The 57,671-nt window shown below is 51.9% G+C and carries 31 protein-coding genes (2 of these 31 cut by a window edge); 1 reads left to right on the top strand and 30 read right to left on the bottom strand.

Translation table 11 applies throughout. The features are described from left to right. The 26 genes from FGI41_RS20025 to FGI41_RS19905 form a co-directional block, all read right to left on the bottom strand. Positions 1-521 carry the 5' portion of a hypothetical protein gene (locus FGI41_RS20025; protein WP_139492089.1) on the bottom strand. Its footprint begins 247 nt before the window's first position, so the window shows 521 of its 768 coding nt (coding positions 1-521); its start codon is at positions 519-521; the stop codon falls past the left edge of the window. Between the two features lie 20 nt (positions 522-541). After that, on the bottom strand, positions 542-1,123 hold the full coding sequence (locus FGI41_RS20020; protein ID WP_139492088.1) for a hypothetical protein: 582 nt from the start codon (positions 1,121-1,123) through the stop codon (positions 542-544). A 378-nt stretch (positions 1,124-1,501) separates the two neighbouring features. Continuing rightward, complete coding sequence (locus FGI41_RS20015) at positions 1,502-2,176, bottom strand: SDR family NAD(P)-dependent oxidoreductase (RefSeq protein WP_139492087.1); 675 nt, start codon at positions 2,174-2,176, stop codon at positions 1,502-1,504. A gap of 18 nt (positions 2,177-2,194) precedes the next feature. Continuing rightward, complete coding sequence (locus FGI41_RS20010) at positions 2,195-3,643, bottom strand: aspartate kinase (RefSeq protein WP_139492086.1); 1,449 nt, start codon at positions 3,641-3,643, stop codon at positions 2,195-2,197. A 33-nt stretch (positions 3,644-3,676) separates the two neighbouring features. Next, a complete protein-coding gene (locus FGI41_RS20005; protein WP_139492085.1) occupies positions 3,677-5,170 on the bottom strand; it encodes an amino acid permease in 1,494 nt (497 codons plus the stop codon). A 76-nt stretch (positions 5,171-5,246) separates the two neighbouring features. Next, complete coding sequence (gene lysS / locus FGI41_RS20000) at positions 5,247-6,728, bottom strand: lysine--tRNA ligase (RefSeq protein ID WP_139492084.1); 1,482 nt, start codon at positions 6,726-6,728, stop codon at positions 5,247-5,249. A 32-nt stretch (positions 6,729-6,760) separates the two neighbouring features. Beyond that, positions 6,761-6,961 (bottom strand): hypothetical protein, encoded by a 201-nt coding sequence (locus FGI41_RS19995; protein ID WP_139492083.1) that lies wholly within the window; start codon positions 6,959-6,961, stop codon positions 6,761-6,763. 11 nt (positions 6,962-6,972) lie between these two features. Further along, the gene (locus tag FGI41_RS19990) at positions 6,973-9,393 is read right to left on the bottom strand and encodes a heavy metal translocating P-type ATPase (RefSeq protein WP_139492082.1); all 2,421 of its coding nucleotides are present in this window, start codon (positions 9,391-9,393) and stop codon (positions 6,973-6,975) included. 48 nt (positions 9,394-9,441) lie between these two features. Continuing rightward, positions 9,442-9,615, bottom strand: a complete 174-nt coding sequence (locus FGI41_RS25100; protein WP_176560360.1) for a hypothetical protein — start codon at positions 9,613-9,615, stop codon at positions 9,442-9,444. A 179-nt stretch (positions 9,616-9,794) separates the two neighbouring features. After that, positions 9,795-10,961 (bottom strand): sulfate adenylyltransferase, encoded by a 1,167-nt coding sequence (sat, locus tag FGI41_RS19985; RefSeq protein WP_255298553.1) that lies wholly within the window; start codon positions 10,959-10,961, stop codon positions 9,795-9,797. 35 nt (positions 10,962-10,996) lie between these two features. Continuing rightward, a complete protein-coding gene (locus tag FGI41_RS19980; RefSeq protein ID WP_139492080.1) occupies positions 10,997-11,743 on the bottom strand; it encodes a sulfite exporter TauE/SafE family protein in 747 nt (248 codons plus the stop codon). Continuing rightward, the gene (locus FGI41_RS19975) at positions 11,743-12,465 is read right to left on the bottom strand and encodes a phosphoadenylyl-sulfate reductase (protein ID WP_139492079.1); all 723 of its coding nucleotides are present in this window, start codon (positions 12,463-12,465) and stop codon (positions 11,743-11,745) included. Before FGI41_RS19975 ends, FGI41_RS19980 begins: the two co-directional genes overlap by 1 nt. After that, on the bottom strand, positions 12,462-12,752 hold the full coding sequence (locus FGI41_RS19970) for a DUF3906 family protein (protein ID WP_139492078.1): 291 nt from the start codon (positions 12,750-12,752) through the stop codon (positions 12,462-12,464). Before FGI41_RS19970 ends, FGI41_RS19975 begins: the two co-directional genes overlap by 4 nt. Next, positions 12,749-14,371 (bottom strand): nitrite/sulfite reductase, encoded by a 1,623-nt coding sequence (locus tag FGI41_RS19965; RefSeq protein WP_139492077.1) that lies wholly within the window; start codon positions 14,369-14,371, stop codon positions 12,749-12,751. The genes FGI41_RS19970 and FGI41_RS19965 overlap by 4 nt, the downstream gene beginning before the upstream one ends. 102 nt (positions 14,372-14,473) lie before the next feature. Continuing rightward, positions 14,474-16,681, bottom strand: a complete 2,208-nt coding sequence (locus tag FGI41_RS19960; protein WP_139492076.1) for a non-ribosomal peptide synthetase — start codon at positions 16,679-16,681, stop codon at positions 14,474-14,476. Positions 16,682-16,698: 17 nt separating this feature from the next. Beyond that, complete coding sequence (locus FGI41_RS19955) at positions 16,699-18,129, bottom strand: putrescine aminotransferase (protein WP_139492075.1); 1,431 nt, start codon at positions 18,127-18,129, stop codon at positions 16,699-16,701. A 51-nt stretch (positions 18,130-18,180) separates the two neighbouring features. Continuing rightward, positions 18,181-18,828 (bottom strand): hypothetical protein, encoded by a 648-nt coding sequence (locus tag FGI41_RS19950; RefSeq protein ID WP_139492074.1) that lies wholly within the window; start codon positions 18,826-18,828, stop codon positions 18,181-18,183. A 12-nt stretch (positions 18,829-18,840) separates the two neighbouring features. Beyond that, positions 18,841-19,899: a hypothetical protein gene (locus FGI41_RS19945; protein ID WP_139492073.1), complete on the bottom strand. Its 1,059-nt coding sequence runs from the start codon at positions 19,897-19,899 to the stop codon at positions 18,841-18,843. 245 nt (positions 19,900-20,144) lie between these two features. Continuing rightward, entirely contained in the window at positions 20,145-21,140 is a 996-nt protein-coding gene (locus FGI41_RS19940) for an anti sigma factor C-terminal domain-containing protein (protein ID WP_139492072.1), read from the bottom strand. Further along, on the bottom strand, positions 21,137-21,628 hold the full coding sequence (locus FGI41_RS19935) for an RNA polymerase sigma factor (RefSeq protein WP_139492071.1): 492 nt from the start codon (positions 21,626-21,628) through the stop codon (positions 21,137-21,139). The genes FGI41_RS19940 and FGI41_RS19935 overlap by 4 nt, the downstream gene beginning before the upstream one ends. Positions 21,629-21,752: 124 nt before the next feature. Then, positions 21,753-23,051: a helix-turn-helix transcriptional regulator gene (locus FGI41_RS19930; RefSeq protein ID WP_139492070.1), complete on the bottom strand. Its 1,299-nt coding sequence runs from the start codon at positions 23,049-23,051 to the stop codon at positions 21,753-21,755. Position 23,052: 1 nt separating this feature from the next. Then, a complete protein-coding gene (locus FGI41_RS19925; RefSeq protein ID WP_139492069.1) occupies positions 23,053-24,399 on the bottom strand; it encodes a sensor histidine kinase in 1,347 nt (448 codons plus the stop codon). A 4-nt stretch (positions 24,400-24,403) separates the two neighbouring features. After that, a complete protein-coding gene (locus FGI41_RS19920; RefSeq protein WP_139492068.1) occupies positions 24,404-25,102 on the bottom strand; it encodes a response regulator transcription factor in 699 nt (232 codons plus the stop codon). A gap of 356 nt (positions 25,103-25,458) precedes the next feature. Beyond that, positions 25,459-26,133: an oxidoreductase gene (locus FGI41_RS19915; protein ID WP_139492067.1), complete on the bottom strand. Its 675-nt coding sequence runs from the start codon at positions 26,131-26,133 to the stop codon at positions 25,459-25,461. A 160-nt stretch (positions 26,134-26,293) separates the two neighbouring features. After that, on the bottom strand, positions 26,294-26,812 hold the full coding sequence (locus FGI41_RS19910) for a hypothetical protein (RefSeq protein WP_139492066.1): 519 nt from the start codon (positions 26,810-26,812) through the stop codon (positions 26,294-26,296). Next, positions 26,809-27,285, bottom strand: a complete 477-nt coding sequence (locus FGI41_RS19905; RefSeq protein WP_139492065.1) for a hypothetical protein — start codon at positions 27,283-27,285, stop codon at positions 26,809-26,811. Before FGI41_RS19905 ends, FGI41_RS19910 begins: the two co-directional genes overlap by 4 nt. A 298-nt stretch (positions 27,286-27,583) precedes the next feature. Between FGI41_RS19905 and loaP the strand changes: the two genes are divergently transcribed. Further along, positions 27,584-28,114: an antiterminator LoaP gene (gene loaP, locus FGI41_RS19900; RefSeq protein ID WP_139492064.1), complete on the top strand. Its 531-nt coding sequence runs from the start codon at positions 27,584-27,586 to the stop codon at positions 28,112-28,114. A gap of 121 nt (positions 28,115-28,235) precedes the next feature. Here the strand turns inward: loaP and FGI41_RS19895 are convergent, their stop codons facing one another. The 4 genes from FGI41_RS19895 to FGI41_RS19875 all read right to left on the bottom strand — a co-directional run. After that, a complete protein-coding gene (locus FGI41_RS19895) occupies positions 28,236-28,565 on the bottom strand; it encodes an MGMT family protein (protein ID WP_139492063.1) in 330 nt (109 codons plus the stop codon). A 260-nt stretch (positions 28,566-28,825) separates the two neighbouring features. After that, a complete protein-coding gene (locus tag FGI41_RS19890) occupies positions 28,826-37,447 on the bottom strand; it encodes a beta-ketoacyl synthase N-terminal-like domain-containing protein (protein WP_255298549.1) in 8,622 nt (2,873 codons plus the stop codon). Positions 37,448-37,463: 16 nt separating this feature from the next. Beyond that, complete coding sequence (locus FGI41_RS19880) at positions 37,464-54,452, bottom strand: non-ribosomal peptide synthetase (RefSeq protein WP_139492062.1); 16,989 nt, start codon at positions 54,450-54,452, stop codon at positions 37,464-37,466. A gap of 1 nt (position 54,453) precedes the next feature. Next, positions 54,454-57,671: the final stretch of an SDR family NAD(P)-dependent oxidoreductase gene (locus FGI41_RS19875; protein ID WP_255298559.1), read on the bottom strand. It continues 10,438 nt past the right edge of the window; 3,218 of the gene's 13,656 nt are visible here — the last part of the coding sequence; its start codon lies beyond the right edge, outside the window; it ends in the stop codon at positions 54,454-54,456.

The raw sequence follows: 57,671 nt of genomic DNA, 5'->3' as shown, positions 1-57,671 counted from the left end.
GAATAGCTCGTAATCGTAATCGACGAATTCGTTGGAGGGCTTGGGATATCTACAGTGATGCCTCCCGCAAGGTTATTGGTGAGAACCTTGACAAGGGATGCGTAAGATCCAAATTGTGGAATAGAACCAGCCAGGTCATATACCCAGTCTGGGATGACTGAATCGGTTTTTTGCGGAGTTGTAGCCCAAATCCAAGTGTCAGTGTTTCCAGACATGCCAACTCTCATTTTCGTTATTTTCCAGTTTTCATAAGCTGGATATTCACTTTTCATAGTATCTAGTCTGCCAAAAATCCTAACCCACTCGCGCGCCGTTGAACTGTTGGTGGATGTATAGGAATGAGCTGTTAACACAGCAACACTATTCCCACCTGTTGAATCAGGGCTTCCGTTGTTGTAATAGCTTGTTGTATAGTTGGCACCTTTGTACCAGTATTTGATTGAATCACTATCTGCATACACAATAGAGGATATTGATAATAAAAATAAAGAACTGATTAGTAATGAGGCAATCCTTTTCATTCTGACGATCCTTTCTCCTTTTAGTTCATGGTGGTAGAGTTAGATTGCTGTTCAATCAGTTTTGTTAATTCTTGATCTACAAAACTCTCACCAAAAAACAACAAGGCCATTTGATCCATGGAACCAATATTCGTAGACACAATCATTTTGTCTTCATTTGGTAACATATCAATTCCGATGACAACATTTTCGTTGTTCAGGTTATTTTTTACGTTAATATTCTTAATTTGACCATTGAGAGAGCCATGGTAGTACTCTCCTCTATTACTTTGCAATACAGATACGAGACCTTCTGCTGTAAACGGATAGTTATCTCCAGATAGTTGAATAAGGCCCTGTGCCGACATTTTTGCGAAAGATTGAGTGTCAGGAATCGGTTCTACGTTTATTTTCAGATCCATGCTGGATTTATCTTTCTTAATTTGAGCCTTTTGAAATGCTTTTTTGGTGCTCTCTTGCCATGTGAAATTGGAGACAGCTTGTGTAATTTCTTCATTTAGTTGTAGTTTGTAGCTATAATCTTTTACTGGATTGTTCATGGCCGCTATGCTTACTATTGCGACAAGTAAGAGAACAAGGGAAAGAAATATTTTTTTACGCATTTACTCATCTCCTGTTTTGATTCATCCTGTGTTTTTATACAAAGTCTTCAATATTTCATTACGAGTATAAATAATAATATTATTGAAATATACGATGAAAATTTGGAAATCAACAGGATGACTCCTCCCCAATCCTCTCCCACAGAAAAAGCCCATGGCTCCCCATCAGAAGAGAAACCACAGGCCACGCACTACACCTACAACCTTTTTCTACAACCAATACCGATACATCCCGAGTCGGAAACTGCCCCTCGGATGCCCAACCGATAGGCTCATCCAGGGGGCATCCCACACAGCGAAACGTCAGTACAATTGTTCCAGACGTTTGTCGAGCTTTTACATTGGGGTAGCTAGACTGTTTGCTAATAATGTCTATGATTATCCCGCTAAAATAACCTGTCCGCTATAGACATAGTTCTGATCGAGAATCCGTGCGAGCTTCTCCGCTACCTTCGCCGGCTCTTCTCCCAGCGTCTGCATATCCGACTTCATCACGCCTGGATTGAATACATTGGCGATGATGCCATGTTGGCCTTCTTCCTCCTGCACAGAGTAGGTCAACGCTTCAAGAGCTGCTTTGGAAGCACTGTAGGCACCAAACCCCGCTCCGCCTGTTTTGGCGAGACTACTGGTGACGTTCATGATCTGGCCGCTCTTTTGACGGCGCATCACAGGCAGGGCTGCCTTGATCATGAGAAAGGCGCTGGTGGCGTTGTTGGTCAGCTGATAGTTCCAAGACTCTAATGATGTATCTGCAATCAGATAGTTCTCAAAGACAGCGGCGTTGTTGATCAGGACGTCTACTTTGCCATAGGCTTCAAGGGCCTGGGCGAAGAGTGAATCGACATCACTCTCGACGGATGCGTCTGCTTTGATGGCGAGGGAGCAGGATGAGATGGCAGCAAGCTCATCCCGGAGCTTGTTGACCTTGGACTCCTGATGGTCACACGCGACGACGCATGCGCCTTGCCGGGCGAGCAGGAGGGCAGTCTCTCTGCCCAGCCCTGCCCCTGCTCCGGTTATGATGATCACTTGATTTTGGAATTTCCCCATCATTCACACCTCCAGATTTTACGCTACGGTAGTAAACGGAACTTCTTTTGGCAGGCGCTCTTGCTCTTCCAGACCATCCAGAGAGAGATTGAGCACTTCATCATAAAGTACGCGGGAACGCCCAAAGAATTCGTGGTAGAGCGAGACGATTGCTTTTTTCACGTTGCGGTCTTTGACGGCAAACATCAGGCTGACCTCGGAGGAGCCTTGGTTGATCATCTCGATGTTGATTCCCGCATCGGCCAGAGCGATGGCGGCGCGGGATACGGTACCAACATTCTCGCGCATGCCTTCGCCGACGATCATGACGAGTGCGAGGTCACGGGCCACTTGTACATCGTCGACTTGCAGCTCGGTACGGATGCGGCTGATGACGCGCTCCTCGATCTCGCGGGTAAAGATATCGTTGCGCAGAATTACGGAGACGTGGTCGATCCCAGATGGAATGTGCTCGTAGGAGAGTCCCTCTTCTTCTAAGATTTGCAGTAGCTTGCGGCCAAAGCCGACTTCGCGGTTCATCAGGTATTTGGTTAGGTAGATGCTGCAGAAGCCTGCATCTCCGGCGATCCCGACGACATTGGTCGAGGTGTAGGAGCGCTTGGAGACGATCATCGTGCCTGGTGCTGTCGGGTTGTTGGTATTCTTGATGCAGACGGGTACGCCGGTGCGGAATGCCGGGAAAAGAGCCTCGGCATGATAGACAGAGAAACCAGCATAGGAGAGTTCTCGCATCTCTTGATAGGTCAGCTCGGTCACTTGTTTGGGCTGCGGGATGAGGCTGGGATTGACGGCGAACACGGAGTCGACGTCCGTGAAGTTCTCATACAGATCAGCTTGTACCGCCGCTGCCAGAATAGAGCCAGTGATGTCGGAACCGCCACGGGAGAAAGTGACGACGGAGCCATCTGTGGCGTATCCGAAGAAGCCTGGGAAGACGACGATGCCTTCGCGGTCACGCAGGGCACGCAGTCGCTCGTAGGATTCGGGGAGCACTTGGGCATTGCCGTATTTGCCGCAGACAAGGAGTCCTGCATCCCACGGGTTCACATAGGAAGCTGGGACACCAATACTGTTGAGGTAGTGAGCGACGACCTTGGCGCTGTTGTCTTCCCCTGCTGCTTTGACCCTGTCTAGGAACTTGGCTTCGACGCTGGTGTCGAGTGTGAGCAGCTCTCGCAGGTCTTTTTCTATCCCGTCAATAGCCTGCTCGGGAATCCCCAGCTCTTGGCCGATCTCACGGTAACGGGCGATGACGGCGCGGATTTCCTGCTCTGCTTCACCGTCACGCAGTAGACGCTCGGCGAAGGCGATCAAGAGGTCGGTTACCTTGTCATCTGTCTTGTGACGCTTGCCTGGAGCGGAGACGACGACGATACGCCGTTCTGGATCAGCGGTGATGATGTCACATACTTTACGGATCTGTTCTGCATTGGCCAGAGATGTCCCTCCAAATTTTGCCACTTTCATGTTAACGATTCCTCCATCCTGTATGGTAGTTGATTAATCCACGTTGTTGTCCAGCTTGCACTCTGAGAGTGGGATCAGCTTGGTTTTGTGCTTGATCTTATACCAGATATAAAGAACCAAGAAGAGCGGAAGCCCGATATAGGAGACCAGCACCCCATTCCAGTCGATGCTGTCGCCCATAAAGGCCTGATAGTTCTGCCCGAGGATGACGATGGTACAGAGTACGAACGCAAACATCGGGCCGATTGGGAACCATTTGGAGCGGTACGGCAGCTGGTCGAGATCATAGCCTTGCTTGATATAAGCGCGGCGGAAACGGTAGTGGCTGATCGCAATCCCCAGCCAGACGATGAAGCCTGACATCCCGGATGCATTCACCAGCCAGATATAGAACACCCCGTCGCCAAACAACGAAGCGAGGAAGGCCACCATCCCCACAGCGGTCGTAGCCAGCAGGGCGTAGATCGGTACGCCGTTCGCACTCACTTTAGTAAAAAGCTTCGGTGCCTTGCCTTCATGGGCCAGCATCCAGAGCATCCGTGTCGAGGCATACATCCCGGAGTTGCCCGCAGAGAGGACAGCCGTCAGGATTACCGCGTTCATCAATGAGGCGGCGAATGCCAATCCCACGCGTTCAAACACGATGGTAAACGGGCTCATCCCGATCTCTTCGATGCTTGCGTTGACCAGATTCGGATCGGTGTAAGGAACCAATAAGCTGATAATAAAAATCGCTAAGATATAAAAGAGAAGAATGCGCCAGAACACTTGCTTGATTGCTTTTGGTACGTTTTTGCGCGGGTCTTTACTCTCGCCCGCAACTACCCCGATCAGCTCGGTTCCCTGGAACGAAAAGCCCGCTACCATAAAGATCCCAAGCATCGCCATGAATCCGCCGTGGAACGGAGCATCGCCCACTGTGAGGTTGGCGAAGCCGATATACTCGCCATTCAACACACCAAAAATCGTCAAGGTACCTGTAATCAGAAAGATAATGACGGTTGCTACTTTAATCATCGAGAACCAGTACTCCGATTCTCCGTACCCTTTGACCGCCAGCAGGTTTAGCCCCAGCATCAGCGCGAGGAAGACCGCACTCCAGAGCATCGACGACGAGTCAGGGAACCAGAACTTCATGATCAACGAGCCTGCAGCAAGCTCGACAGCAATCGTAATCGCCCAGTTGTACCAATAGTTCCAGCCAAGCGCGAAGCCGAGTGCCGGGTCAACAAACCGTGTCGCATATGTACTAAAGGAGCCTGAGACCGGCAGATACGCTGCCATCTCGCCCAAGCTTGCCATCAAAAAGTAAACCATCAAGCCAATGACCATGTAAGCAAGCAGCGCGCCGCCCGGACCTGCTGACGCAATCGCGCTTCCGCTGCCGACAAACAGCCCTGTCCCAATTGAGCCGCCGATGGCAATCATCGTCAGATGCCGGACACTCAGGTTACGTTGGAGCTGGTTGCCTGTCTCTTGTGGTGGTGTATTCGTTGGTCCCTCCTGTGGGATTTTACTTCGCCCCATACCTTGTCACCTCTGTCAAGTAATGTAGGAATCTTCTGTCAAATAAGGATGCACGGGTAGGTAGGGCATTGGCGCCCTACCTTGTTTCCACCGGTTCTGGATTGGGTTTGGTTAATGGGAACATGACACAATCCTTGATATTCGGACAATCGGTCATGATCATCAGGAAACGCTCAATTCCAAAGCCCCAGCCGGAGATCGGCGGCATTCCGTACTCCATCGCGGTCACATAATCTTCGTCCATGTCCATCGCCTCTTGGTCTCCGCCGGTTTTGAGTGCGGCTTGCTCCTCCAGACGCTTGCGCTGCTCGATTGGATCAACCAGCTCGGAGTAGGCATTGATGATCTCAGCGCCGTTGACGACCAACTGGAAGCGGTCAGTCAGGGATGGGTTGTCATCGTTGGCACGGGCCAGCGGGGACAGATCAAGCGGGTGCTGGATCAGGAAGGTCGGACGGATCATCTTTGGACGGCATACTTTTTTATATAATAAGTCGATAAAGTTACCACGGCCAAGAGAGTAGATATCCTCATGCTCCAGTACGATGCCTTTTCGCTTGGTCTCAGCCAAGAGGTCACTCACATCTGGGAACAGGTCGATATCGATCCCTGTGTCTTGGAGAATCAGGTCACGGAAGGACATGACCGCCCACTCTTGGGTAAAATCAATCTCTTCTCCGCCGATGGTCAATGTGGTCGTACCAAACGCATTCTCCAGGATATAGAGCACCATGTCACGCATCAGCTTCATCGTGTCTTCGTAGTTCCAGTAGGCAGCATAGCCTTCTACCATCGTGAATTCCTGCAGATGCTGCGGGCTGATGCCCTCATTGCGGAAGCACTTGGCGAACTCGAATACCTTGGTGAAGCCGCCGACGATCAAGCGCTTGAGATAGGTCTCTGGCGCAATCCGCAGGTACATATCCATGTCATGGGACAGATGGTGGGTCACGAACGGTTTGGCCAGTGCGCCGGATGCGGTAGCAGACAAGACTGGAGTCTCCACCTCGATGAACGCTTGATCCTCAAGGAAGCGGCGCATCGCGCTGACCAGCTTCGTTCGGAGCAGCAGTCGTTGCTGTGTCTCCTTGGTCATGATCATATCCAGATAACGGCTGCGGTAGCGGGTCTCTACGTTCGTCAGGCCGTGCCATTTTTCCGGGAGTGGACGCAGGCTTTTGCCGAGGAACTCGTAGGACTTGATGCGGAGTGTTTTTTCTCCTACTTTGGTCGTGAACATCTCCCCTTCCGCCCCGATGAAGTCACCGATGTCAAAGAAAGAACCAAACGCTTGGTATGCTTCCTCCCCGACCTCCTCATGCTTGAGCAACAGCTGGAGCTGACCGGAAATGTTGTTGATCGTGATAAAGCAGAGTTTGCCCATCTCACGGATCGTCAGAATGCGTCCCGCCACCCGTACGCCTGTTGTACCGTCTGCGAGCTGTGCTGCTTCGTGCAGCTCAGCAGTGATTTCGAAGCGTTCCGGGTAAGGCTTTATACCTGCATCACGAATGGCCGAAAGTGTCTGGATACGTTGTACGACCTGCTCATTGCTCATAGGATTTCTCTCCTCGTTCGATTAAGGTTTCACTATTGTTTTTGAAGGATCAGGGTTACCTGTTGCTGGTTGGACTCCTTGATCGGCACCATGATGACCTGCGGCTTCAGGCTGATTGGTTCGATGGCCTGACCTGATTGGCTGGTAACATTGAGATACCAATACATTCCGGCGACTACCAAAGCGTAGTAAAGAATAGCTGAGAGCGTCCATGTCAGAACTGTTTTGCTCATTTTTCATCACCTCAATTGGGATTCACCTTTTGTAAGCGAAGCGCATTAACCACAACAGAGACGGAGCTGAATGCCATCGCTGCCCCAGCCAGCCACGGTGCCAACAGACCAATTGCCGCTATAGGAATCCCCAGCGTATTGTAAGCAAATGCCCAGAACAGGTTTTGCTTGATATTGGCGATGGTCTTTTTACTCATGTAGATCGCATCTGCGATACTGTTGAGATCGCCGCGCATCAGGGTGATATCAGCCGCTTCCATCGCGACGTCTGTCCCTGTGCCCATCGCCATTCCGATATCGGCGGTGGCGAGTGCCGGAGCATCGTTGATTCCGTCGCCGACCATCGCTACCTTTTTGCCTGCTTCCTGGAGCTTTTTCACTTCTGCTGCTTTCCCCTCTGGGAGTACTTCGGCGATGACATGCTCGATGCCGACCTGACGACCGATCGCCTGTGCGGTCAGCTGGTTGTCACCTGTCAGCATGACGACATGGATGCCCATTGCTTTGAGGCGGGTCACTGCTTCTTTGGACGTGTCTTTGACGGTGTCAGCCACCGCGACCAGCCCGATGCACCGTTCATCGACGGCGATCAGCATCGCGGTCTTGCCTTCGCTCTCAAGCGTCGTCATCTGATCGAGGTAGGTATCTGCGGCAATGCTGTATTGGTTCATCAGCTTGCGGGTGCCGACGAGGACGGTTTTGCCTTCGACCACGGCTTTGATCCCATAGCCTGGGATGGCTTCGAACTCGGTGGTTGGTGACAGTGGGACGCCACGTTCGTGAATTCCGGCCACAATCGCTTCTGCAAGCGGATGCTCGGAGTTCTTCTCAGCGGAGCCTACGAGACGGAGCGCTTCTGCTTCATCCAGCCCGTTGATGATCACGTCGGTCAAGGTCGGTTTGCCGTTGGTGACGGTTCCTGTTTTGTCGAGGACGACAGTGTCGATCTGGTGAGTGGTCTCCAGATGCTCGCCGCCTTTGAACAGGATACCGATCTCAGCAGAACGGCCGGAGCCTGCCATGATCGAGGTCGGTGTAGCCAGACCGAGTGCACATGGGCACGCGATGACGAGAACCGCGATACATTTTTCTAAAGCAGAGGCAAAATTGCCCGGGTCGGCAAGCCCATACCATGCAAAGAACGTCAAGATCGCAATCCCGATGACAATCGGAACAAAAACACCTGCGATCTGGTCAGCCAAGCGTTGGATATTGGCTTTGGAGCCTTGTGCTTCTTCGACGACTTTAATGATCTGGGCCAGTGCGGTGTCACGGCCTACTTTGGTCGCGCGGATTTGCAGCAAGCCATTTTTGTTGATGGTCGAGCCGATGACAGAATCACCGATCGTCTTATCAACCGGGATGCTTTCTCCGGTCAGCATGGATTCGTCCAGAGCGGAGCGCCCTTCGACGATCTCACCGTCTACCGGTACTTTTTCACCTGGCTTGATCAGGACGATATCGCCCACGATGACTTCTTCAACAGGGATGCTTTGCTCTTGACCGCCCCGGATGACGATGGCTGTCTTGGCTTGCAGACCCATCAGCTTCTGGATCGCTTCAGAGGAGCGGCCCTTCGCTTTGGCCTCGAACAGTTTACCGAGGATGATCAGTGTGATCAGCACGGCACTGGTCTCATAATAGAGCGGCACGTGATGTCCGGCATGCTCTCCTGCTGTCAGCGTCATATACAAGCTGTAGATGAACGCAGCCGATGTTCCCAGGGCGACCAGCACATCCATGTTGGCACTGCCGTTACGCACGGCTTTGTACGCTCCTACATAAAACTGTTTGCCCACGATGAACTGGACCGGTGCTGCCAACAGAAGCTGGAACCATGGATTCATGAACATCTCCGGCATCCAGATGAACGAGGTGAACTCGAAGTGCCCTACCATCGTCCATAACAGGGAAAAGGAAAGAATAGCCGAAAAGATCAGCTTTCCGACTTGAGTCTCCAATTCCTTCTGTTTGTGATCTTCTCTTTGTTCGGCTTGATCTTCCTTGGAGGAAGCCTGGTAGCCCAGATCTTTGACTTTTTTCATCAAGTCGCTGACCTTGAGCGTACCCGGATCGAATTCGACGCTGGCCGTCTCAAGCGCGAAGTTGACGGTGGCACCGAGGACGCCCTCCATGTTGTTGAGCGCCTTCTCGATCCGGTTGGCACATACGGCACAGGTCATGCCCGTGATCCCCAGCTCCACCTTTTGCTTCTCGATTCCATAACCCATGGACTCGATCTTGCTCGCCACATCCGTGACGCTGAGTTGACCGCCAGGGACGATTGTGAAGCTGGCCTTTTCCAAAGCGAAGTTCACATTCGCTTCTTGTACGCCTTCCATCTTGCTGAGGTTCTTTTCGATGCGAAGCGCACAAGCTCCACATGTCATCCCTGTGAGAGTCAAAGAGTACGATTTTGCTGCTGTGCTCATAGAATCACTTCCCAACTCTCTCAAATTGTTTTTATATGAAAATGGATTTTACATAGTTGACGGGCCTGTATCATCAGTCCCAAATGTACCAGCCAGTTCGAGGTTGGACTCAACAGAGGTAGTTCCTTTGATGGATGCAAAGAGTTCACCGGAAGCTTGACCTGCGACCATAACACCTGCTACGAGAATAGTTACGATTACATATTTAGAAAAGTTTTTCATTTTTGTTTTCCCCTTCCGTATTCTTAGATCTTGTAACCTAAGAATACGGTAGGTCTAGAGTTTAATAAAATAAGTAAAGTACGACGTTTTTTGCATGGGTTTCACACCATGTTTTTTTTGTCGGTTTTACAGAGAAAACCAAGAAAAAAGCAGGTGGATCACCTGCTTGATCGTTGATTTTACGGGGTTACAGGCTCTTTTTCACGCAATCCTTCGATGAGGACCTTGACCAGTTCCGGGCGGGAGAATTGCGCTGGTGGAGCTTCTCCGTTGCTCAGCATTTGTCGGACTTTCGTACCAGATAACGTGATGTGATGTTCTTTGTCATGTGGGCAGGTCTTCAGAGATGCCATGCCGTCGCAGCGCTTGCAGTAGAAGGTATTTTCAAAGAAGAGCGGTGTGATCCCCAGTTCTTCGCTTGTAAAATGAGTGAAGATTTTCTGAGCGTCATAGGTGCCGTAGTAGTCTCCCACTCCAGCATGATCGCGGCCAACGATAAAATGCGTGCAGCCGTAATTCTTGCGGCACATCGCATGGAAAATCGCCTCGCGCGGGCCTGCATAACGCATCGCTGCTGGGAAGACACTGAGGAAGACCCGATCCTCTGGATAGTAGTCTTTGAGAATGACTTCATAGCTTCTCATCCGCACATCTGCCGGGATATCATCCGATTTGGTCGCTCCTACCAGCGGGTTGAGGAACAGGCCGTCGACGATCTCCAGCGCGCATTTTTGGATGTATTCATGGGCGCGGTGTACCGGATTGCGGGTCTGGAAGCCGACTACGCGTTTCCAGCCTTTTTGCGCGAACCTCTCACGGGTCTGGATCGGATCATGATGGTATTGTGAGAATTCGCCGGTAGCCGGACGGTTGAGCAGCCAGATCTGTCCGCCTGCATAGATGTTGGAGTGTTGATAGATTCGCGCCACGCCTGGGTGCTTGTCTTCGGTGGTTCCGAATACCTTTTGTGCCTCCACTTCATGGTCGACCTGATAGACACTCTCTACTTGTAAAATGGCGTAAAGTTCTTGGTCTGCCCCGCGCAATCCGACATAACCTGCGTTGGAAATCTCTTCGGCTTGCCCCTCTGGAACCGGGAGCGTAATCGGAATACTCCAAACCGTACCGTTAGCCAGACGCATGTTGTCGCGGACGGACAGATAATCGGCTTCATTCATAAAGCCGGTCAGCGGGGAAAATACCCCTGTGGCGATACAGACGAGGTCAGAGAGGGTTACCTCTGATATGGTCAGGCTTGGGAAGCTGGCAGCCTTGGCAAACCATTCGTCACGCTCGACTCCTTCCACCAGACGATTGATCAGTGTTCCTCCATGTGGTGTTATCATCTTGTTCGTGCTCCTTTCCATCCAATGTGATTCAATCAAACCATTTTGATGCCCGTGGCCAGTAATACGATAATGATAGCCGTACGCAGGAATAATTCAGGGACACGGACTGTCAGTTTACCGCCGAGTAAAATGCCTGGAATCGAACCGATCAAAAGCAACGAGACGAATTGCCAATCTACATTGCCGAACCCTGCATGAATCGCGCCTGTGGAAAGAGTCAGGAAAAAGGCATGGACGACATCGGTCCCAACCAGCATGTAGCCTGGGAGCGTGGTGCTTGAGAGCAGCACCATCATGAACAGCGAGCCGCTGCCAATCGAGGTCAGCCCTACGAGAAAGCCGCCAAAAACGCCAAGGAGCGTGGTCGGGACTTTTCTCTCCTTCCGCTCTTCCTTCCCCTTCGTCTTGATCAGGCGGTACAGCATCAGGAGAGAGACGAATACAAACGTAGCCCCCATGACGTGTGCCAGTACTTCGTCCACCGAGATCGAAAACCATTCATCCATAAATTGAATCAGGATGACCCCGGCAATACCGCCTGGGATACTCCCCTTGGCAAGCTTTTTGACAAGCTCCCAGTTAATCGTCTTTTGCTTCCAATGCTGTGCGCTTCCGACCGCTTTGGTAATCGCCGAATAGATGAGATCGGTTCCGACCGCCATAGATGGAGAGAAGCCGTACAGCAGTATCAACAGAGGAGTCATGAGCAATGACCCTCCCATCCCTGTCAAACCCACCAGCAACCCAACAGCAAATCCGGTGGCAATGATGGCAAGCATTATCGTTTTACCGGACTGTTATGGAGTCCGCATTCCGTTTTCTGAAAGTTCGCCCAACGACCTGCACGCGGGTCCTCGCCCGGCATTACCTGACGGGTGCAAGGCGCGCAGCCGATGCTCGGATAGTGTTGGTCGTGCAGTGGGTTGTACGGGATGTTGTTTTGACGGATGTATTCCCAGACTTGATCAGCATTCCAGAAGGCCAGTGGATTTAATTTCACCAGTCCAAACGCGTTGTCCCACTCTACCACTTCGGTATTGGCGCGGGTTGGAGCCTGATCGCGGCGGATCCCAGTGATCCAGCCTTCATAGTTTTGCAGGTGTTGGCGGAGCGGCTGTACCTTGCGAATCCGGCAGCATTCATCCGGGCGGGATGCCCACAGCTCGTCGCCATGCTCTTGTATCTGCTCTTCTAGCGTGACTGGAGTAGCTACGCGGGTGAAGGTTTTGCCGTATTTGAGAGAGAGGGCATCTCGTACCTCATAGGTTTCTTTGAACAAGAGGCTTGTGTCGAGATAGAAAATCTCTACGTCTTGGTTCACCTCCTGCAGCATGTGGACGAGAGCCACGTCTTCAAAGCCGAAGCTGCAAGCCAGCGTGAACGAGTTCAGGTCGATGTTTTCCACACCCCAGCGGATGATTTCGATTGGGTGCTCATCGCGCAGGCGTGCGGCTACCTCCTGTAATTGCTCGGCTGACCATTTATTCGATGTGATTGTCATATAAAGGCACCCCAATCTTTATAATTCTCGGTTGTATAAGCAGGTTTTGGACTGGCCGCAACCATTTCTGGATTGTCCACCACGTAGCCGCTTCCGGCTTGTACGCGTCTTTTTTCAAAAAGAGCAGCCTCGGTAAGCTCCGGTGCTGACAAATAGTGCTTCTCCAGCTCGCGTTCTGCATAGTCAAATGCTTGTTCATCATCCGGCGACAGCACGATGACACTCAATCTGCCCTTGTCCTTGGTATCTACTTGAACGTGATACATGAAGAGCTCGCTTTGTTTCATGATGCCACCACCTGATTTAAGATTTGATCCAGACGCTCTTGGATGGGTTCTACTCCCAAACGGTCGACGAATTGCGTGAAGTTCTCCAGTGGCAGCTTGTTCTCTTTATAGAACAGCAGGAGTTGCTTGAGGACGGATGGTACATCACCAGCTGGAATCCGGCCTTTGAGCTGGGTATTAAAGCGCCCTTCCCCGAACAGGTGACCCCCGATCGCCATGGTGTATGCTTCGATCATGCCTGCGCTGGTCTTTACTTTACCGCCGAGCAGACCGATATCAGCGATTGGCTGCTGACCGCAGTTGTTCGGGCAACCATTGATGTGCAGGCGTACAGGGTTGTCGAGTTGCAGCTCTTTGTCCAGGTATTCCGCTACGTTATGCATGAGACCCTTGGTTTCGGTGAGAGCCAGGTTGCAGAACTCGTTACCAGTACAAGAGACGGTGTAGGCAACGAATTGTTTGGGAGATGGATTCAAGCGTCTTAGCAGCGGTTCTTGGAGCAGCTGTTCCACTTTTTCATTAGGGATATCTGGCAGGATCAGGTTCTGAGAAACAGTGGCACGGATGGAGCCGGAGCCGTATTGGTCAGCCAGATCAGCCAGTTCGAACATCTCTTGGGAATTGGTGCGTCCAACCGGAACATTCAGGCCAACGTAAGAGAGGCCTTCTTGGCGTTGCGGGTGAACACCGACATAGTAACCAGCATTCCAGTCGACGGTTTTGTCTTCGCCGCGGGTTGGGTATGTACCGATGAGTTCAGTCAGCACTTGCAGGAACTTCTCTGCACCCCAGTCAGCCACGAGGAATTTGAGACGGGATTTGTGGCGTTTTTCACGGTAGCCGTTGTCACGGAATACGGTTGTAACACCAACTGCTACATCAACCACTTGTTCAGGACGGATGAACATGTCCAGTTGTTTGGCCAGATGCGGACGATTGGAGAGACCGCCGCCTACCCAGACATGGAAGCCAAGTACTTCTTCGCCATCCAGTACTTTGACCGCAGGGGTGAACGCCAGGTCGTTGATCTGTGCGTTGCCTGGGTTGTACATGCTCGATGAGATCGAGATTTTGTATTTACGCGGCAGGTTGGAGAACTCACGGTTCATCAGGAAGGTTTTCTCCAGCTGATCCACGATTGGACGTGTATCGATCAGCTCATGACCGTCAATGCCAGCGAGCGGGTTCCCGACGATTTGGCGCGGACAGTCGCCGCATGCTTCGAATGAGCACAGCCCAACTTCAGCCAGTCGGTTGAAGATGTCTGGCATGTCCTCGATCTTGAGCCAGTGGTATTGGAGTGCTTGACGTGTGGTGATGTCGATCAGATCGCGCCCGTACAAGGTACCGATCTTTGCGATGGTGCGAAGCTGTTGGCTGCTCAGCTCACCGCCCGGAATGCGTACACGCATCATGAAATAGCCGTCTTCTTTTGGTTTTTGCTGGTACACACCTGCCCATTTGAACAGGGTAAACGCCTCTGCCGGAATTGATTCGAAGCCCGTTTTGGCGTATTGCTGAATATCCTCGATAATATCCAATCCATCTTTTTGAATTTTCAGCTTTTCTACGTCATTTAACTTTTCTGGTTGTTTCGCCCATTCCCATTGCTTTTGCAAGAGAAGCGCCCCCTTTTGAATAAAATGTGGAAACAGCTTGCCCGGAGGAGTTCGGGGCTCCTCCGGCCAGCGCTGCCCTGCTTGATTCTTTTGTGTAGTCGATTAATCGATAACGAGTGGCAATGCTTTTTTATCTACTTTGCCGTTTGGTGTGAGCGGCAGTTTTTCAAGTTGAACGAAGTAGTTCGGAACCATGAAGTCTGGCATGAATTTGCCGACGTGTGCTTTCAGGTCCGCTGCGGAGAGCAGGTCTTCGCCTACCACATAAGCAGTCAGGTACTTATGCTTGTACTTGTCTGTGCGGGCGAGGACGAATGCCTCTGTGACGGTCTCATGCTTCATGATCACGCGTTGGACTTCACCTGGCTCGGTGCGGCGGCCACGGATTTTGATCTGGTCGTCCATACGGCCCAGGAACTCGATGTTACCGTCTGGGAGCCATCTAGCGAGGTCACCGGAGACGAACATGGTTTCTTCTACAAATGGGTTTTTCACATAACGCTCTTCGGTGATGTCTGGGCGCTTGAGGTATTCGCGGGATACCCCTACGCCGCCGATGCAGACTTCGCCTGGTACGCCGATTGGCATTGGACGCTTATGCTTGTCGAGTACATACACCTTGTAGTTGGCGATGGTTTTACCGGTTGGGATGCTGTTGCCGCACTCGCCTTTGAACTCGAAGTAGTTGATGCAGCAAGTTGTCTCGGATGGACCATAGGTGTTGTAGACGCGCACTTTGCCGATCATGTTGGTTACATACTCTTCACGGAGCACGTCACCACCGGAGATAGCGGTGTGCAGGGATGCTGGAAGCTCGTATTTGTTGAGCTCATTGAGCAGAAGTGGGAAACCAGAGAGCATGGTCACTTGGTTTTTGTCCAGCACTTCGATCAGGAGCGGGATGTTCGCCACTTCATGACGGCGGGCGATCACGAGGGTGCCGCCGAAGAGAAGGATTGGATAGATCTCTTCTACAGAGATGTCAAAGGATACGGTGGATTGCTGGAGCATTTTGTCTTCCGCTGTGAGTTGGAAGTACTCGCGGAATGCATGAGCATAACCGGTTACGTTGCGATGTTCAACCGCTACCCCTTTTGGCGTGCCGGTAGAGCCGGAGGTGAAGAGAGTGTACATCAGGTTGTTGACGTTGTGTGCTTTATCGAGGTTGGATGCATCCCCTTGGAAAATGGATGCATCGTCGATGTTGACGTATTGCACATCATAATCGAGGCGGATATTGAGGTCGCTGGATGTGATGAAGGTCTGTACACCCGCGTGGTTGAACATGTAGTTGATGCGCTCGATTGGGAACATCGGGTCTACTGGCAGGTAAGCACCACCCGCTTTGATAATCCCAAGCATACCGACGATCAGATCGAGGTCACGCTCCACGATCAGACCGACGAGCTGGTCAGGTTGTACACCTTTTGCACGCAGGTGACGGGCGAGTTGGTTGGCACGCTCGTTGAGTTCTTTGTAGGTCATGGTGCGCTCACCGCAGACGAGTGCCACTTTATCTGGTGTGCGCTCTACGGTCTGCTCGAAGAAGCCGTCTACTGTCAGGGTTGTGTCGTATTCAACAACCACGTCGTTGAAGCCGAACAGTACGGTGTTGCGCTCTTCTTCGGAGAGAATATCGATGTCGAGCACACGCGCTTCGGAGTTGTTCACCATTTGGTCGATGACGCGGGACAGGTGGCCTGCGACACGCTCGATGGTTGCCGTCTCGAACAGAGCCGCATTGTATTTGAAGGTCAGGGAGAGTGGAGATACAGAAGTGAGTTCCACAGAAAGCTGTACCTTCTCTGGCTTCACTGTGTTCTCAGACACTACCACGATGGAGTCAAAAAGTGGCTGGGTGTGGTCGAGCTCGCTCACTCGTGCGATTTCTTCGAGTGGGAACGCTTCATTCTCAGCACGTTTTACATGGCCTTTGGTTACCGCGTTGAGCAGGCAGCATACACCTTGTGTCTCGCTGTATTTCGCGCGGAAAGGCAGGAAGGTTCCGTTGGAGGCGGCTGTACCGAATACTACATCTTCACTGTTGTTGTAGTATTGAAGCAGGATCGCCCAAGCGGTGTAGAGGAAGTTGTCCAGAGACGTGTTTTTGGTTGCGACGAAAGTAGCCACGTTCTGGGACAGCTCATCTGGGAAAAGAAGGGTATGTGCATTCAGTTCAGCTACTTCACTTTGATATTGCGGGCGGTCGAATGGGAGGATGGATTTTACATCGAAGTCTTGGAGATAGGTGCTCCAGAACAGCTTCGCTGCTTCCGTCTGTTGTTCTGTCAACGCTTCAAAAGTCATCATCTTGAGATACACCCTTTCTAAATAAAGTTATATTTTTGCTGAACGTCTTGAAGGACTTTATCAAAGGTAGCGATCACTCGGTCTACCTGTTCGATCTCGATGGTAAGTGGCGGCTCAATTCTGAATGTTTTGACATCACCAACCGTACCTTCGACGAGAATTTTGTTGTCAAACAATCCCTTGGACACGTCAAAGCCGACGACGGAGTCAAAGAACTCTACGCCGATAAACAAGCCTTTGCCACGTACCTCTTGGACGATTTTTGGGTAACGGGCAGCTACGGCCCTAAGCTCGCGGAGCATGTACTCCCCGACTACGGCGGCACGCTCTGGCAGCCGCTCCTCGATCAGCACGTTGATCGTCGCAATCGCCGCTACGCAAGCGAGCGTATTGCCGCCGAATGTGTGCTCATGGCGATATGGCTCATCCATGAAGGCTTCGTATACCTTTTCGGTTGCGATGACCGCACCGATTGGCATGATGCCTCCACCCAGAGCTTTTGCCAGACACATGATATCTGGTACGACATTTTCATGCTCGGCATAGAACATTTTCCCGGTCCGCCCCATCCCCGTCTGTACTTCGTCGAGGATCAGCAGGGCACCGAATTCGTCGCAAATATTGCGGACTTCGGATAAGTAGTTGTCAGGAGGCATTTTGATCCCGGCATTCCCTTGGATCGGTTCGATCAGTACGGCGGCTACCTCTTCGCCTACCATCTCTTGCGTTTTCATCATTTTGTAGAGCATGTCTACATCGCCGAAAATCGCATGGCGGAAGCTCTGGGCAAGCGGCAGGAACGGCTTGCGGTAATGAGCCTTGGCGGTGGCTCCCAAGGAACCGAGGCTGACACCGTGATAGCTGGCGGTCGTCGCCACAAAGGTGGAACGGTTCGTATATTTACGGGCCAGCTTGATCGCTGATTCGACCGACTCAGAGCCGCTGTTGGTGAAGAAGACGTATTTGAGATCACCTGGGGCCAGTTCGGCCAGCGTCTTCGCCAGTACGGCGCGATATGGATCGAGCAGGTCATGCGTGTGCATCGCCTGTTTTTTCAACTGGTTTTGCACGGTCTCCACGACTTTTGGGTGGCGGTGACCGATGTTATAGATACCCCGGCCTCCGATACAGTCGATGTATTCATTGCCATCCACGTCGATGAAGCTGTTGCGGCGGTCACGCCACTCGACGAACGCAAACTCTCTGCTCAGATCGACCGTTTTGCGGCTGAACAGATACCCTGGGTTGACGTGATCCCGGTATCCATTGAGGGTCTCTTCGCGTATCCACTCCGAATCCTCTCTGGACAGTTCCTCTTTCTCAATCAGTTGTAAGATCTGTTGAGTATATTCCATGACTTTGGAGTAGTCTGACTCTGTTTTGTCGGAATGGACATCATGCAGCTTACTCTGATCCTCACTTACCTTGTTGACTGCAATATCTCGCATAACCTCCACCTCCTGAGCTATATGATAGAAACATGCATGGGGCTTCCAACTCTATGCCTTTTCAATCCACTGTGTCAGAAAAATCGGCGCCAGGAAGGTATCTGAGAATCTATTCTGGATCATATCCTCCGTTTGGGACGCCAGCACACAGATATCCTTTAAGCCCCCATGTATGCTTAACAGCTCACTGAAATCTTGTGTTCCTTTCATCAGCCTATTTAACCGGTCATCCACGTCCACCGAAGCAGACGGAGTTGTGTGGTTATACAAGTACCCCAGAGACAGGTTGGAGTTGATCTGATACTTGCCTCTCAGCTCATTCAAGAGATCGATCACTTCAGGCTCCACTTCTCTGATGTAGAGGAACTTTTCTTGCTCATCATCGAAATAGTAGTACCCTGGGATGCAGATTCCGCCTACCGTCACAGGGTCTAACAGGATGATGATCGGCAGAAAAAAAGATTTGAAGTCCTGATGATTGACCGTAAACACCTCGTACAGCATCTGCCCCAGCGTGTTCTTGTGTATCAGATACCGCTCGACGGGCCGTTTTTGGTTGTCGGTGTGTTTTTCGATCGTGCACCAGACATCTTTGAAGCTTTGTATTTGACGCAGATCAAACGAGTGACTCGCTGTTTTTTTCAAGTCGCTGTGTGTTACCATCATTGTTTTGATTTGTGCTACGACGTTTTCATTCATAAGTTCGCTTCCTTAACAACAGCACAGATAAGTTCGATAGATATTCTCCATATGAAACTTCAGCTTCAGCTCGTTGATGTTAACAGGAGTATCCTTCGCATGGACAACAGAGTAGATCGTGTTGCCGATGCTGAGGTTTTGGCAATAATCCATCGGCGGAATATAGACATTGCTGATCGGCAGCGTCGAGGCCATCCGATCCAACAGCAGACGGTTTTGAGACAAGTCACCAGAGATGCATACGTTGTTAACCGGATGCTTCACCAGCAGCTGATTCACTTTTTGGGAGAACCATTTTTCCATTTGACCTTGGATAAATTGGGCAATCTCCGCATGCTCTTCATCGAGCGGTTCCTTGGCATCACGAGGAGCCGGAATGCTGACACCGAAATGAGTGAAAATGCCTGCTAAGCTTACTTCCCCATCTGCCGGCATTGGAATTGTACTGTACAGATGCCCCTCAGCATCCAGCGACCAAATATCCCCCAGGTCTTTGTACTTTTCCTTACCAAACAGAGCAAGCTTCTGCACTTCCACTGGTTCTTCCGGATTCAGCGCCAAGTATTCTACCAGCAGGTCGGACACGCGGCTGAATGAGTACGGGTCCTGGTGTGCGAAATCGTAATCGATTGGCTCGATCCGATCCTTGTCTGCCATGTAGTAGCTGATGACAGGCTGACTGGCATCTGCCTCATCTTGGTTGGCTACAATCAGCAAGGACGTCTCCACCCCACTGGTAAAATAAGAGGTGTACGCATACGACATCTGCTTGGATGGAACGACCACGACGTTTTGGTCTTCCTTCAAGTTGAGTCGATTGCGGATTTTCTTGATCAGCTTGTCCGTGATCATCCACGGCTGGCCGCTGTGGGTGACAGACACGGTGTGCACGTCTTCAAGATTAACCCCTACCGAACCGAGGGTATAGGTTAACGATGGATTGGAAGTCTCACACGTGTTGACACAGATCAAGCTGTTATCCTTGAGAATACAAATCTCGTTCCCAAACTGGCTTAATGACAGGTTGCTTCCGTCATTCAGGACACTGATCGATAACCCCAATGTGACCACTGATAATCCCCCCTAAGCCTTTATTTCAAGAAGATCAGTTCTTGTAAGATAAGAATAATCGAATATATTTATCAAAAATAAGAAGTAAAAATTGATTAAATTTTTGGTAGATTACCTGTCGATTTTTGGTGCCGATTTAACAAAAAAGAGCCAGCCACATATACTCGGGCTGACCCTTTGACCATCTCATATCTTCGGATGTTTCCGTTTGTTGTTCGTTGGTGCGTGCATATACTTCGTTCACTCTAGTACTTACTTATGACCGCCCCAAGTACGGCTGCTTTTACATAGGGCTTCCCCTTCAATGCCTTCAGGCTCTCCGCCGTGCCTGTCACGACAACCCCCAGAAGCTTCACGTCACTGCTGGACGGTTTGTCTTTTTCTTGGCGCAGATAGTCGTAGATTCGCTGATATTCCCCGTGATATTTCCCACCGACACCAAGACCGATCTCGATCATCTGGAGGAAATCTTCTTCGGTCACATTTTCCCGCTCTGGATCGATGCCAAAGCCGTAGACAGAGAAAGCCTGCTCCGGCATCGGATAGTGGGTCCCACCCTCCATCGTCTGTGGCTCGTATCCTGCCCGGTCATTGTAGGTGTCCACCCAGTACCAGACTGGACGCACCCCTGCCGGAAGCATCGCCTTCACCTCCGCAAGCGTGTAGCTCTGATCGAGCGAGATGCCCAGCTCAACCAGTTTGGCCGCGTCCATCTGATCTACGGACGGCAGATCATTGATCCACTTGCCGCCGTAATCGACCCCCGGCAGGTAGAACATCATCTCTCTCTGCCCGTTCTGCTGATTATAGGGACGGTAGTAATCAAAATGCTGCTTGGTCAGCTCCGTGTCAGGGATCTGGATCGGGGAGTAGTTGCCGGGAATTCGGGAAAAGTTGCCCCATGCGTTGTACTCTACCGTCTGTGTGCTCCAGACCACCGGAATCCCCTCGACGATCTTATAGGTGCGGTATTCCAGCATTCCGTTCAGGAAGCCATGCCGCTGCACATATCCCGATTCATACAGATTGGGGCCGCTGATCTGCTTGAACAGCCCGATATCCCGCAACGCATGATCCGCACTTCGCTGGAGCAGCTGCGAATTCCCGACGGTTCCCACAAACAGGACCAGCACAGAAATCACCAGGGAAATCGCGACATTGCGCAAAATCGTTTTTCTTCGGGCTTTCTTGATGAGAGCAGAGAAGTCTCCGTCGTCTTGTCCGCTGAATGGATGATTCATGTCGATTCACCTCTATATCTTTTTTGAAATTGTTTTCTTGCGCGAAACAGATAGGCTTTGACTAATTCGGGTTTGATTCCTGTGAGAGTAGAGATTTCCTGGTAGGACAAGTCCAGCTCATATTTCATGATGATCAGCTGTTTATGCAGGGGATTCAGTTCGTCCAAGATCTGTTCGATCTCCTCCCGCTGCTCTTTTTGCAGCAACAGCTCATCTGGCATCTCCATATCCTCGACATCGACCGATTCGATCGGAACCTGTATCCACTTTTTCTTCCGGCACAGGTCATAGTAGCGGTTGAGCGCCACCTTGAACAGCCAGGCCGAGAACTTGTCAGGATCGATTGAATCGATATAGAGAAATCCTTTGTACACCGTCTCCTGTACGATATCCTCCGCGTCACTCGGGTTGGCCCCCAGACGGATCAGGTATCGGTTGATTTGTTTGATCTTTTCTTGAAGCAGTTGATGCAGCTGCCCGGGCTCCATCTCGCACCTCCCTTCCCTTGTATAACGCCGCCGAGTGATGAAAAGTTATAGGGCCAAATGAAAAAAACCTGACAGGCAGAGTCGAATCCATCTACTCTGTGGTCAGGTTTTTGATGATATCGGCTTATCCTTGTGTCAGCGCTGTCATTTTCTGCTCATACGACAGCGCCATGGCAAAATAATCGGCCGCTTTTTTATATGCCCGTTTTTCGTAATAATGCAGTCCCAGATCATTGGCCAGCTTCTTGATCTGGCTCAGCTGATTGTTCTGGACACAGTAATCGATCACCTTTTGCATCTCTTTTTCGTATTTGACCTCATCAAAACGCAGTTTATAGATGGTCGCCTTGAGCGCATACAGCTCGATATAGTCGAAAGTCAGCTCGTATTCCTGTGCTACACCTGTCGCCTTATCTAGATAGTTGTCTACATTGATCCAGTCTTTGAGCTCAATATAGATTTCCATTAATCGCTTGTAGCTGTGGAAGTTTTCCGTTTCGGCATGACCGTGCTCTTCGTTGAGGCTGATCGCTTTTTTCAAATGCTCGATGGCAGTAGGATAATCGGACATACACTGATAGACACGGCCAAAATTATATTCGATATACATGATCTGCCGTGCGTATTTCTGCGGCTCCGACTCTACCATCTCCAGAGCGCTGCGCAGAGATTCCAGTGACTGCTCGAATTTGTTGACGACATGGTATTGGATCCCTCTGGTGATCAACACCTGTATCAGACGGTTACGGTCGTTGCGTGCCTTAAAAATCTCGTAGGCTTTTTGCGAGTAATAAAGGCAGATCGTCTTATCCTCGGCGATCTTCTGTTTGGTGATACTGATGTTATAGAACATCTTGCCCAGCTCTAACTCACTGGCAACATCGGAGACAGATTCCGCCCAGGTAAAATACTTATTGGCATGGATATAGTCTTGTGCGTGATAAAACAGATGACCACAGGACATATAATAGAAGAAAAAGTCCTCATGCAAATCTTTTTCCCGGATTTCGGGGACGAATCGATTCGACAGGTCATACATTTCCCTGGCTTCTTTCAAGTCGCTTCTGTCCACAAAATAGCGGATGAGGGTGGCATAGATTTTGAGATAGACCTCTGTCGTATGCATTTCCAGTGAGTGAAGCTTGAGAAACATCAGATCCTCATCGTTGATCGTCTGGGTAATTCGATACTCCGTCACGATATCCTTAATCTTATCCCGGTAGTCGGAGCTCTCCATATTAAGCAGGTAATCAATCTCCACCCCGAGCCGCTCAGCAATCTGCTGTAAGAATTTCATCGATGGTTTAATCTGATTGTTCTCGATTCGGCTCAGATAGGTGATAGATGATATTCCATCTACCAGTTCGATTTGTTTCATTTTTTTATGAATGCGTAACTGTCTGATACGTTCTCCAATTTCCATGCTATCCCCCCATTCTCTCGGCAGATGCTAAACGTACGGTAACAACAGTGCCTGCACCATATTCACTGTCTATGTAGATCTGACCATGATGCGCTTCCACAATTCCCTTCACAATCGTCAGACCCAGTCCAGAGCCCCCTGTGACTCGTTGTCTGGAACGGTCCCCACGATAGAACCTCTCGAATACAAAAGGCAGGTCATGGGCGGGAATTCCCTGACCGTTGTCCTCCACCCGCAGGATGACGTCCTCGTTTTCTTTTTTGACGGTGACACGGACGATCCCACCAGCTGATGTATGCTTCAAGGAATTCATCAACAGATTCGTCACAATCTGGGAAATACGTTGATGATCACCACGTACCCAAGTCATCAGATCGGCTTGGCACTCCAAGGTGACATTCTTTTTCTGATACGACGCTTTCATCGATTCTACGACTTCCTGTGTCACTTCACTCAAATTAATCGTACATAAATTCATCTGAAGCATGCCTGCTTCGGTCTGCACCACCAGATCCAGATCGTTGACCATCCGCGTCAGCCGGATAATCTCCAGGCGCGTAGACTCCAAGTGCTCTGCATTCGGCTCCCATACCCCGTCGAGCATCCCCTCTACCTGATTGAGCAGGGTGTTGAGCGGAGTTCGCAGCTCATGAGCGATATCAGTGGTCAGGCGGTCACGAAGCTCCTTCTGCTCATTAAGCGTGGCAACCAGCTGGTTAAACGAATGGACGAGCTCGGTCAATTCATCTTGGCTCCTCGGCGGGTTCACCCGTACATCCAAATTCCCCAATGCAGCGGTGTTGGCCGCCTTACGCAAGGCTTCGACCGGCTTCACAATCCGCCGGGCCATCCAGATGCTGATCACCCCCGCTAAGACAATCAACAAGGACATGGAGATGATCATCGTATGGGTATGCGCCTCCCGAAAATGTTGTTCCATCTGTCTGGTCTGGTCAAAATTATCGTGATACATGTAGATGTAACCCACGATCTCCTTTTGGTGACGTAGTGGAATCAATTCCCGGGCAGCCGATGGATCTGCGCTGTTGGTCTCGCCGTGGACATGACGGATTTGTTTCAAATCGGTGTCGAACAGCTCAATATGAAGATGCAAGACGGAGGCCACATCTTCCAACATGCTAAAAGATTTTGGGCCCCATCCGTTCTCTTTTTCATAGTTCTCAATTAATCGATGGATGATTTTTTTCTGATGCGTATCCTCTAAATCGTCAATATACAGAGAAAAATAGTGCTGCATCTCGCGGATTGAAAAGCTGGTGGCCAATAAAATAATGGCAACCGTAACACCCATAATACAGTAAGTGAGCCGTACCCATATTTTATTCATGATGTCATCCTCGTTGTTTTGCCGGGTCGTCAAACCGATACCCCAATCCGTAAACCGTTTTTACATAGACAGGCTGTCTGGTATCATCCTCAATTTTTTGCCGTAAATTTTTGATATGCGTATCGATAGTGCGGTCTGTTCCCTTAAACTCGATCCCGAGCACCTCGGTGATCAAATCCTCCCTGCTCCAGATCCGCCCTGGGTAACGGGCCATCGTGACAAGCAGGCGATATTCGTTGGGAGTCAGTTCAATCGGCTCGCCGCGTTTTTTGACGCTTTTGGACTCCAGCCAGATCGTCAAATCACCGATGCCGATATAGTCGCTCAGGTTCTCATAATCACCGGTACGCCGCATGATGGCACGGACGCGGGCCACCAGCTCGCGCGGACTGAACGGCTTGACGATGTAATCATCGGCTCCGATCGCCAGCCCATGAATCCGGTCAGATTCCCGACTCTTGGCGGTCAGCATTAGAATGGGCACACGCGACTCTTTTCGAATCTCTTTGCAGACTTCTTCACCAGACAGATCAGGCAGCATCAGATCCAGCACAACCAGCCCGACCGGATAGGACAATGCCAGCGATATCGCCTCTCTCCCATTATCAGTCGTGAGGACATGGAAACCCTCATTTTTCAGATAAGAGGACAAGATATCCAGTATTTGCGGTTCATCATCAACAAGTAAGATATTAAAAGACAAAGCGTGTCACCTATCCATCGTTGTTAGTAGCGAGTATTCAAACATTATTTAATTCAACTATAATTTTAACATCAACATTCAATTAAATGGAATATTTTTTACAAAATCCAACAGGTTTTTGCGACAAAATTTTCCTTCATTCAGAAACAAATGTAACAAGAAATTAAGAAGAAATTATGAAGACCCAAAACCTAAATTGTAAAAAAGTATGCTATCCCTATACTCGCTCTTTCATTATCGTAGCCTACCCGGCGAAGCCCGCCAATAGGTACACACTACCAGTTGACCGAGTTCATTGATCAATAAAAGGCATCCGTTCAAAGCTGAGCGGATGCCTTGGCTAAAACTCGATACGGTTACTGCCCCATCTCCATGATTTGATCTGATTCATAGATGGTGGTATGTGCCTGAGTGTTCTGGATTGGATTGGCTGCCACATACATCGCACGGGCTACGGTTCTCGCTTGAATCGGCTTGTATTTGCGCCATGAGCCGATGAAGACCATCGGCAGCAGTCTGGCGACAGCGGCTCCCATCCGTTCTCCGAAGCGGAATTCTTGACGGTCACCAAGCAGCAATGACGGCCGAAAAATATGGATCGACGATAATCCGCTCGCTTGAATCGCCTGCTCCACTTGGCCTTTTACTTGATTGTAAAAGATGTTGGAGGCAGCGTCAGAGCCAAGTGCGGTGATGATCAGGAATTTTTCGGCGTGGTGCCGGTGGGCGAGGCGGGCCAGCTCGAGCGGGTATTCGTAATCTACTTTTTTGAAAGCAGCTTGTGATCCGGCCTTCTTGATCGTCGTGCCAAGCGTGCAGAATATGTCTTGGACCTCGAAGTATTCTGCATAGGCAGCGAGATTGTCGAAATCGACGGTCACTTGCCGCAGCTTCTCATGCGTGATCGGCAACGGCTTGCGGACGAAAATGGTGACTTGAGCGTATTGTGGGCTTTGCAGCAGGATCGGCAAGAGTGCGCTGCCGACCAGACCGCTTGCTCCGACGAGAAGAGCTGATTTGGCACTGGGCATGGGAGAGTCGCTCCTTTTGAATAATAGACGGAAATTCAATAGATTATCGATCATATAGTAAGGAAGAAATCGGAATAAAAAAAGCAAAATGATCCTTTTGTTTCATTAGAGATCATTTTGCTTTATACGTGTGTCGGGGGCAACAGGTTTCACAGCTTGCTCACCGATCTTTTTCTTCTGGTATCGGCACATGTTGGTACGTACGCACGAAACGAAATATGCACAGATTGATCCAGTAAATAAAGATATACGTGGGAACGGAATAAACCAGCTTCCACCCTTTATAGGTGAAGACGTGAAACTGAGTGGCCAGCCATTCTAATCCAGTGGTAAACAGAGCCCATCCCACGATGTATCCAGCAAGCTTCCATCCGGCTGGCTTCCATCTGTCATACAGATAAAGATACACATATGCAGCTGGTGGATACAAAAATACATACAAGATCCAATCAAAATACTCATATTGCGGCCAGTCATTAAAGTCATAGAGGTCGATACCAGGAAATCCAATCGTGAAGTCGGCGATCTCCGCAAGCAGATAATTCATCAGCCAGATGATCCAAAACTCTACGCGGGACAATCTCTTTGGGAGCTTCAGAGTCAACAGCATAACAAGGCTGCCTGCAATCAGGATAAACCACTCGTTCGCATCAAAAACAAGAGGTGGATACAGGATCATGCGTGAACCCTCTCCCTCTGAATCAGCTTGCGGAAAACTAGGGCAAATCCATAAACGGTCCCGACCAAAATCCATTGCCGGATCAGTGCATACCACAGGTTCCATTTGATGAAAGCAAGAAATCCAGCCACCCGAAAAAGCTCCTCGCCCATCGCCAAGACAATGCCGCACACGACGAACATGACAACCTTTGTCCCTATCTTGAACTTTCCAGATACCAAAATTCCTACGGTCAGAGATTGCAAGACAGCATAGACAATCCACCCGGTCAAGTAAACCGTAAGAATGTGAAACACATTCCTCGACATCTGAAGCCATTGCAGGTTCAATTCGATAATCGTAAAAGTAAGCTTCAACCAACTTAGCGAAAACATCCATACCGCCAGCTTTTCCACCGGTTGAAAATAATCAGATCGGATGTAGTACCAACTAAGAGCAACCCCTATAAATACTATTAGTAAAAAAATAAACAAGCCGCTCCTCCCTCCTTGCTGTTTTAGTATAATCCTGTCCAGTTCGCAATAACCTTCGGAAACCAAAAAAAGTGCCTGAAAAGACGTGTTGCTTCATCTTCTCAGGCACTTTTTTCACCAGACTGTAGGATTGGTTCAACTGTGATAATCCACAAAAATATCTTTGTAAACGATTTCACCAAAATGTACAAATTGCCACTATTAGGAATATAGCTTATAATAATAATGAAACTGTATCTATTTTCCATACTATTAAAAATCAGCCTAGACTACTCTCAATTAGGAAAGGATCGTTCACATGAATTGGTATGCCCTTTTCGTACCGACTGGCAAAGAAGAGACCGTTCAAAAATTCCTTCGGCTCCATTTTGACGAACATTCCCTCTACTCTCTGGTGCCTAAGCGACGGGTCCCTGAAAAACGGGCAGGCGTCGTACATCATGTCCTCCGAAATATCTTCCCTGGCTATGTACTGATTCGAACCAACATGAACTCTGAGACCTTTCATAAGATGAACAGCATACCCGTATGCTTCCAATTAGTGAACAACGGAACCTATTACTCGAAGGAAGAAGGCGTCCACTATTCGATTATCCGAGACGAGGAAATGACCCCGATCCTTCAGTTGATCGGTGAAGGTGACACCGTCGATTACTCCGGGATCTACATAAGAAACTCCAAAGTATTCGTCAAATCAGGTCCTCTGCAGGGTATGGAAGGAATCATCAAGCGGGTGGATCCCCATAAAAACCGGGCAAAGATTTTGCTTAATTTTATGGGTACTGAAAAAACGATTGATGTCGGGATTGAAGTGCTGTCCAAAACCTAGGAAAAACATCAAGAATGATCATAGATGCGGCCATCTTCTTTGCGGAAGAGGGTCGCGTTTTTTGTGTGTCGATGTGGGGATTCATTTTTGGGGGATAGGGTTGCTGTGTGGTTTATTTCTTCTATATATTTTTTTCCGGATGATCTGTTGAGCGGGATTGAAAACGCTCCAGATCAATCCGCCCTTGGTCATCCACCTCTACTCCTTCATCCCTTAAGTACATGACTTGCAGGAAATGCGACTCCTCGTCCTTGATGCTGACCATCCCTTGGGAATTGATCACCCGATGCCATGGCAGCCGATGCTTCTTGCTCATCGCGTGCAGGATTCGGACGACCTGTCGTGCGGCACGGGGACTTCCGGCTAAGGCTGCGATTTGACCGTATGTCATCACTTGACCTGCTGGTATGTTTTTGATAATCTCGACGGCTCTTTCGGTAAATGGTTTCATGCTGCACCCCAATCTATTGGCGATTCGGCAATATGTTGCTTGATCAGGTGGAAAAATTACTTAGATGGTATCATCTTCTCTTGTGGCTTGTCCAACTCAGCAGGGTTATCGAGCTGAGCCAGGTCGTCTACTAGAGTAAGGTCTTGAAAAGAACCAGTTTGTCTGGCAGAAATCATTTCGTGGAGTGGCTAACGATATGCATAAAAAAACCCAGTCTCAGCAGTTATCCGCTGAGACTGGGTTTTTGTTGATGGTTGAGACTACATCTTCACTTTTGGCTCTTCACTGTGTTTTTTCTTGAAGGATTTGAGGAAGGTGGCTGTGATTCCACGCTGGGAGTACAGCTTTTCGCAAAACTCTGTGATGGCTGCGGCAGATTCAGGCTCGGACAGCATCGTCATATGACTGGATGAGTTCACATCCATCCGGTGGAATGAAGGGAGCTGTCGGGCCCACTCTTCCCAGTAGGTGGTGTGATCCAGAGAAACCTCCTCATCGGAGAGCGTGAAGTACGGCTCCAGACTGCCGAGGAACAGTCCGCTTTTGTTGCGGAAATAGTAGCAGTGTACGGCTTGCGGATCCAGAAGTGGTGCGATCGTGTAATCCTGAAGCTCATAGGCCTGCTGAATCTTGACCTGTTGCTGGAGTTGGGCGCGGATTTGGGTTTCGGTCTTGGTCAAGCCTCTTGCTTTGGCGAGGGTCATCAGCTGTTGCAGGAACGCCTCATCCTCTGCAAGCAGATCGACTTCGTCGCGGCTGATGAGCGTCTGGGCTAATTGCGACGGGTCTTGCGTGATGGATGCCAGCATCGTGTTGATGGTCTGCAGCATGGAGGTCTTGAGCGTCGGTGGTTTTTCTTGGAACTTGGTATGGTCCAGCGAGTCCAGCATGACCATGGTCTGTACGGTTTGTCCCTTTTCTTGCAATTGGCGTGTCACTTCATACGCCAGCATGCCGCCTAGTGAAAAACCGCCCAGATCATATGGTCCCTCAGGCTGTACGGATTCGATGATCTCGATATAGTAAGCCGCCATTTCGTTGATTCCCTTCAATGGGGCACGGTCGGTCATATAGCCCCGTGCTTGGATGGCGTAGAAAGGACGCTGGCTGTTGACGGCAAGCCATTGGTAGTTCTCTACTCCGCCCAATCCTCCGTGGAACCAGAATACCGGCCTTCCTTGGGTGCTTCCATTGAGTCGGATCAGTTCGGGATATGGGGTACGGCTGTCGGTAATGATGTCTGAGGCGGTGTCTTTCGAATGTACCGACTGAGTCTCGGTTGATTGCGCTAACAGATTGACAATATCCTGCAAGGTGGCGCATGCCTGCAGGCTTGCCGGGTTAACCGCCGGGTCAATATGCGCTTGCAGCTGTTGAACCAATTGCATGAACAGGATCGAATCGAATCCGTAATGCTGAAGTGGTTTCATCGGATTGATTTCCCACGGTGTCATGCCCAAAAGATTCGATAGGATGCTGAGAATGCGGTCAGCGTGGGTGGTCTGTGCCTTTTGAGAAAGCTTGGATTCATGTGCGATGTGTGCTTCCTGATGGGCAGGTGCATGCTCAGTGGAAACGGCGATCTCGGCAAGTGAGCGCTGCTGGTCGGCTGAAGTCTTCACCGCAGACGGTCGTGTAGCTGGGAAGCCACTCCAGCACGTTCTCTTTTCAAATGGATAGGTCGGCAATGAGATACGGTGTAAGTCTTTCCCGGCACGGAGGGCCTTCCACGGGATCGCACCGCCTTTTGTCCAATAGAAAGCAAGCTTCTCAAGGTCATTCTCCGCTACGAGGGTCTGTACCACTACCTCCCCGAGCTTGCCTTCCAGCAAGGTTCTGATCCCCGCGTCGCTTTCTTCCATATTGCCGGTAAATATCGGGAGTGCGGTCTGCGGCTCTCTGCCTTCTTGGGCCGCGTGCAGGTAGTCTTCCAAGCCTTCGATCAGTTCTTCCCGATTGCCTGCGACCAGCGCCAGTCGGAAATCCATCGCTTCGCGTCCGACTTGGAGCGTGTAGGCCAGATTCGGCAGGGAGAGTGTCGGTTGTTGCTTGGCATATGCGAGCATTTGTCCGGCTGCTGCTTCGAGTCTGGCTTGGTTCTTCGCGGAGAGGAGCACGATTTGTGGAGAATAGGCTGGGTCAGCTATTGTGGCTTGTCCTTGTGGTGCAACATACTCCTCCAGCACCACATGGGCATTCACTCCACCGAATCCGTAGCTGTTGATGCTTGCTCGGCGTGGGATGCTGTTGCCGGAATCATCTCGCAGTGCCTTCCATTCGTGGTTCTCTGCGGATAGCTGGAATGGGCTACCTTTTAGGGAAACCTGTTCGTTAGGGGTGGTAAAGCCGGGTATGCCCGGAATCTGCTTGTGCTTCATGGCGAGGATGACCTTGAATAAAGCGGCCATGCCAGAGGCCAGTTCACCATGCCCGATGGTTGGTTTGACGGTACGGATATAGCATGGGGTTGCTTCTGGGAGATTCTCAGGGTGCATCTTGGCAAGCTGTTGGTATCCCGATTTGAGCGCTTCGATCTCCAGGGCGTCCGCCATCGGGGAAGCGATGCCGTGTGCTTCGATGTAGGCGACGGTTTTTGGGTTGATATTCGCGGCTTGGTAGGCTTTGAGCATGGCTTCTTTCATACCGGTCGGATTCGGGGCGGTCAGGGACAGCCCTTTGCCGCCGTGGGAGACGCCTGTGCCTTTGATCACCGCGTAGATCTGGTCGCCTGCTTCGATGGCTTTTTGCAATGGCTTGATGATGACGACGCCTACCCCTTCGCTTCTGACAAAACCAGCGGCATCGGCTTGGAATGATTTGGCCTGCCCTTCTGCGCTCAGATAACCCAAGGAGTCGAATCCGACGAAGCCTTTTGGTGAGAGGAGCAGATTCACCGCGCCTACGATCGCTTGCTCGCATTCACCGTTGCGGATCGATTGGATGGCACGATGCAGGGCGACGAAGGTGGAGGTGCAGGCGGCTTCGCAATATTCACTTGGCCCGCGTAGGTCTAGGGCATACGAGATGCGGTTCGGAATCAGGGACGGGATGGCTGTCTCCACCTCGCTGTTCCCTGCGGCGACGAATACGCCAGTCGGGCTGTGCGACAGGGATTGTCCGGTGATCCCGGCATCCTCCATCGCTTTCCAGGTGTGGGTCAGCAACAGGTATTGCTGTGGGTCCATGAGCGATGCTTCTCTCGGTGAAATGCCGAAGAAGAGTGGGTCGAATTCGCCTACGCCGTCGATGAAGCCGCCCCATTGGATGCTGGCAGGATTGGCAGCTTGTGCGGTATCTCCGCAGTAATCGCGCCAATTCCAGCGTTCTGCCGGGATTTCGGTGATGCAGTTTTTGCCGGTAATCAGGTTCTGCCAGAATTCAGCCGGATCATTGGCTTGTGGGAATTGTCCTGAGATACCGATGATGGCGATCCCGTCGTGTTGTGGTGGTTGTGGCATGGTTGCAGATGCGACATGGATTGAGGTGGAATTGCTTTCACCAGGCTGGTCAACCACATTGGCTGGCATCACTTGCTCAGCATGTCCTGCCGCTGGATTCACGAGCAGTTGGGCAAACTCGCTCTTATGCTCCTCGAAGAAGAATCCAGCCAACTCTTTGATATTCGGATATTCAAAGAACAGAGTCGGGTTCAACTCGATCTGAGCCTCTGCTTCGATCTCCATGGTCAGAGCCACTAATTGGGCGGAGTCAATTCCTAAGTCCATCACACTGACTTCCAGATTCGTCACTTTCGCTGTATGTGCCGCGATCTTGCGGAACTTACCGACCAAGTACTTCTGGATTTTGCCGAGAAGATCCTCGGTAGTGGCGGCGATCTCTGAAAAAGCCGGAACAGCCGGGGTTGAGATTGGCTGGATCGGCTGGATCGGCTGGGACATCTGACTTGCCGACTGTGGCGGTACTGCCCCGGTGAAATGATTTCGTTTGAGTGAATAGCCTGTAAAGCGGATGACCGCCTCTGACTCCTCATTGATCACCTCTACATCGAAGATCAGCAGCTCGCCCGAATTTTTCACCAGCTTGATATCCAGCCAGCAGGATTGGAGATGGTGGCCCTGTTTGAACTGGATGTCATTGATGCCGAACGGTAGGTAGGCACCCTCGATGTTCTGCTGCTCGATTAGGTAAAGCACCGCTAAGTACGCACTGTTGGTAATCAGCGGGTTCAGCTCGTAGTTGCGCGTCTCTGCTTGCGGGTTGGAATCCAGGTCGATTTTGGCGAGTACCCGATCCGGTCCGAGATAGAGCTGGGTGATGGTCTTGAATACGTCCCCCCACTCGACGAGACCTGCACCGCGTTGGTAAATCCGATCCAAGTCGTGGAATTGGGCAAGGGACTGTTTTATGCGCTCTACGTCTGTTTTTTGGCTTGCCACGTTTTCAATGCTTTCAATAGAAGTCTTCTTCAGTTGGCCTGTTGCGGTAAGATTCCATGCCTGAGAAGGTGTGAAGCGATAGAGAATTTGGAAGTCAATGGCGGCCCCCCGCTGGATCGGCTCTACTGAGATCTCAACCTGTTGGTTCGCCGGGATCTCTATTGGTCTGACATAGTTGAGTTTGCGGATCTGAACGCTTTGTTCTTCTGGGAACAGGTTGAAAAAGGCTTTGGCCGCCAAGCTTGCATAGGTGGCTCCGACGAGTACCTGCTGACCGTTCATTTGGTGGGCTTTTACATATGGTTCGTCATAGGTAAAAACCTCTGGGGTCATGTGGAATGCGTCGGTGATGTCGTGTTGGTCATGTTGATGATTCGGGCGGCTCTGGTGCTGGTTATTTTGCCCTATGTACTCACCTGGCCTGTCATCCAATCCGAAGCCGCTGTAATCAAAACGAAACGCAACTTGGTGGTCAAACGCATAGGTCGGCAGAGCAACCCACGATGTCTTCCGATCCTGATACAGCGGTCTGAAATCAACCGTTGCACCTGATGCCCAGAGTCGTGCCAGTTGGTTGAGTGCTTTTTGCCCCATCAGTTGTTGGATGGTGGATGCATCGGCATAATCAGCATCGGATGCGAGATCAACAGAAGCATAGATGTTCAAATCTGCTGAACTTCTTTGTATTTTCAGGAAGGTATTCAGTTTTTCGATCAGTTCATCAACCGTGGATGCCACAATCGCCACCCGCTTTTCCAGACCGTGGTTAATCCTCGCCAGGGAGAGCGCAACAGCAGCAGGGCTAAGAGAGGAGTTTTTCTGCAGGAATGCCTGCATGTTCTCCAGATAGTTGTACAGGCTCGATTCGGTTTGAGCTGAGAAAACGAAGAGTTGATCTTGCGGGAAACGTATGTCTGTGTCAGTAATCCCCGCTGATGCTTGATCCCCCACATATTCCTCGATAATCAGGTTGGCATATGCCCCACCCGCTCCAAAGGAATTGATCATGCTTCTGCGCGGCAGGTTTTTGCCGGTCAGCGGGTCTTGGATCGGATTCCACGGCTTGGCCTCTTGCTGGAGATAAAACGCGGTCTTCTCCAGCTTGATATTCGGATTCATCGGCTCGGCATTGATGGTCGGCACCAGTGTTGCGTGCTGCATCTGTAAAATCACTTTGCTCAGCTGCGAGATGCCAGACGCGGCTTCAAGATGACCCAGATTCGATTTGACGGAACCAAGTGCACAGAATTGCTTTTTATCGGTAAAGGTACTGAATGCTTTGTTCAGAGCGATGACTTCAATCGAGTCTCCCAGTTCAGAGCCATTGGCGGCCGACTCCACGTAACCGATCGTGGTCGGGTCGATGCCGGAATCCTTGAGCGCGTTTACGATCAGTTGGGTCTGTTGCTTCGGATCGGGAGCGGTATACATCTGTCTGCCCCCGCTGTGGTTGATCAAACTGCTTTTAATCACAGCATAAATATGATCCTGATCTTCAATCGCTTTTGACAGTGGTTTTAACAGGACAGCGCCCACGCCTTCCCCTGGGATCAGGCCGTCACCTGCGCCGAAGCTTTTGCTCTCTTGACCGCTTCCGAGGAAATGGGCGCGATCCAGCAGTTCATATTTGGAGACATCCAGCGTCAGATTGATTCCCCCGGCGATGGCCATGGAGCAGCTTTTCTGTTTGAGACTTTCGCAGGCGAGGTGAATCGCATGCAGGGAGCCAGAGCAAGCGGTGTTGATCGCAAGGCTTGGCCCGGTGAGGTTGAAAAAGTGGGAGACGCGGTTGGCGATATGCCAGTCGGTGCCGTTGGAGCTGAGCACCGCTTGTTCTAATGAAGGGATACTCCAAAAATACTGGTTGTACATGTTGGCGACGAAGACCCCGACCCCTTTTTGGTTGCGGTCTTGCAGCTCATTGATCCCCTGCTTGGTATAACCTGCGCTCTCAAAGGTTGCCCATACCGTCTCCAGGAACAGCCGAAGCTCTGGTGTCATCTCCATCACCTGCTGCTGATGAACGCCGAACAGCTGGTAGTCAAAGCGGTCGGTCTGATCCAAGAACCCACCGTAGTATTTCTTGGTCATCGGGCGTGGTGATTTGGACAAGAGGCTGATGAGCGAGTTACGCCAGCGGGATGCTGGGGCTTCGGTGATGCAGTTTTGGGCGGTTTGGAGATTAGCCCAGAGTTCTTCGAGATTCTTGGAGGATGGGTAGCGGCCACTGATCCCGATGATGGCGATATCTTCTGAGGTGTCGGGTTGGGATGGTGGTGCCTGCTGAACAGTCGAGGCTGTAACAGTCTCCTGAGCAGGACGGACAACCTGCGGCTCGGGATGATTACGGATCATTTCTGGCTGTGGTTGATGGCGTACAGTCTCCTGCGCGTTATGCGCTGTGATAAAACGACCTGTATTAGCGGTGAATACCGGCACTGGAACATCAGGTACATATTCAGCTGCAGCAGGCTTCATCCCGGTTTCGATCGTTACCGGAGCAGCTTGGATCGGAACCTCTACTGTCTCTTCAACAGCAAAAGTAGCCCGTAGCTTGTCCGAGTGGTTTTTCACAAGGTAGTCGACCAGTTCCTGCGTATTGGTGTGTTCGAACAGAATTGTTTTTGGCAACGCACCCGTGATCGTTTCCAGCTCGCGGATAAAATTGACCTGCAGGATCGAATCGATGCCGTATTTCTCAAAGGTGGTATCGACGTTGATTTTGTCCGCAGACAGCTTGATCGCTTCAGCCAAGGTTGCTCTTACGAATTGCATAGTCTGTTCAAAAAGAGCTTCATCGGATATCGATGCGGTACGGCGGACAGCTGTTGGTACGGCGTTTGGTGTGGTGCTTGGTGCAGTGCTTGGTGTGGTGCTTGGTGCAGTGCTTGGTGTGGTGCTTGGTACTGTTGGTGCCATGATAGTCGGATTATGTACAGCTGCCTGCTCCTGAGCTGACTCTCCAGCTGATTCCGTCTCTCCTCCGCTAATCCACTTCCGTAGTTGATCTGCATGATTTTTCACCAGATAATCGATTAGCTCTTGGGTGTTGCTGTGTTCGAAGAGAATTGTTTTCGGCAGGGTTCCGGTGACTGCTTCCAGCTCGCGGATAAAATTGACTTGCAGGATCGAGTCGATGCCGTATTTCTCGAAGGTGGTGTCCAGTTGGATACGTTCTGGGGGAAGCTTGATGGCTTCAGCTAGAGTTGCTTTTACGTACTGTAAGGTTTGATCAAAAAGGACTTGGTCGGTGATCGTTGCTGTTCTTGGTTGTGCGGCAGCGACAGGCGGAGTTGCCGAGAAGGCTTGGTCCGTTACGAACTGACGGCTCGCTGGTGTTGCTGTCGTCGGTGTAGATGCCGTGGAGGTTGCCGTAGTTGATGTTCCCGTTGTCACGCTTGAGATTGTCTGTTGCTTTTGCCGTACGACCCCGTCGCTCTCCGCCACGATAATCTGCTGACCGAGGTCATGCGATTGCTCCGCCATGAAGGTGACATAGCGGAAGCCCTCTCCCTCCAGCACCTTTTCCCATGCCTCTGGGTAGAGTCCGGGACAGCCGGGGATACGCAGCTCAGGGTCTTCATACAGCCACCAGCCCTCCAACAGACCAAACGTCAGGTGGGAGAACAGGTTATAGCTGCTGATCTCATTTAATAGAATTAAGCCGTGCTTTTTCAGGACGGCTTTGGTGTTGCGCAGGGTGACGCGGATATTTTTGGTGGCGTGGAGGACATTGGTCGCGATGGCGACGTCGTATCCGCCTGCATCGATGCCTTGACCCGCAATCGGCTGTTCGACATTGCAGATGTGGTAGGTCAGATACGGATTCTCAGGACCATATGACCGTTCGGCATGCATCAAAAAGGCACGGGAAAGGTCGGTGTAGCAGTATTCTTGAATATGCTGCTGGTAGGGCTTGAGCTTTTTGAAAACCATGGCACTGGTTCCACCGGTTCCTGCGCCGATCTCGATGATGCGAAGCTTGGTGGACGGGTCTTGCTTGAGGCGCTCTTGCAGGTAAGCGACGAGCGTATCGGCAAGGACTTCATTGAAGTAATCTGAGATTTTGTTGTGTTTGTAGACGCCTTCTACCAGTTCCATGGATGAGTTGGGGAACATGATATCGGTGGCAGAAACCTTGCCGGAGAGAATCTCCGGCAAGGCTTTCAGTGTTGCATCTAATAAGGCCACCATTGCTTTCATGTTGCTGTCTTGGAGCCACGTTACTTTTTGCTCGTCCCATTCCTTCCAGAGGGCGGCAATATCCAATCGGGTTGAGTTGATTACCCAATACTTGTCTCCCTCTTGCTTCAGATAGTTATGGCGCACGAGGACTCGGATGGTTTCTTCAAACCATCTGCCATAGAAACCATGCAGCCGCGATTTCCATTCGAGATCAGTCACAGCGTATGTCTCTGTGAAAAATCCGATCGACTGCAATTGACCCCATAACATTTTGCAAAGAAGTTGTTCCACTGTCTGCATGTTGGTGGCTTCCTCCCTATATCAGTTGTTCGATCTTGGTACGATCCCCCAGATTGTAGTTGCGGAGCTTCTGAATCGTTGAACCCGTGCTTTCGGGATAGACTTCGATAGATTCGGTGAGGCCCTCTGCTTCGATGCTTGGCAGTGCGGTTGTTTTCATCATTGCCAGCTGATCGAGCGGCCCGCCGAGGAGCTGTTCCAGCGCTTCTGCTGCTTCCGGCGGTTCAATCGAGCCGATGCCCGCCTGTGCCATTCTCTGCTGGTAGAGCGGGGACGATACGACTCCGACACTGCCCCAGTAGCTCCAGTTCATCACTTTCACCGCGCACGGCCATTCCTGTGCAAGTCGGTAGGCAAATGCATCCTTGAAGGTGCAGCCCGCCGCGTAGTTGCTTTGTCCGGAAGCTTTGGCAAAGGACTGCATGGACGAGAAGAACAGGGCAAAATCCAACGGCTCGTTCTGGAATACCTGTGCCATGCGGACGCTGACATCCACCTTGGCGGAAAGCACGCGGTGGAAGCGTTGTTCATCCATATTGGCGAGGCTCTGATCCAGCAGGACGATTGCCGAGTGAATCACGCCGTGAATCTCTGGGTAGTGCTGTTTGATTTGTGCGTAAGCCTGCTGCATCGAGGTATAGTCGGTAGCATCAGCTTGGATGTAGACAGGTGCCGGGCCGAATGCGGAGAGTCTGTCCAGCTTGGCTTGGATCGCTTCATTTTTGGCGCTTCTGCCGATCCAGACGACGTGAGCTTGGTAAGACTTGATCACATATTCGCTCCACGCTTCTCCGATGCCGCCTGCCCCGCCGATGACGACATAGACGCCGCCGTGTCGATAACGGGTCTGAGTCGGTCGGTTGGGCTGGACGGGAAGGAGTCGCAGCTTGTGCCACTCCCCGTTGCGATAGGCCCATGTGTCGCCTTGTGGGTCTGCTGGTAAGGTAAACAGGTCGGTTGTGGCCCAATCATGATTGGTTTCCACGTCGATCAGTCTGGTCTTCCAGTTTGCGTATTCTTTTGCCATCGAGCCGATTAAGCCGTGGACACTGGCATGTGTCGGATGTACGGTATCGTCTTTATGAACGAGCTGGGTCTGCTCGGTGATCACGGTCCAGCTTACTTGTCGGTTGCCATAGCCCAATTGGAGCATAGCTTTGATGATTCGGAAAAGCTGCAGTACACCCTGCTGCTGACCATCGATGATCTCATCTCCTGCGAGGAATGCAGCTGGATGGGATGGAGCAATCCAGATGATGTGGTCGATGGAGCCGACAGCTTGTAGTCTGTCGGCAATCATCCCGATGGTGTCGTGGTGGTGAAGCTGGAGTACCTGTGCCTTCGGGTAGTGTCGGGTGACGGCCTTGATGCTGGCTTCATTGCCACCGACGATCACCACCTGATCACCTGCGATGGGGAGTACCCGGTTCTTTTCTACGGTTACGGTGTCCCAGACAGGAGCGAGCATGAGCGTACCTGCCAGTGGTTCATGAGGGACGCTGGCGGTTACGGATGGGGTATGGTTCCCCTTGCCGCCCCGGCTCCCCTGCTCCAGTACCCGTGAAGAGATGCCTTTGATTCTCACGCAGACATTACCTTGGGCGTCGCATACGTCGATGTCGAGCTTTTGTACCCGACTGTCGGCTTGGCGGCCTTCGCTGTGGCGGACATAGGCCCACATCTCGGCGGTGCATCTGCCGAACACTTCGATTTCTTCCAAGGCAAATGGCATGGACGTTGAATCATCACCGGAACCCAGCGCCAAGCCTACTGTTGCTTGCAGGGCCGAATCCATCAAGCTCGGATGCAGGACGAATTGCTCGATGGTGTGTGCCACCGCTACAGGCAAGGAGAGCTTCGCCAACGCTTGTCCCTGTCCCACATAAATCTGCTCGATTCCCTGATGGCTCAGCCCATATTCGATCCCCACCGCTTGGAACAGCTCATAGCATTGGCTGGAGGACAGCGTGGTTTGGCTGCATTGCGTGAAAAGTCGGTTCAGATCAAGCACCGGAGTATCTCCCAGAGCACTGATCGCTACGCTGCCTTGGCTGTGGATGGTACGGCCTGTGTTGATGTCGTCCGACTCTGACCCGCTGTAGACTTCATAGCCGATCTCGCCGTTTGGTTGCGGAGCGAGACCGATGTGGATGTGAGCAGGCCGGTCTTTGACGATGATTGGCTGTACCCAGACCACGTTTTTGATGCTGATTTTGGCTTGGCTGCCTTTTAACCCTCTGACCGCTTGAGATACAGCAGCACGAGCCATCTCCAGATATGCCACTCCCGGCAGTACTGGATTCCCCTTCACTTTATGATCAGAGAGGAAAAATTCATTGCCGGTAAAAGTCGAGCTGAAGCGTTGCTCGGTCAGGTCAGAGGTATTCTGATGAAGCAAGGGGTGCAGGACAGCGGCTGGTGCCACACTTGTGGTAAATAAGCTGGACAGCACGCTTGGTGCATGGTTTTCAACCGTCCCCTTAGAAGCTTGGGCTTGTTTATTTGCTTTCGTTGCTTTGGCAGAATGCACGTCGACCCAGTAGCGTTCTCTGGCGAACGGATAGGTCGGCAGGGTGATCCGCTTCGGCTTGTGGTCGCCGTACAGCTTGTTCCAGTCAACATTCAGCCCTTCGACCCAGAGATCGAGGAGCTTGCCGTATTTCTTGCGCTGCATCCATTTGTCGATGGCTTCTTGGATTTCTTCGTCGGCCATCAGCTTTTGCAGGGAGCCTTTTTTGACTTTGCCGCTGTAGACGTCTTGGAGGTTGTCTTGACCGTTGACGAAGCCTTGTAATTTCTCTTCAAGGTCTTGAATGGAGCCTGCGATGATGGCGAGGCGTTCTTCCATCACATCGCGTCCCACTTGGAGCGTATAGGCGATGTCGGTCAGGTCGCGGTCGGCGTAGTGAGACGTACGGATCGCATCCAAAAGCTGTTGGGCCTGATCTTTGAGGCGTTCGCCATCCTTGGCTGACAGGACGATCACTGCCGGATTCTGCGGTGTGGTGGCAGGTGATTCGGTCGCGTTGTTTGCTTGTCTTGGGATGTATTCCTCGATGACGATGTGGGCATTCACGCCGCCGATCCCGAAAGAGCTGACACCGGCACGTCGTGGCAGATCGTTGCCTTGGGCGTCTTTGGGGGCTTTCCATTCTTGGTTTTCAGTGACGATGTAGAATGGGCTGTCCTTGAGCTGGATGTATGGGTTCATCGGTTCGCAGTGGAGGCTCTTCACCAGTGTCTTGTGCTTCATCTGCAACAGGATTTTGATGACGCCTGCTACACCTGCTGCGAGTGCGAGGTGACCGATGTTGGTCTTGACTGAGCCGAGACCGCAGTGGGTGCTGGTAACCTGAGAGTCGCCGGTTTTTTCATACAAGTCTTTGAAGGCGGACTTCAAGCCGTTGATCTCAACCGGATCGCCAAGCGCTGTACCCGTACCATGTGCTTCGATGTAGGTGACGGTTCTAGGGTCAATACCTGCTTTGGTGTAGGCTGTCTTCAGCAATTCAGCCTGTGCTTTCGGGTTCGGGGTCGTCAGGGAGTTGGCGCGTCCGCCGTGGTTCTCGGCAGTGCCTCGGATGACTCCGTAGATGTGATCCCCGTCCCGCTCGGCTGCAGAGAGCTTTTTGAGGAACAGGATGCCTGCTCCTTCACCGACTGCGAAGCCGTCTGCACGGTCGGAGAAGGTTTTGCATTTGCCCTCTTTGCTGAGTGCGCCTGCTTTGTCGTAGGCGATATGGCCTTCCGGGGTGACGACGGTATTAACGCCGCCCGCGATGGCCATCTCGCAGTTGCCGTCCTGCATGTCGCATACGGCGCGGTGGATCGCTACCAGTGCACTGGAGCAGGCGGTATCGATCGGTTCGCTCGGGCCGTGGATATTGAACATATAGCTGACACGGTTCGGGCCGACAGACGGGCTCATGTTAGCAGCGGTAGAGCCTTCGATATCTACATTGGCTTTGGACAGCAGGGAGGTGTATCCGGTATTGCCTGTACCGATGTAGACGGCTGTGTTGGTGCCAGACAGGCTCTGCGTGGAGTAGCCTGCGTCCTCGATGGCTTTCCAGGCATAGGTCATCAACAGGCGCTGCTGCGGGTCCATCTGCTCGGCTTCACGCGGGGAAATGCCGAAGAACAATGGGTCAAACTCGGCAACGCCATCGATGAAGCCGCCCCATTTGACATTGGTCTTGTTGGCTTCATGTACCGGGTCGCCGTAGTATTCGCGCCAATCCCAGCGGTCTTCTGGGATTTCGGTGATGCAGTCTTTGCCTTGGAGCAGGTTCTGCCAGTACTCTTCTACATCTCGCGCCATCGGGAAAATACCGCTCATCCCGACGATGGCAACAGGCTCGGCAACATGGGTGACCTGTTGTGGTGCGGTCAGCTGTTGTTGGACGGCTGGCTTCACAAAGCGGGAGCTGCGTCTTGGAGCGGAGATGGTTGTCTCTTGTTTGACCTCTGTTGCTTCTGCTTTTGCGGCAGTGGCAGCTGCAGCTGGTACGGCATTCTCCACGTTGGCGTGTACGGCAAATCGGGCGGCGAACACGGCCTGATGTGCTTTTGCCAAGTGCTCTGCGAATGTATTGACAGTTGTATATTCAAAGAAAATGGTCGGTGTCAGTTCCAGCTTGTATTGATCGTTGAGGTTGTTGGCGAATTCGGTCAGTGTAATGGAATCAAATCCATACTGATTGAACTCCATGTCCACGTCGATGTCGCTCACTCGGATTTTGAGCAGTTTGGATACCTCTTGCATCAGGGCGGCCCGGACTTTGTCGGTCAGGTCGTTGGTATTGAATTGGGCAGCCGATGCAACTGGTGCTTGCACTTGTTCCTGTTGTGGTGTTACAGGTGCAGGTGCCGCTATTGCTTGTACAGGTTGCGGGTTGGCTGGAGGTGTCGCTTGAAGCAGCTTTTGCTTCATCGTAGGCAGTACCCCTTCCATTACCAGAATTTTGTGTTTGCCAGAGGCCAAGGCTTTATAGAGCGCTTGAACGCCTGTCTCTGTCTCCATGGAGACGACTCCGGTGCTTTGCAGTGTTAATTTTTCGGTTTCGGGATCGACGTGCATCCCTCCGTTTTTCCACAGTGGCCAGTTGATTGACAGGGTGAGTCCGTGACGGTACAGGGTTGGGATCAGGGAGTTGCGGTAAGCGGCATAGGCGTCCATGAACGCATTGGCCATCGCGTAGTCGGCCTGCCCCGGGCTGCCCATCGTGCCTGCAATCGATGAGAACAGGACAAAGAAATCTAAGGCGATCTCCTGACTCGCTTCATCCAGGTTCACAAGTCCCTGTACCTTTGGTGCGAGGACGTCTTGCACTTCGCTGAGCGTTTTCTTGTGGAGGTAGTTGTCCCGGATCACGCCTGCGCTGTGGATGATCGCGTTGAGGGTGCCATGATCGGCTTGGATCGTTTGGATCAAGTCGGATACGGCGCTCTTCTGGGCGACGTCTACCTGCTTGTATTCTACTCTTGCTCCTAACGCCTGGAGTTCTCTAAGTTGTGCCTGTTTGTCATGGCTGAGAGCGGAGCGTCCGGTGAGGATCAGGGTAGGATTTTTGGCTTTTGTCGCGATTTCTCTCGCAAAAATAAACCCGAGACCGCCTGCGCCGCCTGTGATGAGATAGACGCCTTGGTCTTTCCACGGGAGGTGGGCCGGATCGATGGTGGCCGGTGCTTCGACCTCGCTCCAGTCGATGATGTGACGCTTGCCGTCCACGTATCGGATCTGTCTGTCCCGAGCGCTTTGCTTGTTCTCTGCCAGCTTCGCTGCTAATCCGGCGAGGTCTTCGCGTGGGTCGGTTTCGATCAGCTGTGTGATCAGCTTGGAGTTTTCCAATCCTGCTGTTTTGAGCAGGCCGGAGAGTCCGGTGAAGAGGTGCTGTTCTCCTTTGGTGGACGTGACCACTTGGAGGAGGATGTTGGCTTGCGGTCTGTTGTTCAGGATGCTTTGGACTTGTTCGAACACTTGTCCGGCGCAGGCTTGGAAGCGTTCGGCGATTCCCTCCTGCGCGGACTCTAGCAGAATGCATTGAGCGCCGCTGATTTGGGCTTCGATGCTTTCTTTGATGCCTGCTTGGCTGATGCCGTTCATTTCTTCGCAAAGCATAATGATGTGCTGTGCATATTCAGTCACTACGGTGTCTTGGACGACCTCTTGCGCCTTCCAGACTGGTTCGAGCATGAGGGTGCCGATGTTTTTCGGAGTCTTGGACGGTTCGTCACCGCCGCCTTCCACTACCCGGAAGGAGAGGCCCTTCATCCGTACGCAGACATTGCCTTGCTCATCGCAGAGGTCGATGTCGCGCTTATGCACTTTATCTGTTGCACTGCTGCCCTCACTGTATCTCACATAGGCCCACATGGTGGACTCGCATCTGCCGTAAACTTCAATCTCTTCGATGGCAAATGGCAGCATCAGCTTGTTTTCCCCGGTGCCCACCAGAATACTGGACGCTTGCAGGGCAGAGTCCATCATGCCTGGGTGCAGGACATATGGGCCGCTTGGGTCTAAGATCGTGGAAGGCAAGGAAAGCTTGCCAAGCACCATACCCCCACCTGTATAAAGCTCAGTCACAGCACGGAAAGCCGGGCCATAGTCAAACCCGATCATGGTGTAGGTGTCGTACACTTCACTCACAGAGAAGGTGGTCGGTACACACTGAGCCTGCAAGGACGGCAGGTCGATCATCGGTGTAGTGGCTGTGGAGATCAACGATGCACTGCCTTGGCTGTAGGTCAATGGCTTGCCATCTGCCTCTTCTGTATCGCTGTATACTTCAAAAGCGATGTCCCCGTCCTCTGCCGGGTCCAATCCGATATGAACCCGCAACGGTTGCCCGTCGATGAGAATTGGTCGTACCCAGACCACGTTTTTGAGCTTGATATAGGTATGGTCATCCAACAGGAAGCCTGCTGCCTGCCCGACGGCTTCGCGGGCCAGTTCGAGATGGGCGACGCCCGGCAGGATCGGCTGCCCTTTTACCACATGCTCGGCGAGGAAGAATTCCTCTCCGGTATAGGTGGAGGTGAACCGTTGCTCCATGAGGTTGGAGGTGTTCTGGTGCAGTAATGGATGGAGAACCGCTGCAGGAACGACGCTTGTTTTGCCTGAGACAGAGACATCATTCGCCGGGTTAGCTTCAATCCAATAGCGCTCTTGGACAAAAGGATAAGTCGGCAGGCTGATCCGCTTCGGCTTGTTGCCTGCGTAGAGCTTGTTCCAGTCGACGTTCAACCCTTTCACCCAGAGATCGAGAAGCTTGGTGTATTTTTTGCGTTGCATCCATTTTTCGATGGCCTCTTGGATTTCTTCATCGACAGTCAAGCCTTGCAGGGAGTTCTTGTTGACTCGGCCTTTGTAGCAATCGTCGATATTGTCATCGCCTGATACGAATGCGTGGAGCTTCTCTTCCAGCTCCTTGATCGAACCTGCGAGGATCGCTAGGCGCTCGTCCATTGCGTCGCGCCCTACTTGGAGCGTGTAAGCCACGTCTGCCAGATCACGGTCGGTGTAGGCTTGCTTGCGGATGGCATCCAGCAGTTGCTGTGCCTGTTCTTGGAGGCGTCCTGCATTCTTCGCAGACAACAGAATGATGGCCGGATTCTGCAGTGTGATATCAGCTGTTGTACGAGAGTAGTCTGCTTTTGGAATATATTCTTCGATGACGACGTGGGCATTGACACCCCCGATGCCAAATGAGCTGACACCTGCGCGGCGTGGCAGTTCTCTGCCTTGTGCGTCTGTGAGTGCGTTCCACTCCTGCTTTTCCTGTACGATGTAGAACGGGCTGTCTTTCAGCTGAATGTATGGGTTGATCGTGTCGCAGTGCAGGCTCTTGACCAATGTCTTGTGCTTCATCTGCAACAGGATTTTGATGACACCCGCAACACCTGCGGCCAGTGACAAGTGACCGATATTGGTTTTAACCGAGCCTAATCCGCAGTGGCTGCTGGTTACTTTGGAATCTCCCGTGTGTTGGTACAGCTCTTTGAAAGCAGACTTCAATCCGTTGATCTCGACTGGGTCGCCAAGCTCTGTCCCTGTACCGTGTGCTTCGATGTAGGTGATCGTTCTTGGGTCGATGCCAGCTTTGAGGTAGGCGGTCTTCAGCAGGTCGGCCTGTGCCTTCGGATTCGGCGTGGTCAAGGAAGTGGCGCGTCCGCCGTGATTGACAACAGAGCTGCGGATGACGCCATAGATGTGATCTCCATCACGCTCGGCGGCGGAGAGCTTTTTCAGGAGAAGAATCCCGGCTCCTTCCCCATGGGCAAAACCATCAGCTTGGTCGGAGAAGGTCTTGCACTTGCCTTCTTTGCTGAGGGCGCCTGCTTTTTCGAATGTGATATAGACTTCCGGCAGAATGATCGTATTGACACCACCGGCAATCGCCAGCTCACAATCTCCATCCTGCATCGCCGCGATCGCCTGATGGATGGCGACCAACGAGCTGGAGCACGCCGTATCAATCGATTGGCTCGGGCCATGGATGTTGAGGAAAAAGCTGACACGGTTCGGGCCAGCCGATGGGCTCATATTGGAAGCGGCAGAGCCTTCGATTGGCGTATTGGCTTTGGTGATCAGCGAGCTGTAGCCTGTGTTGCCTGTACCGATGAAGACGCCTGTTTTGGTTCCAGAGAGGCTTTGCGCGGCATACCCTGCGTCTTCGATGGCTTTCCATGCATATGTCATCAGGAGGCGCTGTTGCGGGTCCATCTGCTCGGCTTCACGTGGTGAGATACCGAAGAACAGTGGATCGAAGTCACCGATGCCGTCGATGAAGCCGCCCCATTTGACACTGGATTTGTTGGCTTCCTTGGCAGGGTCACCGTAGAATTCGCGCCAATCCCAACGGTCTTTCGGGATCTCGGTCATGCAGTCTTTGCCTTCCACGAGGTTGTGCCAGAACTCTTCGATATCGCGGGCCATTGGGAAAATTCCGCTGATCCCGACGATCGCAATCGGCTCCTCTGCCGGGGCATCCTGCTTGGCAACAGGCTGAGCGATGATTGGTTTGGCGAAGCGGGACGTTCGTTTTTGCTGGAAGAACGGTGCGTCTTGTTCTTCTTTTTCTGCCGCTTGTACTGGTGCAGATGGGGATGCCTCGGCTTTGTTCTGGACATCAAACTGCGCGGCAAATACACCCTGATACTCCCCAGCCAGATGGGTAGCGAATTCTTGGAGGGTCGGGTGTTCGAAGAAAATGGTCGGTGTGAGTTCCAGCTTGTATTTGCGGTTGAGCTTGTTGGTGAATTCGGTCATCGAAATGGAGTCGAACCCGTATTTGGTCAGCTCAACGTTGTCTTCGATATCGTCGGTTTTGACTTTGATCGATTTGGAGATCTCTTGCTTCAGCGCTGATTTAACCTTTTCCAGCAGGCTGTCGGTATCAATGCCTGTGTTGGAGATCGCAGCATTAGCATCAGCTGCGGCAGTCGCTTGCTTCGGTTGTGGCTCGGCAAAAGCGGCGGCTTGGGTCAGTTTTTGTCTGAGTGCTGTCAGCTTTCCGACGAGCACCATGACCTGGGATTTGCCTGTAGCCATTCCTTTATACAGGGCCTCGATGCCTGTCTTTGTCTCCATCGCGACGACTCCGGTGTTCTGCTCAAGCATCTTCTCGGTCTCTGCGTCTACCTGCATGCCGCCGTGCTTCCAGAGCGGCCAGTTGATCGAGAGTGTCTTGCCGTAGCGTTGGTTGCCTGCTGCCAGCTCGTTGCGGTACTTGGCATAGGCATCCATGAACGTATTGGCGGCGGCATAGTCGGCTTGGCCTGGACTGCCGATCGAACCGGATACAGAGGAGAAAAGAATCAGGAAGTCGAGCGCAAGATTCTTGGTCGCTTCATCGAGATGAACTAAGCCTGCCACTTTCGGTGCGGTGACTTGCTGCAGCTCGTCCTGTGTCTTCTTGATGATGTAGTTATCCTTGATGATTCCTGCGCTGTGGATGATACCGTTGAGCTGACCGTAGTCTTCTTGGATGTCTCGGATCAGGTGGCGGACAGCGTCCTTATCAGTGACATCAGTTGGTTTATAGGTGACGTTGGCTCCCAGCTCACGAAGCTGTTGTAGCTGTGCTTCTTTGTCGGCTCCGAGGGTGGAGCGTCCAGTGAGAATCAACGTAGCTTGTTTGGTTTGTTGTGCGATTTCTTTTGCAAAAAGGTAGCCTAAGCCGCCTGCTCCACCTGTGATGAGGTAGGTTCCGTTGTCTTTCCATGGAATCTCGACGTCGGTTGCGGCCGGGGTAACCTCGCTCCAGTCAAAGACATATCGCTTGCCGGACTCGTAGCGGATATGGATGTCGGCTGGTCGCAGGCTGTTCTCCTGCAGCTTGGCAGGGAGATTATTCAGATCTTCTTCGCTTCCGATCTCGATCAGCTGTGTGATGAGCTTGGAGTTTTCCAGTCTGGCTGTCTTGAGCATCCCGATCAGGCCGGTGAAGAGCAGTTGTTCTTCTTGGGTGGAGATGACGACTTGGAACAGGGCATTGCCTTGAGGTCTGGCGTTCAGGATGCCTTGGATTCGCTCGAAAACCTGTCCGGCGTAGGCTTGGAAACGCTCTGCTACCGTAGCTGGTCTGGCGTCTAAAGTGAGTACTTGCGCGCCGCCGATATGGCTTTGGATGCTCTCTGCGTCGGCTTTGCAGGATTCTACAAGAATGACGGTACGCTCTGCATAGGCAGGAACAGCAGTCTCTGCTACGGCTTGTTCTCTCCATGCAGGCTCCAGCATCAGGCTTCCGATGCCCGATGTGGTGGATGCCGTTGTGTTGCTGCTGTCGCCTTCCATGACTCTCGTGGAAAAGCCTTTCATCCGCACGCAGATGGTTCCGTTGGTGTCGCACAGATTGATGTCTACCTTTTGGATGACATCGCCCGGCTTGTTGCCTTCGCTGAATTGGACATATACCCACATATCAGGGACGCATGGCTTGAGAACCTCCAGCTCCTGCAGGGCAAACGGCAGTGCCGCATGGAACGCTTCCCCGCTGCCCGCAAGCAGCGCCGCTCTGGTCACATTTTGCAGGTATTCGGCAACCTGAAGAGCCCCATCCATCATGCTCGGGTGGAGAATGTACTGGTCACGGGTATTTGCGACACACTCAGGCAGGGACAGCTGTGCCAGCAATTGGCCTTGTCCGGTATAGACGGTCTGCACTCCCCGATAGCCTGGGCCATAGTCTGCACCGATCATGCCCGCGTAGAACTCTTGGGATGCCATGTTGCCTTGGCTGCACGCACGACGGATTGATTCCAGATCGAGCGTGATCTCGTCTGTACCCAAGCTCAATTCGGCAAAACCTTGATTGTACAAAACAGGCTCAGCGTCAGCCGCTTCAGGCTCACTGTACATGCGGTAGTAAATCTGTCCGTTCTCTTCTGCATACAGCCCGATTTGAATCTCGACCGGCTCTTCTTCTACGACGATAGGACGTACCCAGACCACATTTTTCAGACGGATGACGGCTTGATTGTGATCGAATTCCCCGATCGCCTGCTCTACGGCGGTGCGGGCCATCTCCAGTGTGACTACGCCTGGAACGATGGTCAGACCCTTGATCACATGCTCCGCGATGAAGTACTCCTGCCCGGTAAAAATGGTGCTGAAGCGCTGCTCGGACAAGGTGGACGTGTTCTGGTGAACCATCGGATGGAGTGTGGTGGTGACGGCTGTTCTGCGAGATAGTTGGTTACCGCCGTTACTGATGGTTTGCGAGAGCTTGGTGAGTGGCGCTGTCTGCGTTTGCGGCCAGTAGCGTTCTTCTGCAAAAGGATACGTCGGCAGGCTCATTCTCTGCGGCTTGACACCGGAATAGAGTTGCTCCCAATCGATATCGAGTCCCTTCGCCCATGCCTCTGCCAATTTGCTCAGCTTGCCTTTGGCGATCCATGTCGGGATCAGCTCTGCGAGATCGTCCTCTTCTGCAAGAGTCGGGGCTGTGCCTTTGGTCTGTTTCTTTTCTCCTGTGAAGCAGCCTTCGGTCTGCTCTTTCCCGGCGATGAAATCTTCCAGCTGCTGCTTCCACTCGTCGATGTCGCTGGTCACGAAGATCACGCGGCTGTCCATCGCTTCACGGCCTACTTGGAAGGTATAAGCCAAATCTGCCAGATCGCCGTTACAGTTACCGTTACTGTTCTCCAAGCCGTCAGTATTTAAGAACGCCAGCAACTCTTGTGCATACGCCTTCAGCCTGTCATTGTTTTTGGCGGACACTGGGATGAGGTATGGAGCGCTTGGTTGGTTGTTTGTTAATTTTTGCAGCTTGGCTTTCGCCATTGGATACTGCTCAAAAATAGCGTGAGCGTTGGTTCCTCCCAGTCCGAATGAGCTGAGTGCTGCCCGGTGAGATGCCCCTCTCTGTTCCAGAGGTCTGGATTCATTCACCACATAGAACGGGGAATTCGCCAGATCCATGACCGGATTCGGGTTCTGATAGTTGAGGGTCGGCGGAAGCTCGTTGTGGTACAGGCTGAGTGCGATCTTGATCGTGCCCGCGAGACCTGCTGCCGTATCCAAGTGACCGATGTTGGTCTTGACGGAGCCGAGGCCGCAATATTGCTTTTTGTCGGTGTATTGCTTGTACACCTGTTTGAGCGCTGACACCTCGATTGGGTCGCCTAGCTTGGTGCCTGTGCCGTGCGCTTCGATATAGCTGATCGTCTCAGGATGGATGCTGGTCGCATCTAATACCTTTTGGATGACTTCGGCTTGGCCTTTGACACTTGGCGCATAGAAGCCGACCTTGTCTGAGCCGTCGTTGTTGATACCGATGCCTCTTAGCACCGCATAGATATGGTCGCCGTCCTTGACTGCATCGACGGCTTTTTTCAGCATGATGACCGCTACCCCTTCGCCGCCTGCCATGCCGTCTGCGGACGCATCGAATGCCTTAACATGCCCGTCACTTGAAAAATTCAGCCCGTTCTGGTGGATATAGCCGATACTGGATTGAGCGTGCAAGGTGGTGCCGCCTACCAGTGCGTACTTGGCTTCGCCGGATTTGATGCTTTGATAGGCGGAGTAGAGTCCGACCAGAGAAGATGAGCAGTTGGAATGCACAAAATAGCTTGGCCCTTTGAATCCAAGCTTGTGGGAGATCATTGTCGGGATCGTGCCGCTCTGGGCCAGTACCCAAGAGACATAGCCATCTGGATTTTCCGGGTCATCGGTGGCATCCTGTGGCAGTAAGGTACGGTACGAGTTGTTGCTTGCCGACATATAGACACTGGTTTCTGGGATCTGCTTGGAGACATACCCAGCATCCTCGACCGCTTTCCATGAATGGAGCAAGAGCAGCCTCAGCTGCGGGTCCATGTATTCGGCATCTTTAGGCGAGATGGTGAAGAAGCCCGGATCGAACAGCTCTTTGCCGTCGATGGAAGAACGCATCGGGATGTAGTTCGGGTTCTCGATGAGCTCTGGGGATACGCCTAAGTCGTACAGCTCTTCTTTGGTGAAGAATGTGACGGCTTCTTTGCCTTCTTTGAGGTTGTTCCAGAATTCGTGGTGATTCTTGGCCCCTGGGAAATGGCAGGAAATCCCGATGATGGCGACACTGTCCTCGTAGTAGTCTGGGAGGGACTCCAGTAGATCGTCGGAGCGGTTGGTCTGCTTCTGCTGTTCACCTGCATTCGCATTCGCACCCGTATGGCCCGCTGAATTTTCTTCGGAATGGATTCCAACGCCGGAGGTAGCCGCACTAGATTTTGCCTGTGCCGCTGCTTCCTTTTCTTTTTGCTCGGTGATATATTTGCTGATCGCTTTGATATTCGAGTACTCGAACAGCTCGGTCACCCCGAAATCACACGACAGTTCCTGCTTGATCCGATCAGCCGCTGCAACCGCCAGCAGAGAGTCACCGCCCACATCGAAGAAGCCGTCTTCCATGCCGATCTCATTGACCGAGAGCAGCTCTTGCCAGATGTGCAGGACCTTTTCTTCTACCTTGGATGCTGGCAGGCTGAGTTTTTCGGTTCTTTCGATGACGATCTCGCGCTGTTCGAGAAGCTTGCGGTCTACTTTTCCGTTCGGGGTCAGCGGCATTTTGTCCAGACAGATAAAATGCGATGGAACCATATATTCAGGCAGGCCTGCTTTGACGAACTGGCGCAGCTCCTGCTGGGTGAGCGTCGTCGTGGTGTCAGCGGCGGTGTAGTAGGCGACCAGCTTTTTGTTGCCGTTCTGTTCTTTGACGACGGTGAGGTTTTCGGAGATGCCCGGATGCTCGTCCAGTCGGCTTTCGATGGCGCCCAGCTCGATGCGGAAGCCACGGATTTTTACCTGGTTATCAATGCGTCCTAAGTATTCGATGTTGCCGTTTGGCAGCCAGCGGACGGAGTCACCTGTGCGGTACAGCTTGGTTCCCGGCTCGAACGGGTTGTCGATGAATTTCTCTGCTGTGAGTGCCGGTTGCTTGTAGTAGCCTCTCGCCAAGCCTTTGCCCGCGATACATAGCTCGCCCGGAATTCCGATTGGGACAGGTCGCAGATGCTGGTCGACGATATAGGCCTGTGCATTGGCGATTGGCTTCCCGATTGGAGTCTGGTTGCTGACGATTTTTTCATGGGTGCAGCTGAACCAGGTACCGTAGATGGATACCTCTGTTGGGCCGTAGATGTTTTCCACGCTGCTGTTTTGGAAGACGGCGACCGCTTTTTTCACCAGCTCTTTCGGGAAGGCTTCTCCTGCGACCATGACGTATTTGAGCGGGCAATTCTCGGTGAAGCTCTGGTTGTTCGCCATGCCGTTGAGGAACACATTGAGCAGAGCAGGGACAAAATTAAGGTGGGTGACGTTGTATTTCTCAATATAGGATCGGAACAGGTCCGGATTTTTCTCAGCGTTAGGCGGAAGGATGATGAGGCGTCCCTTCCCGATAAACCAGCCAAACAGTTCAGATAGGGAAACGTCGAATACATAGTTCGTTTTTAAGAGATACGCGTCTTCTTCTGTTACCGGGTACTTGTCTTCGAGGAAAAACAGGGTATTCAAAATACTTCTGTGTTCAACCATGACGCCCTTCGGCTTGCCGGTGCTGCCGGAGGTGTAGAGTACATAGGCGAGATGTTCTGGTTTTACCTCGCGTTTCAGTGTCTTGCCTTTATCCGCTGCCTTGGTAATCTCTGCCCAGTCCTGATCCAGAGTCATCACGCTGGCGTTGTTCTTGCTCAGGCGAAGCATTCTTTCTTTGAATCGGGATTGCGTCAGGATGATGGATACCTCACTGGCCTCCAGCATGTATTCCAAGCGCTCATCCGGGTTGTTCGGATCAAGTGGCACATAGGCTCCACCCGCCTTGAGAATCCCTAAGATTCCGATGACCATCTCAAAAGAACGCTCGACAAAGATCCCGACCGGAATTTCCGGGCATACCCCCTGTGCTTGCAGGTAGATCGCCAATTGGGTGCTTCGCTCATCCAATTGTTGATAGGTAAGCGCCTCTTCCTCATACACCACGGCAACCGCATCAGGAGTTTTCTGCACTTTTTCTTCAAAAAACTCGTGGATGCATTTGCCTGTCGGATAGTCCGCCTGTGTCGAATTCCAGTTGACGAGGAGATTCTGCTGCTCTTCATCGGACAGGTACGTATAGGTCTCCAATGCTTGGGACGGGTCTTGTACGAGTACTTCGGTCAGCTTGATGAAATGTCCCATCATGCGCTCAATCGTAGCAGAGTCGAACAGCTCTGGGTTGTAGATCAGATTCAGCGCTGTCTCATCCCCCTGCTCATATACCTCTAGGGAAAGCTCGAATTCACCTTCTTGGCGCACTTCATCCACGAACTCGATATGCAGGTCATCGTATTGCTCTTGAATCTGTTGGGTATGGTTGGCTTGCAGGAAGTTCTGGTACAGGAATGCCACTTGGAACACAGGTGCGTTAGCCGTTGTCCGGTCGACATTCAGCTCTCTGACCAAGGCTGGGAACGGATAAGCCGCATGATCGATCCCATCGACGACGGTCATCTGCAGGTCACGGATGAACGATGCGAAGGATTGGGTCCCCACACCTTGGCTTCGTACCGCAATCATGTTGATAAAATAACCGATCATCGATTCAAAACGCTCTTCCGGTCTCCCCATCGTCGGCAGGCCCACGATGATATCCTGCTGTCCTGTATAGCGATGCAACAACACTTTAAAAATCGCTAAAAATACAACAGACAGATTCACATCCTGCTCACTGGCAAACGCTCTGACCTGCTTGCTCCATTCAGATGAAAGCTGGCTGGAGTAAGCCTCCCCCTTGTACTGTTGCAGAGATGTTCTCGGACGGTCTGTCGGAAGCTCCAGAACCGGCAGAGTACCACCGAGCTGTTGTTTCCAATATGCCAGATGCTCCTCGCCTTCTTTACCGGCCAGCATGGCTTGTTCCCACTCGACGAAATCCTTGTAGCTCGCAGGTGTGGTGGATACGACTGGGGTCTTGCCTTGTACCAAATCCTGATACGCACCAAACAGCGCCGGGATGAACGTCATCATCGACACGCCGTCAAAAATAATATGATGAATCGTAATCAGCACATAATGTTCCTGATCAGAGCGGGAAAAAAGGTGGGCCCGCATGAGCGGACCCTTTTCCAACGCAAATGGTTCTTTTGCTTTTTCTCTTAGATAAGGAAGCACTTCGGAAGAATCCAATGCAGAGAGATCTTCCTGTTGAAACGAAAGCGGCTGCGCAGGCTGGATGGTCTGAACAGGCGCTCCCTGTACCTCCTCGATGACACTGGTCAGTATCGGAAACTGTTCCCGGACGAACTGAAGGGCGCTTCTGAATTTCTCGATATCCAGACGGTTGCTTATGCGAAAGCACAGTGGAAGGTTATATGCGCTCATCTCAGGTGTCATTTTTTGCAGCATCCACAAGCCTTTTTGGCCTTCCGAAAGCGGATTTCTCAATGATTGCTGTTTTAATTCCCGAAGTTTGGTTTCTACGTCACTGATCGATAATTCCCCGGATTTATAAGCATCGAGAATACTTTTATGATTCATCCTATTTGATCCCTTCTATCATTTTTTGTACGTTCTCAAAGCTCAATTCTCCTCGTGTATATTTTTCCATCAACTCGATGATTTCCATGTCGCTGTAGGCGGGCTTCTCCAGTGTTGCGACTGATGAAGCGGACGGTTGGTGCTGGACAGCTGCAGCTGGGTTGGCTGGATTCACCGGTTGTTGTGGAGGTGCGGTCGCGATGATTGCCGCATCCACTTTTTCTGCCAAGTGGGTCGCTAAGGCGTGGACGGTACGGTACTCCAGCATTTCGCGGCCTGTGATCTTGGTATGCAGGCATTCCTCCAGATGGCGTACCAGCTTGCGTCCTAAGATCGAGTCCATTCCGTAGTCTTGGAGCTTCTTCTTCACGTTGATCTGGGAAGGTGCGAGACTCAGCTCTTCGGATAGGAATGGGATGATGTACTGTTGGATGATATGCTGGGCAGCGGCAGTACGGTCAGGAGTTGCAGCTTGATCGCTGGTTGCGGCCTGTTGCTTTTGCGACACTTCTGTCATGTGCGATGTGGGTGGCACTGCCTGTACTTGGGTTGCTTGTGCAGTTCCCGGCACTTGCGGTTCCTGTGCCGCTGCTGCACTTGGCTGCACTGCCTCCGTAGCCTGTTGCTTCTGCTTGTTTACCGTGAGCCAGTAGCGCTCTCGTTTGAATGGGTAGGTCGGCAGAGGGATTCGGCGGACGGATGAGCCTTCATGGAGTGCTTCCCAGGCAACTTTTCCGCCTTCCGCCCAGACTTGCGCGATGGCGTCCCATTTCTTTTCTTGGATCAGGACCTGTAGGAGTGATTCTCCAGCGGTTCGGGAAAGCAGGCTGCCGGAGTGGGAGTCGTCTTCGTCCTGATCTCCGGTGAAGATTGGCACACCTGCTTGGAGGGCTTGCCCTGCTTGCAGTCGTCCTTCTTTTACCGCTCGGAGGTATTCCCTAAGCCCACTAATCAGCTCTTGCTTGCTGCTCGCGACCATCGCCAGGCGGGATTCCATCGCTTCGCGTCCCACTTGAAGCGTGTAGGCGAGGTTCGGGATGGAGAGCTCGGTTTGGTGTTCAGCAAAGTCGAGCATTTGCCCTACAACCGCTTGCAGGCTGTCTTGGTCTTTTGCGGAAAGGACAACGATTTGCGGCGTTGGATCAGCAGGAGCACGATTCGTATCGGTCGTAATCGGGACATATTCCTCGACGACGACATGTGCATTGGTTCCGCTGATGCCAGTGGAGCTGACTGTACCTAGGCGTGGCTGGTTGTTTTTGTTCACCCATGTCTGATTTTCTTTGATCAAGGTGAATGGGCTATCTTTGAAATTGATATATTCATTGTTCACTTCGGAGTTGTAGGTGGCTGGGATCAGCTGATCTCGCATCGCCATCAGCATACTGATGACACCCACGACACCGGAAGCGGCAAAGGTATGCCCGATCAATGGTTTAATCGAGCCTAATGTGCAGAATTGTTTCTGGTCGGTATATTTGCGGAAAGCACTGGTGAGAGCCTGTACCTCCAGCGGATCGCCCAACTTGGAACCCGTGCTGTGTGCCATGACGTACTGGATGTCGAGTGGATTGATCTGATACTTATCGTAAATCCCTTCGATCAGTTCCTGCTGGCTGAACGGATTCGGCGAGGTGATCCCGTTGGTTCTGCCGTCGTAGTTGACCCCGCTTGCTTTGATGCAGCCGTAGATGTGGTCGTTATCGGCAATCGCCTTGGACAATGGTTTTAACAGCACGGCTGCTACGGCTTCGCCCGGCACCAATCCATTGGCACGCGTATCGAATACCCGGCATTGTCCGTCTGGGGAAAGCATCTCCGCTTTGCTCAGCGCGGCGAATGACATATGGGAAATATTCAGGCTGACACCACCGACCAGTGCCATCTCGCAATCGCCTTGACGAAGGGCCAGGCATGCCTGATGGATGGCGACGAGGCCAGAGGAGCATGCTGCGGTCAGGGCAAGGTTCGGGCCTTTCAGATCGAGTGCATAGGCGATGCGGGCGGATAGGGTGGCATTCTGGCTGCCGTTGATCTTCATGTCGTCTCCCGCCATGAATGCGTACTCGCCCTCTTCCACCCCGACGTATACCCCGCAGGACATCCCTTTGATGCGCTCTCCCATGTATCCAGCGTCTTCGAAGGTGCGCCATGCTTCCTGTAAAAAGATACGGTGGCGCGGGTCCATATTCTCCGCTTCTTTCGGCGAGATCTGGAAGAACAGCGGGTCAAAACGGTCTACGTCCTTGAGGAATGCGCCCCATCTGGAGTTGGTTTTGCCTGCTTCCTGGAGCGGGTCACCGAAGTATTCACGCCAGTCCCAGCGCTCTGCCGGAACTTCTGTGATGCAGCTTTTCCCGTTTTTCAGGTTGTTCCAGAGTTCTGTGATGTTGTCTGCCTGCGGGAAGCGGCCGCTCATACCGATGATGGCGATCGGTTCGGTGACAGCGGGATAAGCGGGTTGGTGGGTTGGTGCTGGTGAACCGGATGTTGCTGGTGCCAAAGGCGTCGCTTGTACAGCAGATGCTGTTGGTTGTCCAGATGTACCCATGTTAGCTGACGATACAGCTGGTACAGATTTGGCTTTGCCAACCGCATCGGAATTGACTGCCTTGCCAGACACTTGCTGTGCCGCTGGGGCTGGTGCAGTCGCCTTTTTCACCACAACCTGCTCGACTTGCTCCGTAACCCCTACCCGGTAGAACTCTTCCATCGCTACCCTGTGGTCAGCCATATAGTAACGGATCAGTTTTTCTATCGTGGAATATCCGAAGAACACAGCAGGTGTCACTTCGATGCCATAGTGCTTGCTCAGGATGCTTGCGAACTCAGCAAGATTAATCGAATCGAACCCGAAGTCGGACCAGTTCATATCCGGCTCCAGCTTGTGCTTCGGAATTTTGAGCAGTTGGTAGATGTGCTCCTGCAGATCCCACTCGATGCATTGCTCTATGCTCAAGCCCTGCATCTCTGCCCGTCTGCCTGCTCCGGCAGGGGTTGTTACGACCGGAACTGTGGTGGTCTCGACATGTTCATGTTCAGTCTCACGAACCATCTCATGTGCACTGGATTGCTCTGCCAGCCCTAAGAAACGGTTGGCCCGGCTGCGCTGTCCGACGATGATCAGGTGTTGTGCCTGATCTTGAGACAGAATCCGTTCAAACACAGCAATGCCTTCCTCCGTCTCCAGGAAGCGCTGACCGCTGGACTTCAGATACA

Origin of the sequence: Brevibacillus dissolubilis (genome assembly GCF_006170445.1) — a bacterium.
In the GTDB taxonomy this organism is placed as follows: Bacteria; Bacillota; Bacilli; order Brevibacillales; family Brevibacillaceae; genus Brevibacillus_B; species Brevibacillus_B dissolubilis.
This window is presented reverse-complemented; position numbering and strand designations above follow the sequence as displayed.

What these genes read in the sequence shown, in the direction of transcription:
- FGI41_RS19895 (WP_139492063.1), bottom strand. Translation starts at nt 28,565, where the DNA reads ATGAAACCATTTACCGAAAGAGCCGTCGAGATTATCAAAAACATACCA.
- sat (WP_255298553.1), bottom strand. Translation starts at nt 10,961, where the DNA reads ATGATAACACCACATGGAGGAACACTGATCAATCGTCTGGTGGAAGGA.
- FGI41_RS20005 (WP_139492085.1), bottom strand. Translation starts at nt 5,170, where the DNA reads ATGGGGCGAAGTAAAATCCCACAGGAGGGACCAACGAATACACCACCA.
- FGI41_RS25100 (WP_176560360.1), bottom strand. Translation starts at nt 9,615, where the DNA reads ATGAAAAACTTTTCTAAATATGTAATCGTAACTATTCTCGTAGCAGGT.
- FGI41_RS19995 (WP_139492083.1), bottom strand. Translation starts at nt 6,961, where the DNA reads ATGAGCAAAACAGTTCTGACATGGACGCTCTCAGCTATTCTTTACTAC.
- FGI41_RS20010 (WP_139492086.1), bottom strand. Translation starts at nt 3,643, where the DNA reads ATGAAAGTGGCAAAATTTGGAGGGACATCTCTGGCCAATGCAGAACAG.
- FGI41_RS19935 (WP_139492071.1), bottom strand. Translation starts at nt 21,628, where the DNA reads ATGGAGCCCGGGCAGCTGCATCAACTGCTTCAAGAAAAGATCAAACAA.
- FGI41_RS19970 (WP_139492078.1), bottom strand. Translation starts at nt 12,752, where the DNA reads ATGAAACAAAGCGAGCTCTTCATGTATCACGTTCAAGTAGATACCAAG.
- FGI41_RS19975 (WP_139492079.1), bottom strand. Translation starts at nt 12,465, where the DNA reads ATGACAATCACATCGAATAAATGGTCAGCCGAGCAATTACAGGAGGTA.
- FGI41_RS19925 (WP_139492069.1), bottom strand. Translation starts at nt 24,399, where the DNA reads ATGAATAAAATATGGGTACGGCTCACTTACTGTATTATGGGTGTTACG.
- lysS (WP_139492084.1), bottom strand. Translation starts at nt 6,728, where the DNA reads ATGAGCAATGAGCAGGTCGTACAACGTATCCAGACACTTTCGGCCATT.
- FGI41_RS19890 (WP_255298549.1), bottom strand. Translation starts at nt 37,447, where the DNA reads ATGCAGACAGTGGAACAACTTCTTTGCAAAATGTTATGGGGTCAATTG.
- FGI41_RS19950 (WP_139492074.1), bottom strand. Translation starts at nt 18,828, where the DNA reads ATGAATGAAAACGTCGTAGCACAAATCAAAACAATGATGGTAACACAC.
- FGI41_RS19980 (WP_139492080.1), bottom strand. Translation starts at nt 11,743, where the DNA reads ATGCTTGCCATCATTGCCACCGGATTTGCTGTTGGGTTGCTGGTGGGT.
- FGI41_RS19910 (WP_139492066.1), bottom strand. Translation starts at nt 26,812, where the DNA reads ATGATCCTGTATCCACCTCTTGTTTTTGATGCGAACGAGTGGTTTATC.
- FGI41_RS20020 (WP_139492088.1), bottom strand. Translation starts at nt 1,123, where the DNA reads ATGCGTAAAAAAATATTTCTTTCCCTTGTTCTCTTACTTGTCGCAATA.
- FGI41_RS19930 (WP_139492070.1), bottom strand. Translation starts at nt 23,051, where the DNA reads ATGGAAATTGGAGAACGTATCAGACAGTTACGCATTCATAAAAAAATG.
- FGI41_RS19940 (WP_139492072.1), bottom strand. Translation starts at nt 21,140, where the DNA reads ATGAATCATCCATTCAGCGGACAAGACGACGGAGACTTCTCTGCTCTC.
- FGI41_RS19990 (WP_139492082.1), bottom strand. Translation starts at nt 9,393, where the DNA reads ATGAGCACAGCAGCAAAATCGTACTCTTTGACTCTCACAGGGATGACA.
- FGI41_RS20015 (WP_139492087.1), bottom strand. Translation starts at nt 2,176, where the DNA reads ATGGGGAAATTCCAAAATCAAGTGATCATCATAACCGGAGCAGGGGCA.
- FGI41_RS19915 (WP_139492067.1), bottom strand. Translation starts at nt 26,133, where the DNA reads ATGCCCAGTGCCAAATCAGCTCTTCTCGTCGGAGCAAGCGGTCTGGTC.
- FGI41_RS19880 (WP_139492062.1), bottom strand. Translation starts at nt 54,452, where the DNA reads ATGAATCATAAAAGTATTCTCGATGCTTATAAATCCGGGGAATTATCG.
- FGI41_RS19960 (WP_139492076.1), bottom strand. Translation starts at nt 16,681, where the DNA reads ATGATGACTTTTGAAGCGTTGACAGAACAACAGACGGAAGCAGCGAAG.
- loaP (WP_139492064.1), top strand. Translation starts at nt 27,584, where the DNA reads ATGAATTGGTATGCCCTTTTCGTACCGACTGGCAAAGAAGAGACCGTT.
- FGI41_RS19955 (WP_139492075.1), bottom strand. Translation starts at nt 18,129, where the DNA reads ATGCGAGATATTGCAGTCAACAAGGTAAGTGAGGATCAGAGTAAGCTG.